We start from the raw sequence: 57,671 nt of genomic DNA, 5'->3' as shown, positions 1-57,671 counted from the left end.
TATCAAGTAGCTATGAAAAAACAAACAGTACACCGTCAATACAATTTCCCCGATGCCGATCTTTATTTGTTGTGCATGGAACGGATTCGGGATGCCCACCGGGATCTGCAATATTTTGAGCAGTACGGCTATAGCCTGGATCGCCTGAAGGGTTTTAAAAATCTCTGCGATCAATTCAATACCCTGCCTGACGATGACGAGTTGGTGGGAGAACAAATGCTCACGACTGAAAAAAAGGATACCGCATCCGAAAAATTAAAAACCGCTATTCGCAGTTTGATGACAAGGGTGGCGATGAAGTACAACAACCGCTCTGGGCGTTACCGCAAATTTGGTACGGCCAAAATGGGTGATATGACAGATGCACAATTATTGTTCTGCGGTCGCCGGGTGGTTAGAGTAGCCCGCCAACAAATTGACTTTTTGGCCGAAGTAGGCGTCAATGAAACCCAAATCCAAAGGGTTGTAGACGCACATCAGGATTTTGAAAATGCACTCAATATCCAGCAAGACAAGATTGCTGACCGCGACATTTCTGTCGAGCGCCGCATTGAACAAGGCAACAAATTATACCAGGAACTGATCGTGTTGTGCAATATAGGTAAGGACATCTGGGCAGAACGAGATGTCAGCAAGTATGAAAGTTATACCATCTACGAAAGCAACAATGATCAAAAAATAGCGCGTAAAGAACGTGTAGGCGATCCTATGTGATCGCCTATACCATTTAAAAATTTGTTAATTCCCATTTTTTTCAAACCCTTCTCTCCTACCCTTCCGTCTTACCGATCAGCAATGCCAATGAGTAATTCTGGCATACAATCCGAAAAGGCGACTGCAAGTGTCGCGAATACTAATTAGGAATCCTAACTGGCACCGACTGGCCAAAAGGAAACCCAAAACCTTTAGACATGAACGTATTCAAAGCATCAAGATTCCTGGCAATGCTAGCCATTGTGGCTGCTTTTTGGGCCTGCGATCAAAAAGACGATGCGAGCCCGGACCAAAATGAAGTGGTAGGCAAGTGGAAACTGGAGGACATATCCGGTGGATTTGCAGGTAATGGTTACAATGCCGATTGGAACTACCTGGAATTAAAGGCCGACCTGACTTACCGTCGACTGCAAAACGACAGCCTGCGTTATCAAGGGACTTATGCATTGCAGATGAAAGATGGTAAAACCTTTGTCGATTTTAAACCCTCTGCTGTGCCCAGTAATGCACCTTTTGAAGACCAGGACAAAGAAGTAGTGTTGGAAAAGAACAAGTTGATCTTGAGTGATCCTTGTTGCGATTTGTTTCAATACGAGTTCTCTAAAGCAAAGAATTAGCAGGCTTTATGCTAAATGAAAGTGCGGGGTGCTGGCTTTTTGGCCAGGCACCCCGTAATTTTTTAGTCTTTTCCCTCGAAGTTGAGCGAAACTGAGTTGATACAATAACGCAAACCCGTCGGTTGAGGGCCATCCGGGAAAAGGTGTCCCAAATGCCCTCCACACCGCGCACAATGTACTTCGGTACGCATCATGCCCAGACTATTGTCCGATTTTCGGGCAACATTACCTTTCATGTATTCATCCCAGAAACTTGGCCAGCCTGTGCCTGATTCAAATTTGGTTTCCGAATCAAACAAAGGCAAATCGCAGGCACGGCAAGTGTACACCCCTTTTTTGTGGTTGTTCCAATATTTCCCCGAAAAAGCCTGTTCCGTGCCAGCCTGTCTGATGACATGGAATTCCGCTTCATCAAGTTCTTTTTGCCATTCCTCATCACTTTTGATCACTGGCCCCAGGATTTTACCATCAAGGTCTACAAACTTCCCGGTAGGATCAACTTCATTTTTGTAGTTGGATTTGGCACTGTTGCAGGAAGTACATAGCAGTGCAGGGATTGCCAATAGCAATACTGTTTTTCTGAATTTCATATCGATTACCTGTTTAGCTGGAAATACGAGCTTAATGAGGGGAATAGTTTTATTGTCAAGGTAGCTAAACTAGTTCACCGTAAAGGGCGAAAAAATAAGACTCATTTTGCAACACCAATAAGATACAATTCTATTTATGGTTCACTTTCTTTTGTTTTGCCTAAAACGGGGTTGATTCCACTCTTCCTTTTGAGCGAAATTGACAATACTGCGAATGGTATTGACCAATGCTAAAAAGACCAGGTAGCCAAAAGTTACCACAATAAGTATCCACCAATAAGACCCTGCCTCACTCAAGCGCAAACCAGACAAAAACCAGGCCAGGGAGATGGAAACCAACACGAGTCCCAAGAAGCTATAGATTGATTTTCCCCAATATTGCAAAGTATTTGCCGCAGTCAGTGACAATACTGCATTGAACATGGCGAAACACAACAAAAATGAGGCAGCAGTTAAATACGCGAAACGAGGCTCCAAGGTAACCAAGCCAGTCCACTGCAAAAGTTCAGCAATCAAGTTAACCAATACGACACCCGCCAAGGCAATTATTGCTTGAATGATCGGATCGGAAATGTTACCCCAGTTTAAATTATTCACTTTGCTCATGCCTAATAAAGTAGGAAACGATGCCTAAGGTTCAAATATAATGAATAAAAATGAAGAACACACCGGAAATTGCGGCATGAGTTTCAGGCAACAATTTCTCCATATATGTCGTATTCAGTAGCCTCGGTGATGCGTACCTGCGCAAAGTCCCCAATCCGGGCAAATTGCTTTTTGGCTGGCACCAGCACTTCATTATCCACTTCTGGAGAATCGCCCTCGGTACGCCCTACGAAATACCCACCCTCTTTCCGATCAAATAGCGTTTTAAAAGTTTTCCCTACTTTTTCGAGGTTCTTGCGGGTGGAGATTTCCTGTTGAATTTCCATTAATTCATTGGCCCGCTCCGCTTTTAATTCCGGTGAAATATCGTCTTCGACGTCGTATGCTCGGGTGCTTTCTTCATGTGAATATTGGAAAACCCCCAAACGGTCGAATTCCATTTCTTTGACAAAATCACAAAGTTCCCCAAATTCCTGGTCGGATTCTTGCGGATAACCTACCAACATGGTGGTTCGCAGGGTGAGGTTGGGAATGCGCAAACGAGCCTGTTGAATCAAATCTACGGTTTCTTCCCGGGTAATTTGACGGCGCATGCGCTCCAGTACGGTATTGGAAGCATGCTGCAGAGGCATATCCAGGTAGTTGCAAATTTCGGGGCGTTCGGCAATCACATCCAGGATTTCCAGTGGAAATTTACTGGGATAGGCATAATGCAAACGGATCCACTCGATGCCCTCGACATCAGCAAGGGCATGCAACAAACGCGGCAAATCGCGTTTTTTGTAAATATCCAGGCCGTAATAAGTTAGCTCTTGGGCAATCAACATGATTTCTTTCACTCCACGGCGGGCCAGGCTCTGGGCTTCTTTGACCAATTCTTCAATTGGGCGCGATACGTGACCGCCCCGCATCAAAGGAATGGCGCAAAAGGAACAAGTGCGGTTACAACCTTCCGAAATTTTCAGGTAGGCATAATGCATAGGGGTGGTAATCAAACGTTCCCCAATGAGTTCGTGCTTATAATCGGCGTTGAGTTTGGCCAACAATCCTGGCAATTCCAGGGTGCCAAAGTAGGCGTCTACCTCCGGAATTTCCTGTTCTAAGTCGTCCTTGTAGCGTTGGGACAAACACCCAGTAACAAATAATTTATCGATTCCGCCTGATTTTTTTACGTCGGCGTATTCCAGAATAGTATCGATTGACTCTTGTTTGGCCAAATCGATGAAGCCACAAGTATTGATAATGATGATATTGGCGTCTTCATCCTGGCTATCGTGTACTACATCGTAATCGTTGCCCCGCAATTGGGTAATCAGGTTTTCGGAGTCCACCAAATTCTTCGAACACCCCAGGGTAATCACATTGACCTTATCCTGCTTTAAGGTTCTGGCTTTCATCGGCGCTTATTTATCTTCTGTATGGAAGACTTGGGTTTGTTCACCAAAATATTGGACAAAACGTTGCATGTCGCGGGCCATTTCCGCGTTTTGAGTGGCGCGAAAATAGGTATCGGCCATCCCCCTCAGTGTTTGAAAAACGAATCGGTCCATTTCGCCCACCTGCATATCTTTTACCCAGAGGTCAATTTTGACGGTTTCGAGGTGTTCGCGGTCAAACAAGGAAATCAACATGGCTTTGCTGTCCTGAGTGGTTTCGCCACTGGGGTTGTCATCGGCGTCCCAGGAGATACGTACGGGCATGTTTTTGTCATCCAGCCCAACTTTGATGCGGATTTCTTTCTCCGTTGCTACTTGATCCATTTGTCATTTTTAAAATCCGCTGCAAAATTAACATTTTAGCGCAGCTTCACAATAAAAGTGTATCCCGGGAACCAATTACCTGGCCATTTGGTTTAGTAGCACAGGTAATTTATCAAAGGATAAATTCACAGCAAAAATAAATGTAGTAGTTCCTTGGAAACCAATTGATTTATGATTTGAGGCAAAAAAAAGGAAAAAATTTCCCTAAAACGCTTGCGTATCCGAGGTCTTTGCTTTTATATTTGCACCCACACTAAGAGCAACGCTCCCCTCACACCCACACCTTCACACCCACACACTCACACCCCTTCTTGCGGATGTAGCTCAGCTGGTAGAGCGCAACCTTGCCAAGGTTGAGGTCGCGGGTTCGAATCTCGTCATCCGCTCACTGCCTTCTTCGGAAGGCTTTTTTATTGCCCTTCTTCGGAAGGCTTTTTTATTGAACAGAGTGCGGCAGGAATAAAGTTTCCTGCTATCTTTGTAGATGAGCACTCAACACACCCACACCTTCACACCCACACCCTATTTCGCGGAAATAGCTCAGTTGGTAGAGCACTAGCTTCCCAAGCTGGGGGTCGCGAGTTCGAGTCTCGTTTTCCGCTCCAATTTTTAAAGGCAAGGCAAAAGTGCCTTGCAAACCATTGCCCAGATGGTGGAATCGGTAGACACGCAGGACTTAAAATCCTGTGGCCATCCGGCCGTGCGGGTTCGAGTCCCGCTCCGGGCACGTTAATGAAGCCAATTATCTGGAAGCAGGTAGTTGGCTTTTTTGTTTTGCTCCTTTAATCCAATGGAATCCTTAGTTTTTTGGCCGTCCATTTTGTTTTTTTCTCCATCAAATCGGTGAATTCCTTTAAACCTATCAAATGCTGGTGTATTTTTAATACTTTATCCTTTGTCTCGATTTTCAAATACCCACCTAAATGGTTGAAATGCATTTTTATGATATCATCCCATTCAATTCTTGTTTTTTTACCCCGCCAATTTTGAATAGTGATTAGCTGTTGATTAAACCAAACTTTATGGTTACGGTAAAAAATAGTCATCAAAGCTCCTAAACCGCCCAAAAAAATAAAAGTAATTATTGCTGCAATGGCATCAGTTTTGTCGCCAAACAAGACTCCATAAATTGAGAAGCCACCAAAAAGAAAAACACTGCCTACACCTAAGAATTGATACAGTTTGCTCATTCGCAGTTCAAAATTTCCTTCTACGTTTGTTTCGATTTCCTGGGTGTGTCCACCTTTTAATGTTGCTAAGAAAATAGTGGACACAATGCTGATAATACCATACAACAAAAATCTTTCCCAATTCATTTTCAATGATTTAAATAAAATTAATTCGCACACGTAAAGCTGCATTAAAGCTAAGGAAATTGAACCCAAAAATCAACTTTTTTAGTATAATGTAGTTGTATCCTAAAACCACATGAGAAATCTATTCCTTTTAATTTTCCTCCTCCTTTTCAGCCACACCCTTTTTTCTCAAACCATCACTTTCGAAGGCCTCCACGAGCTCCGCCTCAACAAACAACGCCAAGGCATGCTCGTCCTAGGTACCTGGGCACTCGGCAACATGGCCGTAGGCGCGCTCCGCCTGGGCCACACCAGCGGCGAAAACAAAGCCTTTCAACAAATGCAAATCGGCTGGAATGCGATGAATCTGGGCATTGCCACCCTGGGGTATTTCAGTACACTCAAGGTTGATCCCAGCGGCTGGGATACTTACCAGAGTGTGCAGGAGCACTACAAAATCCAAAAAATCCTGTTGTTCAATGCTGGTCTGGATGTGGGCTACATCCTAGGCGGGGCGTATTTGATGGAAAAAGGACAACGGGAAGTTAAAAATGCTGAGCGGCTACGTGGCTTTGGGCGTTCGATTCTAATCCAGGGCGCTTTTTTGTTCGTATTTGACTTTTCCCTACACAGCATCTTGAGCAGCGACAATTCAAAACTCAAACCATTGCTGTCCCAAAGCAGCATTGGTTTTGCACCGAATGAAGTGCATTTGCGTTTGAATTTGAGTAAATAAAGTGGCCTGGGCTATTTTTTCAGGTAGCTAGCAGCTTTGAATGGGCAACTTGTGCTACTTTTAGCCTACTCAAGCAAACCACTATGTCTTCTACCATACTGATTCCAGCCTTACAAATGCAGGCCACTTTTGAACAAATTTTGATTCAAAAAGGTATGCCAACCGACCGCGCGTACACCTGTGCCGAGATTTTCACCCAAAATAGCGTGGACGGAGTGTACACTCACGGGGTCAACCGCTTCCCCCGTTTTGTGGAGTACCTGGAAAATGGATATGTCAAACCAACCACCAGCCCAAGTCTGGAGCACCGTTTTGCGGCCATCGAGCAGTGGAATGGCAATTTAGGTCCGGGCCCGCTCAATGCCCTTTTTGCCACCGACCGGGTTATTGAATTGGCCAAAGCCCACGGCATTGCTTGTCTGGGTTTGGCTCACACCAATCACTGGATGCGGGGTGGAACCTACGGCTGGAAAGCCGCGCGCAGCGGTTTCATTTTTATGGCCTGGACCAATACTATTGCCAATATGCCAGCCTGGGGAGCCTTGAACCCCAAGTTGGGCAACAATCCTTTTGTACTGGCCCTCCCCTATCAAAATGAAGCCATTGTGTTGGACATGGCCATGTCGCAGTTTTCTTTTGGGGCCATGGAACAGTCTGCCATGAAAGGAGAAAGCTTGGCTGTACCCGGCGGTTATGATGCAGCAGGTAAGCTCAGTCGAGATCCAGAGGCCATTCTGGAAACGGGGCGTTCCATTCCCATCGGGTTTTGGAAAGGCGCTGGCTTGTCACTGCTTTTGGACATTCTCGCCAGCGTCATTTCGGGTGGCGCATCTACCCATGAAGTGAGTAAAACCAAAGTGGAGTACGGTGTATCGCAAGTTTTTATCGCCATTGATCCAAGTCGCTTTGGCCATGCCGAGGAAGTGGAAAAAATGGTACAGGCCATCATTCAGGATTATCAGGAGTCAACCCCTTCGGAAGAGGGCAGTAAAATCAGTTTTCCCGGCGAAAGAGTACTGGCAACCCGTGCGAAAAACCTGAAAAATGGGGTACCTGTGCTACAAACAGTGTGGGATTCCATCGAATCCTTACGGTAGAGACGCACGGCGTGCGTCTCTGGCTGATTGGCAAACACACAAAAAGACGCACAGCCGTGCGTCTCTACGCGGTGTCAATGCTTTTTCAAAAACTTCGTCTTCAAAACCAGGTTCTTCACCTTTTCAGCATGGCATTCCACCTCTTCCGGATCGTCGGTCAGGCGGATGTTTTTGATCAAAGTACCCCGTTTCAGGTTGACCGAAGTGCCTTTTACTTTCAGGTCCTGGGTTAGGGTCACCGAGTCACCGTCTTTCAATTCATTGCCATTACAATCTTTGGTGACCTGAGTATCAGTGGCATCACCACTGTCGTAGTTGTAGTACTCACTATCGTAATCGTAGTCTGAGTAGTCTTCTTCGTTGATGTGCATAACAAGCAATTTTTTTTGAATTTTTCCGCCGCAAAAATAGACTTTATCGATTACCAAAGTGTTATTTTAAAAATTTTAAAAAAAGAGTAAAAATGGCAAATACCGTTTTGCATAAAGCCGAAACCAGAGGGCACGCCAATCACGGCTGGCTCAATTCTTACCATACCTTCAGTTTTGCCAATTATTACAACCCCGATCGGGTGCATTTTGGCGCATTGAGGGTACTCAACGACGATACCGTTGCGGCTGGTATGGGTTTCGGAACCCACCCACACGACAACATGGAAATCATCAGCATCCCGTTGGAGGGCGACCTGGAGCACAAGGATAGCATGGGCAACACCACAGTGATCCGCAATGGCGACATCCAAGTAATGAGTGCTGGCACCGGAGTGCACCACAGCGAATACAACAAGAACCGCGATCACCTGGTCAAGTTCCTGCAAATCTGGGTATACCCCAATCAGCGCAACGTGCAACCCCGTTACGATCAAATCACTTTGAATGCTGCTGACCGCAAAAACACGCTCCAGCAAATCATTTCACCCAATGCCGACGACGCTGGCGTTTGGATCCATCAGGATGCCTGGTTTCATTTGGCGGATTTTGATGCAGGAAAAACAGCGGAATACCAAATCCACAAGGCAGGAAATGGGGTTTATGCCTTTGTTTTGAAGGGAGACGTAAACATCAATGGGCAAGCCTTGAGTACCCGCGATGGTTTGGGCATTTGGGATGTGGATTCATTCTCGATTGAGGCGAGTAGTGATGCTGAGTTTTTGTTGATGGAAGTACCGATGGAGTTGTAGCGGTAACTCATCCCGAGTTTTTTTTAAAGCAAGGGATGAGTTTTTTTCCTTTTTTCCAAAAAAATATCCCATTCTTAGTTTTCTTACAATTTGTAATGGTTCCCGATAGGAAATGCTCATTTAATTCTAATTTAGGGCTTTGTGAAAAAAAATTTTTTATCCATCTTGCCTTATGGTAGACAAAAATTGGTCACCTCAATCGCAAGCCATGAGAAACTTATATCGCTCCTTTTTTTGCTTATTTTACCTACTGCCTTTCCTGGTTTTTGCCCAAAAAGACGCCCTGATTGAAGCCGAAAGTTTCATCGACAAAGGCTACTGGGTGACAGATCCTCAATTCGTACAACAAATGGGCTCTTCTTACCTGATGGCCCACGGCATGGGCACTCCGGTTAAAAATGCTTCCACCAAAGTATTACTGTCCGCCAAAGGAAAGTACCACCTTTGGGCCAGAACCAAAAACTGGGCACCGGGCAATTGGGAGGCTCCGGGGCAATTTCAGATCGCCATCAATGGCCAAAAGACAAACCATGTCTTTGGGAAAATCCCCAACTGGACTTGGGAATATGCTGGAGAAGTGGTAGTGAATAGCAAAGAAATCAGCCTCGAATTGATTGACCTTACCGGGTTCAATGCCCGCTGTGATGCGATTTATTTGAGTAAAACCAAGATTGATCCTCCTCAGGGTGGCGCAGTACTGGCCGAATGGCGTAAAAAAAAGCTACGCGAACCCCTCGCACCTGAAACGACCAAAACCTATGACCTGGTCATTTGTGGCGGGGGGATTGCAGGTTGTGCAGCGGCCATTGCAGCAGCGGAGAAAGGCCTAAAAGTAGCCCTCATCCACGACCGTCCAGTGCTGGGCGGGAATGCCAGCAGCGAAATCCGGGTGCATACCCTGGGCATCTATGGCAAGTTTGAACGCATCCTGCGTATGATCGATACCGAACATTACCCTAATGGCTCCCCTGAGGCGCAAAAAGATCAGGAAAAAAGAGACCGCAACGTTCAAAAATACCCCAACATCGATATCCATTACAATTGGCGAGCTTATAACGCGGTGGCCGAAAATAATGTCATTCAGTATGTCGACGCTCAACACACCTCCAATGGCAAACGGATTCGGTTCAAAGCGCCCCTTTTCACTGACGCCACTGGCGACGGCTGGATCGGTTACTGGGCTGGAGCAGAGTACTCCTACGGACGGGAGAGTGTGCACCAATACGGTGAAGCCTGGAACAAGTGGGGCGAACTCTGGAGCCCCGAAGAGGCCGATAACTTTGTGATGGGGTCTTCGATTCTCTGGCGGACGGAAGTAGCCGAACAAGTCCAGAGCTTTCCAACAGTTCCCTGGGCCGTAGCTGTCGCCAAAGAACACAAAGCCACGGCCGGGGAATGGTACTGGGAATTTTCCCGCAATGACCTGCACCAAATTGACGATGGTGAAGAAATTCGTGACCACTTGTTACGGGCCATTTACGGTTCTTTTTTCAATGCCAAACAACAACCCGGCAATGAAAAATACCGTCTGCAATGGGTCTCTTATTTGTTGGGCAAACGAGAATCCCGTCGGCTCATTGGGGATCATGTTTTTACCTTCAACGATGTGGTCAATCATACTCAGTTTCCCGATTCGGTAGTGGTAGAAACCCGCGACATTGATGTGCATTATCAACGCAACCTGCAAGACGAAGAAAATCCTGATTTTTTGTCGGAAGCGCTGTTTTACAAAACCAAAAACTACTACATCCCTTACCGCAGTTTGTATTCCCGCAACATCAGCAACTTGTTTATGGCCGGACGCTGCTTCAGTTGCTCTCACATCGGTTTGGGTGGACCCAGAGTCATGCGCACGACCGGGCAAATGGGCGCAGCTGTAGGATTTGCCGCAGCGATTTGCCACAAGTACAAAGTTCAGCCACGGGCGGTATACGAAAAACACTTGCAGGAATACATGGGCACAATCACCGCACAGCAGACCATAAAACCTTAAAACACAGCAGACCATAAAACCTTAAAACCATGTTGCAAGGAATCGGTGTTGGAGCTTTGTTGTCCCGTCTTGTACTTTTGATAAGCTTAGGGCTGGTATTGCTCTACTCCAGCGCCATTGAATTGGCCAAAAATGCACCACTGCACATGGCGATGCCGGAGCAATTTGCGCAAGTGGCCAATGAAAAGATGGTCTTTACCTTGGCTGGTACCGACAGTCTTTTGAAGCATCAGGTCTGGTTGTTGTCGGATGTGCAGCAAAAGCCATTGTTGTATTGCTCCGACGTGATCACTCCGGTCTGCATCGATGGCCTTTGCAAACCCATGTACATCACCTTGTATTGGAATCTGGTCGGGCATTACGTGGGGTACGGGGTATTTCCCGACAATTTGTTGACCAAATTTGACCACGAAGCCTTCACCCCTGCCGACTACACCAAACTCCACACCCTTTTGCTAGATCAACACTCGATTCTGGAGCGCAAAACCATGGAAGATTTGTTCGATCAAAGCATTGCCGCCAAAGAAAAAATCACTTTTAACGGAGAAGAGGTCGACGCGGTATCCGGTGCCACCCGGGCAGAGATCAAAGAATCTGTCGTTGAAGGGGCTTTGTATTCCTGTTTTACAGCCTGGCATTTGGCCCATGGCGACATCAAAGAACAAATTGAACAACATTTGCTCAGTTATTATGACCCTGCTCTGGCGGAGTCTTTTTTAAAATCTTCGGCTGAAGACTACCAACTGTTTGCCCTCAAACAGTTGAATTCGACGACCCTGGTCAATCAGCTTTCGCAAATCCAGGAAATTTTTAAACACACTTCACCCGGCAATCGTTTGTACATCCTCAAAAAATTACCCCGGGAACTTTGGAAGGACGAAAAAGTGAGCCAATTTTTTTTTCAAACCTTTGCCAGTGTCGACATCAATACCCGGACCTTGTTGCTCAACAACTTAAAGTACGCCCATCCTAGTGCCGTAAACAGCCTGGTGGAGAACCTGGAACAGATGTCCAAAAACCAATTGAGCACTTTTTTGAATTACCTGGCTGAAAATCGGCAATATCTAAACGGACAGGTTAAAACCAAATTGGCACAATCAGCTCAGAATAAATCCTTTACTGAAAATTATGTAATCGAGAGTTTCTTAAAAAGCAACTAAGAATCAGCATTGCTTGGCCTGAAAAAAAAAAAAGTATAGCCAAAAATTGGCCATTATTATATTGAAGTGCTACTTCTTTTCGCTACTTTACTGGCCAAGGGGCGATAAAAAAATAAGTGCTCCTTTTGCCAAAGGATTAGATAACTAAACGATTCATTTCAAGTTTCTTATCTAATCCTTTGGCTCAAGAAAAATGAGCACTTATTTTTGCCCCACTACCAAATGTATCCGCCTTAAACCAATAAATCCAAATGAAAAAAACAAACTACTTTACCTTCTTCACCCTATTCCTCTTTTGTCAAACCCTTTTTGCCCAAACTACATTTACCTTTACCAAAGGTCTTGCCGCTGGGCCTTGCCATCAATACGGCCGCGAAGCCCTCTACACCGATCTTTTGGTGCATCAACTCATTCAGGGCAAACTCAATACTCCAAGTGAGGGCAATACCTTGGCCACGGATAAAACAGGGAAGCCCATTCAATGGAAATCCGTCCAGGCGGATACCGCCAATCGCCTGCGCGATGCCAGTCTGAGCAATGGATATGTGTACCTGACTTACTCCTCCAGCGAGGAAAAAACCGCCTTGCTGCAAATCGCCGGGCACAGCGGCCTGTTTTTCAATGGCGTGCCCTATTCCGGCGATATGTATCGTTACGGCTGGTTATTTCACCCCGTCAAACTCAAAAAAGGGCTAAATGAGTTGTACGTCCGGGTTGGCCAGGGTGGCCGTTTTCAAGGCATTACCGCAAAGTTGATTTTCCCTGAAAAACCTGTATTCATCAGTACCGCCGACGCCACCTTGCCCCATATTGTGCTAGAAGAGACTGATGAATTCCTCACCGGGGGAATCGTTTTGATCAATACAAGTGATAAGGCGCTGAAAAATCTGGTATTGCGCAGCAATCTAGCTGGTAAAGTCATGCAAATTTATGTTCCGACAATCAGCCCTCTAAGCACACGCAAAGTAGCATTCCCTTTCAGACCTTCCGCGGTTGATCAAAAAGGAACGGTAGAATGTACACTAGCCTTGTTGCAGAACGACCAGGTATTGGATGAAAAAAAAATCCAATTGACCGCTCTTTCCATTGCTGAGCACCACAGCCGCACTTTTATCAGCGACATAGATGGTAGTGTGCAATACTATGCTGTAGCTCCGCAAATTGGCGGGATCAAACCAGGTTCGGCCCTGTTTTTATCCGTTCATGGTGCCGAGGTAGAAGCCATCGGGCAAGCTCGCGCCTATAAACCCAAAGATTGGGGAACCCTGGTCGCACCCACCAATCGGCGGCCCCGGGGCTTCAACTGGGAAGACTGGGGACGTCTGGATGCCTTGGAGGTGCTTGACATTGCACACAAAAAATTTGATCCAGACCCACAAAAAATCTACCTGACCGGGCACTCCATGGGCGGGCATGGTTCCTGGTACCTGGGGGCCACTTACCCTGGGAAATGGGCAGGAGTTGCCCCTTGTGCAGGTTACCCAACCTTGATGGGCTATGGCTCAGCCGATGGCAAAATTCCCGAAAGCAGCACAAATCCGGTGGAAAAGATGCTTTTGCGGGCAAGCAATCCGAGTAATGTGATCGCCCTGGCACCCAACTACAAAGCCAGTGGCATTTACATCTTGCACGGCGATGCTGACCGTACAGTTTCGGTCGAATACGCTCGCGAAATGCGCAAGGTTCTCAGTACTTTTCACAACGATTTTTCCTACTACGAATACCCAAATGGCTCGCATTGGTACGGCGACCACAGTGTGGATTGGCCAGCACTGTTTGATTTTTTCAAATGGCACAGCATTCCCAAAGCGCAGGACGTGGATAGCCTGAATTTCACCACCGCCAACCCAGCCATTTCCTCCGCTTACCATTGGATTGGCATCGAACAACAGTCTGCACCGCTGATGTACAGCAATATTTCGGCCAAACGCAATTCCTCCGCCAAAACCATTGCCATCAAAACCGACAATGTGCGGATTCTAAAACTACTTCCAGATGCTTTTCCCAAAGACCAATCCTTCAAACTAAGCATTGATGGTCAAGAAGTGTGTAGCAATTGTAAAACGGGCGAAATACCCCTGTTTTTCAGTAAGAACACTACCTGGGAAGCTACCCCAGAGCCGGGGCCTCAGCAACGGAATGCCCAACGCAATGGCACTTTTAAAGAAGGTTTTAACCACCGCATGGTGTTTGTGTATGGCACAGGAGGCACTCAGGAAGAGAATGAATGGGCCTACCAAAAAGCAGTTTTTGATGCCGAAACCTGGTACTACCGGGGCAATGGTGCGGTAGACTTGATCGCCGATAAGGACTTCAATCCAGCTGCCTATCCAGATCGAGGTGTCATCCTTTTTGGCAATGCCATTACCAATAAAGCCTGGCCTAAGCTGCTGGCCAATTGCCCTCTACAAGTGAATCGGGGCAGCATCAAACTGGGAGATGAAACCCATACTGGTAACGACCTGGGCGTTTATTTCACCTACCCTCGTCCCGATAGTAAAACCGCTTCCGTTTCCGTTGTAGCAGGTACGGGTTTAGCGGGAATGAAAGCAGCCTGGGCCAATCAGTATTTCGCGGCGGGCAGTGGTTTTCCCGATTACCTGATTTTTACCGCAGATTTACCCAAGGATGGCGCAAAAGCCATCAAGGCCACTGGCTTTTTTGATCAAAATTGGCAGTACTTAAAAGTGGATGTAGCAAAATGAAAAAACTCAGTCTCCTCCTTAGTTTCAGTTTATGCGCTTTGATGCTTTTGTCGCAAAACAAAAGCCCCCTCGAAGCCAATTTCATTACCCCTCCTTCTACCGCCAAGCCCTACGTCTGGTGGCACTGGATGGGCTCTAATTTTTCCAAAGCGGGCATCACCAAAGACCTGGAAGCGATGCGGGCAGCGGGCATTGGCGGGGCCACGATTTTCAACCTCGCCTCGGCCGTACAGGAGAGTCATGTCCCTACCGAAAACAATCCCTGGCCCGAGCAAAAATACCGCAGCCCGGCCTATTGGGAAGCCATCCGCCATGCTGCAGCCGAAGCGCAACGATTGGGGCTAGAGATTGGACTGCACAACACTGCCGGATACTCCACCACGGGCGGCCCTTGGGTCAGTGAAGAAAAATCCATGCAAACGCTGATATGGTCTAAAACCAGTCAAAGCGGCGGCACCCTCATCAGCGTCAAACTAGCCAAACCCGAGCCCCCCATCTGGGAAGGCTGGGGCTCCCCTAAAATCAAAGCTACGTTTTACAAAGACATCGCCGTGCTGGCTGTACCTGCTCAAACCCAGGTGTCCAGCAAAGCCATCATCGATCTCAGCAGCAAAATGGACGCGCAGGGCCAACTCCAATGGGAAGCTCCCGCTGGCGATTGGCTCATTTACCGTGTCGGTCATGCTCCCACGATGGCCAATCCACACCCCCTGCCGGACGACATCATCGGCAAAACCCTGGAAGTGGATAAAATGAGCAGCACCCAAAACCGCTTTCACTGGCAAACTGTACTGAATCCGCTCCAAGAAAAATTGGCACCTTACCTGGGCAAATCCTTCAAACACATCCTCATCGACAGTTACGAGGCAGGGGATCAAAACTGGACGCCGGGTTTTCGCCAAGAGTTCATCCGTCGAAAGGGTTACGATCCCATTCCCTGGATTCTTTCTTTTGACAACATTGATCAAAAGCCCCTCATCCTCGACAATGAAGAAGCCTGTCAACGTTTTGCCTGGGATTTTCAGGATGTCATCCACCAATTGTACTATGACAATGGTTGGAAAACGGGCAAAGAGCTCATCAAAGCCGCAGGACTCGATCTACAATTTGAATCCTATGGCGGCCCTTTCAACGAAGCACAGGGTGCTGCCCTAGCCGACTTACCCATGGGTGAATTCTGGACCCATACGGGCGGCATCGATGCCAAAATCCCAGCGGCAGCAGCAGCGGCAGGACGCAGGATTGTTGGGGCAGAAGCCCTGACCAGTTTGCCCGAAAACAGCAAATACACTGAAGATCCAGCTTTCCTGAAACCTTCTGCCTTGAAAGGCTATGTTTCAGGAGCCAATCGCCTGGTTCTGCACCATTGGGTGCATCAGCCTTTCGACGATCGCTACCAGCCGGGCATGGGCATGGGTTGGTGGGGTACCCATTTTAGTCGGTACCAAACCTGGGCGGAGCCAGGCAAAGCGTTTTTCCAGTATTTGGGTCGTACCCAGACTTTGTTGCAGTACGGCGAACGGGTGGCTGATTACCTCTGTCTGGAAGCATTACAAGGCTCTGGTGACCTGATTTCCCGGCCTGACTTTTTACGCCAAAACATCCAGGTGCTCAATGGAAAAATTGTACTGGAATCGGGGCGGGTTTATGCCTTTTTGGTTTTACCCAATCAAAAAAGCATGCAAGTGGAAGTGGCGGAAAAAATCAAGACATTGGTCGCTAAAGGAGCCAGTGTGGTGGGGCCAAAACCCGAAAAAGCCCTGGGCCTCAAAGCTTACCCAAGTTCAGATCAAAAAGTAGCCGGTGTAGGGAATATCCTCTGGAACTACGGGCCACAAGCCGAATACGGCAAGGGACTGGTGTTTACCAACATCCCCGACGCCATGAAATGGCATAAAATCCAGCCTGATCATCAGGTTGAAAAAGCCGATTCAAGCCAATACATTCGGGTTTTGCACCGCAGTGGGCCGGAAGGAGAAGTCTATTTTGTTGCCAACCTGGCTCCGGTACCGCAAAACCTGAGTATTTCCTTTCGGATCACCGGAAAACAACCCGAGCTTTGGCAAGCGGAGGATGTCAGCATCCAAAATGCCCCCGTTTGGCAGGAAAAAGATGGCCGCACCCGGGTAGAGCTCCAGCTCAAGGATCAACAGGCGGTATTTGTGGTTTTCCGCAAAGCAATCACCCCCAAGGAGCACCTGGTTGCCATCAACAGCACAGCAAAAAGCTGGAACATTGTACCTTTAAAGGATGGCCAAAATGCACTTTTTGCAACTAGCCCTCAACAGCTTTCGCTGGAATATGCCTCTGGTAAAAAAATAAATGTAGACTTGCCCGCGGCCAGCTACCAAACCATTGAAGGCCCCTGGAATCTGAGCCTTCAACCTAAACTGGAGCCAGCTTTTAAACTCGACTTCCCACAATTGTTGGATTTCAGCCAGCACAGCGATCCACGAGTGAAGTATTTTGCAGGCACTGCAACGTACAGCAAAACCATCCAGGTCAGTCCAGAAATGATGAAACCCGGCAAACTGATCCAGCTTGATTTGGGGCAACTCTACGACATCGCCAGTCTAAAAATCAATGGCAAAACGCTGGGGGTTTTGTGGTACCCACCCTATGTATTGGATATTACCACAGCCCTCGTTCCGGGTGACAACCTGCTGGAAATAGCCGTGACGACCAATTGGGCCAACCGCCTCATCGGTGATGAACAGGAAGCCGCTGATTTTGAATGGGGCAGTGACCGGGGAAACCTTGGTCATGCCATGAAGGCTTATCCAGATTGGTTTGTAAAAAATCAAGCGCGACCATCCAAGGGACGAAAAACCTTTTCCGTATGGTATTATTATCGAAAGGATAGCCCATTGCAAGCAGCTGGTCTCGTGGGGCCTGTGCGCCTGGTGATTTTTGAAACAAAAGTGATTTAGCACCTTTAGAAAACATTTTTAACATTCCCCACAAACCAACATCAATCGTCAACACATGAAACCCATTCAAACGCTCTTTTGCCTGCTGCTTTTTCCATATTTCATGTTTGCCCAAATCAAACTGCAATGGCGGGAGCAATACCCCGGAATCTGGAAAGCCACGGTAGGCCAACCCGAAAAAATCAGCCTGCTCAGCACCGCTGGGGCCAGCGCGAATGTGCCCGCCCTGGCCAAATTGCCCAAAAGCAGTTTCCCGCTCGTGCAAGCCGAAATTGACGTCAAAATCATCGACCATAAAGTCTACCTGCGTTTTCCGCTGGATCAGGCCGAACAACTTTTTGGCTTGGGCCTCAATTTCCAGACCGTCAACCAGCGTGGACGCATCCTCGATCTGCACGTTGACCACTACGGCGCTGAGGACAATGGCCGCACCCACGCCCCAGTTCCATTTTATGTTTCTTCAAAAGGCTATGGTGTTTTGATCGATGCTGCGCGTTACCTGACTGTGTACGCAGGTACAGGTGTCCGCCGGGAAAGCCAGCACCCACCCGTGTTGTACGACCGCAACACCAACAAAGAGTGGGATGCTCAACCCTACTCCGACGCGGTTGAAATCCTGGTGCCTGCTGAAGGTGCAACCCTTTATGTTTTTGCTGGCCCTACGCCAATGCAGGTTGTACAGCGTTACAATTTGATGAATGGTGGTGGCTATCTTCCGCCCAAATGGGGTTTGGGCTTTACCCAACGTGTCCCCACCTTGTATACCCAGGATGACATTCTGAAAGAAGCCAGCAGCTTTGAAGAGCACAATTTTCCCCTTGATTTTATTGGCGTAGAGCCAGGTTGGCACAGCATGTCTTATCCCTGCACTTTTGAATGGGACCCAACCCGTTTTCCCGACCCTAAGGGCTTTCTAGATGCTCTGGCCAAAAAAGGGCTCAGCGCCAATCTTTGGCTAAACCCCTACGTGTCGCCCAAAGCCAGTTTGTATCCTAAAATCAAACCCTTGTCCGGCTCACATACCGTTTGGAATGGCATTGTGCCCGACTTCACCCTGCCTCAAACCCGGCAATTGTTCAAGGACCATTTTATGAAAAATCAGCTCTCCATTGGTGTAGGTGGTTTCAAGGTGGATGAAGTAGACGGCTATGACTTTTGGGTTTGGCCCGATGTGGCAACCTTTCCTTCGGGCTTCAGTGCCGAACAAATGCGGCAGGTGTACGGCAATTTGGTGCAAAGCATGACCGCCTCCTGGTACAAGGAAATCAACAAACGCACCTATGGTTTGGTGCGCGGCTCCAATGCGGGTTCCAGTAACCTTCCTTACGTCATTTACAACGACTATTACAGCCACAAGGACTTCATCACCGCCCTGGTCAACAGTAGCTTCATCGGTGTATTGTGGACGCCCGAAGTGCGTGCTTCCAAAACCGCTGAAGAATGGGTGCGTCGCATGCAATCCGTCTGTTTCTCTCCTATGGCCATGCTCAATGCCTGGGCTAGCGGCACCAAACCCTGGTCTTTTCCAGAAGTTGAAAAAGCGGTGAATGATGTGGCCAGTTTGCGCATGCAGCTCCTGCCCTACTTGTATTCGACCTTTGCGCAGTACCATTTTGAAGGTAAGCCGCCTTTTCGCGCCATGAATCTCGTGGAGGGATTCGGATTCACTGCTTCCAGTACCCCGGGTCAGTTGGATGCCACAGCCAATCCCTACGCCATGAGCATCAAAAAAGACATCAAAGACCAATACATGATGGGCGATTTCATGCTAGTAGCTCCCATGTTTGCGGGGGAAAGTAGCCGCGAGGTTTATTTACCTGCCGGGAAATGGTACGATTTTTATACGGGCGTTTTTGTTGGGGAAAATCAAAAAATCAGCATCAGCCCGGCATTGGACAAAATTCCGCTCTTTGTAAAAGATGGAGGCATTATTCCGATGGTTCCAACCCGGCGTCAGGCGCCCAAAGCTGGGGAAATTCTGCCCCTGGAGGTTCGCCATTACGGGGAATCAGCAGGCAGTTTCCAATTGTATGACGATGACGGGCTGAGTTTTGATTTTGAAAAAGGAGTGTATTCGTTTACACGATTGGCCGTTTCAAAAGGTAGTGATGGTCGTTTGCAGGGGGAATTGCCGACCTTTCCGGTAGGTAAGCCCTTCGGTTACGATAAGACGGTGAAATGGGTGTTTATGACAAAGTAATGGGGGTGATAATTCTCTTTTAGTAAAGTTTTCAGACTCCACCTTCGGCGGAGCCTCATGTTGAAATTCGGCCACAAATGACACAAATTCTCACAAATTAAGGCACGAACTTCGTTCGTGTTAGGAGCACAAACGCAAGTTTGTGCCTTAATTTGTGAAAATTTGTGTCATTTGTGGCTAAAAAATTATTCGCACTTCGCCGAAGGCGAAGTCATAAACTATTACCCTTTTATTTCAGCATCTTCCCCCAGTTGGGCAGGGTTAAATCCAGGTTGTCATGGTAAAAAGCCATTTCCGCCTTTAAGGTCTCTGTCAACGTGGCCAACCTGGCTTGGTGTTTTTTATCCATAGCCAGGTTTTTGGTTTCCCAGGGGTCTTTTTTGAGGTTGAACAGTTGTTGGTGTTCAATGCCTTTGACATTGTACTTGATCAATTTCCAATCGTCATGGGTCCGCACCGCCAGTTGAATGTCCCGGTATTTGTAATAGATGTTTTGCCGAAAAATGGCTTGGGGATTTCGGATGGCTTCCAATAAATTTTTGCCTTCACTCGAAACAGGTTTTTCGATGCCGAGAAAGCTACAAACCGTAGGGAAAATATCTGACAAGTAGCACAAGGCATCCGTTTTTTGGTTTTTGGGGACCCCAGGTCCAACCATTACCAGGGGCACCCTCATGCTGTGTTCATACACACTTTGTTTGCCTACCAGGCCATGTGAGCCCACCGCCAGGCCATTGTCGCCCGCAAAAATAATCAGGGTATTGTCGTACTGTCCATTGGTTTTGAGGGTTTGGATGATCCGCCCAATTTGAGCGTCGACCTCCGAGATCATACCGTAATAGATCGCCAGTTCCTTCTTGATCATTTCCGGGGTGCGCACTTTAGGCAACAGTTGCTCGTCCCGGACCTCCATTTCCCCATTGTCAAAAGGGTGCTGGGGTAAGAAGTTTTTGGGTAAGGGAATTTTATTGGGGTCATACATTTTGTCGTAAGGTGCTGGCGGAGTGCGTGGATCATGAGGTGAAGTAAAAGCCACATAGGCAAAAAACGGCTGCTGGCTTTGTTTGTTTTGGTTCAAATAAGCGACAGCAGCATCGGCATAAAGGGTGCTCGAGAACTTTTCCGCGCTCCATTGCGCTGATTTTGGGTATTGGCCACTGGGGTCGTAATGGTACAGGTTAGCATGTTCATGGCCGCCTTCATCAGGAAAATGCATGCCGCCAAAAAAGATATTGTCCGCCTCATCAAATGCCCGAAAATGAGCAGCTTTGTCATTGTGCCATTTGCCGGTGGCAAAGGTTTTGTAGCCGAATTTTTTCAAATGTTCGGGCATCATGGTGTGATCTGTTGGGATTACATCGGCACCGCCGGGTAAACTATTGAGGTAACGTCCTGTCAAGATTCCTGCCCGGCTCACCACGCATAAAGCACCGTGTTTCCCCCCCAAACAACTTGCTCTGCTAAAGGTCGTCCCATTTTTTACCAACTCATCCATATGTGGGGTTTTGACCACTTTGTTGCCCAATGCGCCTAAGGCATGGTAAGTGTGGTCATCGGTAAACAGGATGAGGATATTGGGCTTGGTGCTTTGCGCCTGTATTTCAGCGTAAAGGCTCAAGCAAATAAACAAGCATTTAAAAACAGCTTTCATGATGGTAGTTTAGGCCAAAAAAAATAAAACCAAGAAAGGAACTTCCTCAAACCTAGTATAAAAATGCCAAAAAACTTATTTTACCAGCCGTCCTGAAACAACTACCAATGAAAAAATTGCTCTGCATTCTATTTTTTTGCTGCGTCAATAGCCTTGTTTTTGCCCAAAGTGTAATTTATGTCTCTCCACAAGGTAATGACCAGGCTACAGGCACTTTAAAAACACCAGTTGCGACCTTAGATCGTGCGCTTTCACTTGCCCAAAAAGCCACTACGAATAGCCCGCAAATTCAACTTCTGCCAGGCACCCATTACCTCAAACAAACCATTCAAATCAATGCCAAACAATGGGCCGGAAAAAGCCTGCACATCTCCGCCTCCCCAGCTGGGCGAGCGACCTTGAGCGGCGGCAAAAGAGTTCGGCTGCAATGGCAAAAAGCTGGAGAGAATTTGTGGAAAGCCCATTTGGATAACCCCGCCTTTGAGCAACTCTTTGTCAATGACCAACAGCAGATTTTGGCGCGTTACCCCAACTACACCGATACCGTGCGGGTATTCAATGGTTTTGCTGTCGATGCCCTTGCACCCGAGCGGATCAAACGTTGGGGCAATCCCGCTGGCGGCTTTGTACATGCCATGCACGCCGGGCAATGGGGTGGTTTTCAGTACCGCATTCTGGGCAAAAAAGGAGATGAACTACAACTGGAAGGAGGTTGGCAAAACAACCGCCCATCAGCGATGCACAACAAATACCGTTTTGTGGAAAACATCTTTGAAGAACTGGACGCTCCTGGTGAATGGTATTTCAATGTAGCCGAAAAAACACTCTATTTTTTTCCACCTGCTGGAGTAAATCTGCCCCAGGCGAAAATCGAAATCTCCCAGCTCAAACACTTAATCGAGCTCAAAGGTCAGGATGATTTACCCCTCCAAAATGTCCACATCAGCGGCATACATTTCGTCCATGCCGAGCGCACTTTTATGGAAAAATATGAACCCCTCTTACGCAGTGATTGGTGCATTTATCGGGGGGCGGCCGTGCTTTTTGAAAATACACAAAACTGTAGCCTGAACGATTGTACTTTCAAGCAGCTGGGTGGAAACGCCGTTTTTATAAGCCGTTACAACCTAAATGCGGTCATTCGGGGCTGCCATTTTTTCGACATTGGGGCCAGCGCCATTTGTTTGGTGGGCGATACCTCCGCCGTACGCTCTGTGCCCAATCGCTACGAAAAAGTAACCCCAGTGGAAAAAATGGACTACGTGCCTGGGCCTAAAAATCGGCATTACCCTCGCCAATGCCTGGTCGAAGACAACCTCATTCACCACATTGGGCAGGTGGAGAAACAAGTAGCGGGTGTACAAATCCAGGTTGCTACTCAGATTACCATTCGACACAACAGCATTTATCAGGTGCCACGGGCCGCAATCAACGTGGGTGATGGTGCTTTTGGTGGGCACCTCATCGAGTACAACGACGCATTTGAAACCGTGCTCGAAACCAGCGACCACGGGGCTTTTAACTCCTGGGGCCGCGATCGGTACTGGCATTTCAACAAGCAAAATGATATGGATATGGCCTTGCTGGATGCTCAATACACCACCATCATCCGCAACAACCGCTTCCGCTGCGACCATGGTTGGGATGTCGACCTCGACGATGGCAGTTCCAATTACCACATTTACAACAATGTTTTCCTGAAGGGCGGATTAAAGCTGCGCGAAGGTTATTTTCGGGTGGCTGAAAACAATGTTTTTGTCAATAATTCCCTGCATCCTCATGTATGGTTTCCCAACAGTGGTGATGTGATCCAACGCAATGTGTTCATGCGGGCTTATTTCCCGATCGGGGTGGATGACTGGGGAAAAACCATCGATTACAACTTTTTCAGCAATGCTTCTTATCTGGCCAAGGCAAGAAGCAAGGGGACGGACTCAGCTAGTGTAGCCGGAGAGCTCTTGTTTGTTGATCCCGTTACAGCTGATTTCAGGCTACAAGCGGGCTCAAAAGCTTTTGACATTGGTTTTGAAAATTTTCCCATGGATCAGTTTGGGGTACAAAAACCGGCTTTGAAAAAAATCGCAGCTCAGCCCCGTATTCCGGAACTCCTGTTTATTGCCGATGAAAAGACGACAAAAGAAGTTAATTGGCTCCAGGCCAAAGTCAAATCGGTCAATGGCCTGGGGGAACGTTCGGCTTATGGTTTGCCGGATGAAAATGGAGTGATTGTGCTGGAACTGTCGCCAAAATCTCCGTTGGCCAGAGCGGGACTGCAAAAAGGCGACGTGATCCGCAAAGCCAATGGAGAGGTAGTAACCCATGTGGAGGCGCTGCAATTGATCTATGAAAAGGTGTTGTGGACGGGAAAATTGTCGGTGCAGGTGGTGCGGAATCAGGCGGAATTGGGCTTGGTGGTGGATTTGGAATAGGATAAGGACCAGCTTCGCTGGTTTTTCATTTTCACCACCTTAGAAACCTTAGGCACCTTAGGGAAACCTCAGAGATTTGCTGTTACAAATTAAGCAAGCTCCGCAAATAATCAGGGAGTCTTTTTAACTTTAAGACCTACATACCTAACCTACATCATGAAGCAGACCTTTCAACAAGCGCTCTTGTTTTGCCTCTTCAGCCCATGGTTCATTGGCAAGCCCCAGGCCCAAACCAATCCCTGGCCAGTGCTCAAACATTACGACGAACAACACTTATTGAACGTTGCCCTGCCCTTGGGAGGTATCGGCACGGGCACCGTTTCCCTTGGCGGTCGAGGCGAATTGCGTGATTGGGAGATCATGAACAAACCTGGAAAAGGTTTTAGTACGCTTTCTGATGGCAACCAGGCACCGTTTTTTGCGGTGTACGTACGTCCGGAGGGCAAAGCCCCGATGACCAAAGCCTTGCTTGGGCCACTACATCCCAGTGAATACCAGCACTACGAAGGCCGTCCGGTCAATCACCACGGGATGCCCCGCTTTAAAACTGCATCTTTTGACGCTGCTTATCCCTTCGGGCAAGTGAATCTCAAAGATGACAAATTGCCGATCCAGGTCAAAATCAAAGGGTTCAACCCGCTGATACCCGGCGATGCCGCAGCCAGTAGCATCCCCATGGCGATCCTCCAATATGAGGTACAAAACACCGGAAATGTGCCGATTGAAGTGGCTATATGTGGAACGATGCGCAACTTCATCGGTATCGACGGCAGCAAACAAGGCAAAAACTGGAAAGGCGACCTCACTTACACTGGCGCCAAAGCCAATCAAAATGAGTATCGCCAGAGCCCACATGTGCGTGGCATTTATATGTACAGCAATGGAGTTGATCCGCAAGATCCCGCCTGGGGAACCATTGCGCTTACCACCCCCGAGCAGGAAGGCATTTCCTGGCGCCGCTCCTCCACACCCAATGACTGGGAAAATTCAATTCTCGATTTTTGGGATGATTTTAGCGCAGATGGAGCCTTGACAGATAAAGAGAAGCTGGTGGACGACAATCCCATGGCCTCGCTGGCCGTCAAAAAACGAATTCCGGCTGGTGGGAGCATCAGTTTTACGTTTTACTTGAGCTGGCATTTTCCCAATCGACTCGACTGGAACAACGCCTGGAGCTTTGGTTACCGAGGCAAGGTGATTGGCAATCATTATACCAACATGTACAAAGATGCCTGGGATGTAGTGGAGAAAGAAACACCCCGTTTGCCCAAGCTGGAGGAAAAAACCCTGGCGTTTGTCCAGGCTTTTTTGCAGAGCGATTTGCCTGAAGTTGTGAAAGAGGCTGCCTTGTTCAACCTTTCCACCTTGCGCTCTCAAACCGTTTTTCGCCTTCCTTCCGGCCACCTGATGGGCTGGGAAGGAGTGATGAATGAAGCGGGCTCTTGTTATGGCAATTGTACCCACGTATGGAATTACGAAACCGCCTCTGCCTTCTTGTACGGTGACCTGGCGCGCTCCATGCGGGAGGTCGAGCTGGTGTACGGCACCAAAGACAATGGCAAAATGATGAACCGGGTCAGTTTACCCCTCGAAGCCAACTTCAACATCGACCACGTAGCCGCCGCAGACGGTCAAATGGGTTCCATCATGCGCTTTTACCGGGAATGGCAACTTTCTGGCGATCTGGAATGGCTCAAAAAACACTGGCCGAAAGTCAAAAAAGCCATGAGTTATGCCTGGATTCCCGGTGGTTGGGATGCCAATCAGGACGGTGTACAGGAAGGCCGCCAGCACAACACGATGGATGTTGACTACTTTGGCCCCAATCCCCAAATGCAATTCTGGTATTTTGGTGCGCTCAAAGCCAGTGCCGCCATGGCCCGGGCAATGAATGAACCCCAATTTGCAGCCCAATGTGAACAAATCTGGGCTAAGGGCAGCAAATGGGTGGACGAAAACCTCTTCAACGGTGAATATTACGAGCACAAAATCACCGACCCCAAAACCTTCCAATTCCTCAACACCAGCGATCCGGCGACTGAAATTCCCACTTTCCAATTGGGGCAGGGTTGTTTGGTCGATCAATTGGCCGGGCAATACATGGCGCATGTTTGTGGCCTGGGTTATTTGGCCAAAAAAGAAAACATCCAAACCACCCTCCGCAGCATCATGAAATACAATTACGTGGAAGGTTTTAATGAAATTTTTAACAACATGCGGTCTTATGTGATGGATCAGGAAGCGGGGTTGATTATGGCGAGTTGGCCCAAAGGGCGGCTCAAAGTTCCCTTTCCCTATTTCGCAGAATCCATGTCTGGTTTTGAATATTGTGCTGCCGTAGGCATGCTTTACGAGGGCATGCAAGAACCCGGATTGAAATGTATCCAAAGCATCCGCGACCGTTTTGACGGGCAAAAACGCAATCCATTTGACGAACCAGAATGTGGGCACCATTACGCCCGGGCGATGGCGAGTTGGTCGGCGGTACTGGCTTTGACAGGTTTTCAGTATTCTGGCATCGGCAAATCCTTGCAGCTGAGCCAAAAGGAAGGGCAATTTTTTTGGTCAAATGGTTACAGTTGGGGAACGTATCGGGTGCAAAAAAAGGGCGACATAGTCGAGCTGCGCTTGAGTGTCTTACACGGAGATTTAGCTTTGAATAAAATCACCCTGGAGGGTTTGCTGCCCCACGAGTTCAAAAAAACGCTCATGCTGGAGGAGGATGGGCAAGTGGGTATAATTTTTAAAGGGAGGTAGGCGGTCCCATTTGATGCTTTGGGAAATTCTTTGCTTGTTCGCCTTCCCAAAAAATGCTTTATTTTCAGCCAATACTAAGAAAAAAAACAAGTTTTGGCTGAAAATGTGTCTTAATTTTCAGCCACAAAACCTTAACCACATGCACAATCGCAGAAATTTCCTCAAAAACATCACCTGGGGCGCTGGGTTCGCCTCCCTGGGGTTGCCACAATTGGTGCAAGCCAAGCCAGTTTCCAATGCTGAACAGACTGATGCTCCAATGTTGGATGCGGGCAAACAACAATTTAACATGTGTGGCTTTGCCGCTCCAAAACTCGATAAAGTACGCATCGGTTTCATCGGGCTCGGCAACCGTGGCCCTGGTGCCGTTAGCCGCATGAGTCGCATCGAAGGCGTGGAAATTGTGGCCTTGTGCGACAAAGATCCCAAACGCGCCAGTAAAGCCCAGTCCATCGTAGAAAAAGCTGGCCGCCCCAAAGCCCGGGAATACAGCGGCAATGACGGCTGGAAGGCCATGTGCGAAAGTGCTGACATCGACCTGGTGTACATCGCTACCCCCTGGAGTATGCATACACCTATGGCCGTATACGCTATGCAGCAAGGTAAACACACCGCCACTGAAGTACCTGCCGCCAAAACCATCGACGAATGTTGGCAACTGGTGGAAACTTCCGAAAAGACCAAGCGGCATTGTATGATGTTGGAAAACTGTTGTTACGACTTCTTTGAACAACTGACCTTAAATATGGTGCGCAATGGCCTATTTGGTGAGCTTGTCCACGCGGAAGGTGCCTACATCCACAACCTGTTGGAAATGAACTTCAACAAGAGTTCTTATGCCGATATGTGGCGCCTCAAGGAAAACTTGCGCAATGGCAACCTCTACCCTACCCACGGCCTTGGCCCAATTGCCCAATGCCTTGACATCAACCGGGGCGACCGTTTTGACCACCTGGTAGCCATTTCCAGCAACGATTTCCAGATGGGCAAAATGGCTCAGGAAAAAGCCAGCACTGATGCCTTTTATCAGGAATATGTAGGCAAAAGCTTTCGGGGCAACATGAACACCACCATCATCCGTACCCAGAAAGGCAAAACGGTGATGTTGCAACACGACGTGACCTCTACCCGACCCTACTCCCGCATCCACGTGCTAAGTGGCACCAAAGGGGTAGCGCAAAAATGGCCCAATCCTGTCAAAATCGCGTTAGGAGAGGAATGGTTGAACGAACGGGAGATGCAGGATTTGGAGGCAAAATTCAGCACACCATTGGTGAAACACATTGGTGAAATCGCCAAAAAAGTGGGTGGCCACGGGGGTATGGACTTCATTATGGATTGGCGTTTGATCGATTGTTTGCGCAATGGTTTGCCACTGGATCAAGATGTATACGATGCGGCCAGCTGGAGCGCAGTGGCCCCCTTAAGCGAACAATCGGTGGCGAAACGGGGTAAATCGATCGACGTCCCTGATTTCACCCGTGGTGCCTGGCAACAAAACAAACAGGTGAGTTTGACGCTGGATGGCGGGGCGACCACCGAGGTGCGGGCGGTCGCTAAGGGATAAATTCTAAGATGAATTCCTAAGATGCCCTTAGATGTCTTAGGAATTCATCTTAGAAATACTAGCTTTTCCCTATTTTTACACAAACAACAAAAACATTAGATCCAATGTACAAAAAGCAAGTCCTGCTGAGCTTTTGCCTTCTCCTCTTAGGCAGCACTATTTTTGCTCAAAAAACCATCAAGACGCTGATTGTGGATGGCCAAAACAACCACAACCAATGGGCCAAAATCAGTTTCATGATGAAAAAATACCTGGAAGAAACCGGAAAGTTTTCGGTTGATGTACAACGCAGCTATTACACCTGGAACGGCGGAGAGTACATTCAGCAATACCCCATTCCCGGTTTGCGCAAAACGGTGGAATTGACAAAATCACGGCCAGATTCCAGTTACCTCATCGATTTTTCCAAATATGATCTCGTGATCTGTAATTTTGGCTGGAATGCAGCTCCCTGGCCCGATGCGACACAAGCTAATTTCGATGCCTTTATGAAAAAAGGGGGCGGCCTGGTGGTCATTCACGCTGCAGACAACTCTTTTCCAAACTGGCCAGCTTACAACCAAATGATTGGTCTGGGCGGTTGGGGTGATCGCACGGAAAAAGATGGTCCTTATGTGTATTACGATGACAAAGGCCAATTGGTGCGGGACATGGCTCCCGGGCGGGCAGGTTCCCATGGTGCCCAAACCGAATTCCTGATCACCGTGCGCGATAGCAAACATCCCATCACCAAAGGGATGCCCCTGAATTGGCTGCACAGCAAGGATGAAATGTACGATCGACTACGTGGCCCTGCCGAAAACATGCAGGTTTTGGCTACTGCGTTTTCTCCAAAAACCAACCGGGGCACCGATCGCCACGAACCCATGTTGATGACCATCAAATATGGCAAAGGCCGGGTTTTCCATACCCCACTTGGCCATGCCGATTACTCCGTTGAGTGTGTGGGATTCATCACCTGTTTGCAACGTGGGGCGCAGTGGGCAGCTACGGGTAAAGTGACGATTCCCATTCCAGCTGATTTCCCTACGGAGAAAGAGTTGAAAGTCAGAAAATTCGAATAAAAGAGCTACAATCCAAACTACTGTCCTGTACAACTAATAACCAACCTAGCTTTGTTCACATTTAACCTCAACAAATGAAAAAAATATACTTCTTTTGGGGTGTTATGATCCCCCTGGGGTTGCTCCTCAGCAGTAGCAGTCGGCCTATTGTGAGTCAATCCTCTGGTGCCTGGATGCAACTCATCAATGGAAAAGACATGAGTGGTTGGAAAGCCAGTGAGAACAAAGAAACCTGGTCGGTAACTCCCGAAGGTTATTTGCAGGCAGTAGGCAAACGCTCGCATCTGTTTTACGAAGGGGAATACCTCAATGGCGCATTCAAAAATTTCGAATTCGAAGCTCAGGTGCGGACCTTTAAGCTGGCCAACTCAGGCATTTATTTCCATACCAAGTACCAGGAATCTGGCTGGCCCAGCCAGGGTATCGAAATCCAGGTAAACAACTCCCATATTGGAGAAGGAGACTACATCGAACTCAAACGAATGGGCAGCCTTTACGGAGTGCGCAATGTGTACAAAACCTTCGCTAAGGACGATGAGTGGATAACCGTAAAAGCAAGAGTAGAAAATGACCGGGTGCAGATTTGGGTGAATGACATCAAAACTGTGGATTACATTCAGTCAGAGCGCCGAATGGGTGGCATTAAAAAACTGTCATCGGGTACTTTTTGCTTGCAAGGGCATGACCCCAATAGCAAAATGCAATACCGCAGTTTTAAAGTCCGCCGCTTGCCTGATGCGGCCAGTTCGAATCTTGCACCCCTCACTTACGCGCCATGGCAGGACAGCCTGCTCAAATATCAGGGACAGCAATTTGCCTTTATTGATTTGAACCCACGTACCAGTTTATCCCCACAGGATTTGGCCAAGTACGTATATTCCACAGGTATCAATGTAGCACTACTCAAAAACCCTAAAACGGCTAAAGAACTATCCGAGGCTAAAAAACTGCCACTTTTTACGGGAATCAAAGTCAATGCCGACAATTTGGCTCAATTAAAGACCACCACTGCCGACTACATCATTGGAGAAAGTACGGGAATTGAGTCAGCTCGTGCTTTGTTAAACAGCCAAAAAATAAATGTTTGGTCGGACAAAGGACAAGACTTGAGCACCGATCAGGCAGACGCTCTACTGGACCTGGCCAAACAGAACAAGGTAGCCATTGAAATAGACAATGTCAGCAAGACACCTTCTTTGGCTGTGTTGCGTAAAGCCAAAGCCAAGGGTTGTAAGTTTGCCTTTGCTGGGTTGGTTCCCGCAGATAAATTAAACCTGTCCCTGTATGTCTTGGAGGCAATCAGGGGTGCAAAATTGACTTATAAGGATCAGTATGTCCCAAAATGGTAATGAAAAATGGAATATCGAGCATTAGGAAGAAGTAATGTACAAGTAAGCAAAATTTGCCTGGGCACCATGACCTGGGGCCAGCAAAACACCGAGGCGGAAGCACATGAACAAATGGATTACGCTCTGGAGCAAGGCATCAATTTTTTTGATACCGCCGAGTTGTATGCCGTACCACCACGCCCGGAGAACAATGGCTTGACTGAAGTATACATTGGTTCCTGGTTTAAAAAATCCAAAAAACGCGAGGAGGTGATTTTGGCCACCAAAATTGCCGGCCCTCGTGCCGACCTCAGTTTTATCCGCAATCACGATTTGGAGTATGGCAAGGCCCAGATTCATCTGGCACTGGAAGGCAGCTTGAGGCGTTTACAAAGCGATTACATTGATCTTTACCAACTCCATTGGCCTCAACGCAAAACCAATACCTTTGGCAAGTTGGGCTATCGCCATGATCCTGATGATGACTGGGAGGACAACTGCCTGGAAGTACTGGAAATCATGGATGGACTAGTCAAGGCAGGAAAAATCCGTTATTTCGGATTGTCCAATGAAACGCCCTGGGGTTTGATGCACTTCATCCGTTTGGCCGAAAAGCACAACTTGCCTGTTCCGGTAAGTGTGCAAAATCCGTACAGCTTGCTTAATCGCTCCTTCGAAGTGGGACTGGCCGAGTGTGCCATCCGGGAGAACTGCGGCCTTTTGGCTTATTCGCCTCTGGCCTTTGGATTGTTATCTGGAAAGTTTCACAAAAAGACGGATACCCCTAATAATCGGATCAATCAGTTTAAGGGTTTATCGCGGTACAATGGCGCCTTGTCCTGGACAGCTACCGAAAAATACCTGGCCCTGGCTGAGCAACATGGATTGACCCTGGTGGAAATGGCTCTGGCTTTTGTGACCCAGCAAACTTTCACCACTTCGAACATCATCGGAGCAACCACGATGTCCCAATTGAAAGAAAACATCAAAACGGCGGAGCTGGTGTTGTCAGATGAGGTATTGGCGGAGATTGATCGGATCCAGGTGGAGATTCCGAATCCGGCGCCTTGATCAGTAACTCAAAAAGGAAACCTGAATATTGGTAATTTTCATCATTGCTAAGGTGATTCCTTTAGTGCCTAAGGTTTCTTAGGTGGTGAAAGAATGCCCTGCTTCGCAGGTTTTTTTCTTTTTACCACCTAAGAAATTGTAGAAACCATAGACCCACCTCAGGATGAATCTTTCCTCAAAACCTCCGCAAATTCCCCTTGACGAAATCCCATTCCGGTGTCACCACTGCCTCCCCACCCGTATTTGCACTGTACCAGGGACTCAACTTAGGATCATTGAGATTTTGCAAAATATGAATGTCTTGTGCAGGCATGTAGCTTTGGGCCAATAGGAACAGTTTTTCGCCCGTTTTGGGATTTTGTGCCATATCCACCACAATCACGGCATGGCCAGGGCTGCCGCCACGGATCAGCACGTCTCCAATGGTCATTTCATTGTATTTGACGGGCTTGAGTTCCTTTTCCAGGGATAAGGTACCCGCATAGCTGTACACCATATCCAGGTAGCTGCGGAAGGTTTTGTAGGTTCCATCCACTGTCCCCTTCTTGTACCAACTCACCTGATTGCCACTTACTTTGACGCGGTAACCTTCCCGCCATTTGGTGTAGGTACAATTGAACCCATTGGTGAAATTGAAGTGAATATCCGCGTAGCGTTTTTGTGCAAAGAGGTATTCAGCCCGCAGGCGCATCACTGCATCGGCGCATTGTTGCAGGTCGCGGTTGCCTACATCAATGTCCATTACTGCGACGTGGACCTGATTGAGTTTGGGTAAACCATTGTACAAAAAAACGCCAGTACCAGCGGGTTTGAGGGTGATTTTGCGCAAAAAGGCTGCAAAACTACCAGGTCCAGCAGCAACTCGTTCAAAACCATTTGGTACTTGGACCCGGGATTCTACTGTGGTCCCTGCTGCTTGAATAAAAGCCGAGTTTTTCTGGCAAGCAGCAAAATTTAGTGCACTCAAGCAGCACAGCAAAATGAGGTATTGTTTTTTGTACATAGGTCGATTGTGAATTACAATTTAATCATTTCCACCAGGAATACAACAAATGGACTTCAAAGGCACCGCCGAAATAGCGGGGCAATGGTTCAACCAGCGGTAGATCATATGCTAGTCCAATTTTAAATTGCCCATTTTCAATGCGCACCTGTTCTCCTAGCACAAAGCCGGTTTCTAGCCGCGCTGATCCGGTTAATTTTTGCCCAAAGGCACCACCAACGCCAAGTCCGGCCCAATACAATTCGCTGATCTGCAAGCGGGCGTTGAGGTCTACACTGATTGGAGCATTGGGTACATAGCGCAACCACCCTGAAGTTTCAAGAAAGGAGGTACTGTTGCCCAAAAAGGTATCAAAATATTTCCCGGCCACTGCGTAAACGTGCGGCAAACGTTTGACATCATAGCGGCCATTTTCCGAAACAAAGCGGGTATCCAGGCCAAACACTTGAGGAATAGACACTCCCAGATAATATTGGTCTTCTTCGTAAAAAAAAGCCCCCAATGAAAAATCGGGATACATCAAATTGTCGTCGATTCCAGGGCGGTTGGCAAGATCAGGGAAGTCAATTTCGCTCAATTTCGCACCGTATTGTACCAAACCAGCTCCCAGGCCAATAACCAGCGCCCGGTCGGTCCGTCCGCCCATATCAAGGATGTAGGCGTAATTGCCGTAAAACCCAGTTTGGCCCAATTTCCCAGTGCGGTCATTGATGACGTGAGCGCCAAAAACGGCATTGCGATCCTCCAAAACCATTTCAAAATTGAGGATTTGGGTTTGAGGTGCATCATTGACATTGAGCCAATTGCGGCGATAGGCCCCACCTACCGTAAAATTCAACTCGTTGATGATGTAGTTATTGGACAGGGCAGCGGGGTTGATCACGTTCCATTGGTCGCGGTAAATGGTAAAATTAGGGAGTTGTTGAGCGCTAATCTGAATGGCGCTCAACAACAATATGCCGATGAATAGGTGTTTGATTTTCATGACCTTGGGTTTTTAGGATACGGTATAAGGCTAAATGCTTTAATTCCTAGGGGTTTTCTTTTTTGAATAAATAAATCGCTCCGGTTTGGGGTTTGCCCACCAGTTTGCCATCGTCATAAGCTCGGATGACATAATAATAAGCTCCGGGGGGCAAAAACGGACCATTGTCTCCCGATCGGCCCCTCCAGGGCGCATCGTTATCATAATCGTTGTTGCGGTATACAATATCACCCCAGCGATTGGTGATTACAATGTCGACCGAGCTAAAGCCCTGCAATCCCCGGATTTGTAAAGTTCCATTGGGGCCAGGATCCTCCAGTACCATTCCTTCGGTGGGTTTGGGCAGGTTGAACACCTCCATGGTCACCATGGCCGAATCACAGGGGCTGGCACATTTTGAAGCTTCATTACACACCGTGTAGGTGAAGGTCAATACTCCCCTAAAATCACTCTCAGCGGTATACCGGAAACTTTTATTCCCTGGTACGTATTCAAAAACGCCCATACTTGGTGCACCAGACCAGGAAATACTGGTATCCTGAAGTCCGGTCAGGTTGTCGTTGAGCAGGATATTCATGGCCGCAATGTCCTGGGCTCGTTCGATGGTGTATTTGTCATCTACCAATTGGGGACCTTTTTCCAAAAATACCGTCACCGTATCAGAGGCAGCCTGAATACATTTACCAATCGCGATGCGCCACACAAAACGATTGGCCCCGATTTGTAAGTTTTGTGCTGTTGCATTCGGTGAGTTGGCATTTTGAATGGAGGTACGGGTTGACAAATCAAACCAAGTAGCTTTGCCCGATTGAGGAGCCTGCGCTTTCAGGGTAATGCTATTGCCTTGACAAAGGGTCGTATCTCTTCCGGCACTAAAGCTATTGGGAGGCAAGGAGACCACATCTACAATAACGGGCCCAAAAACGCTGGAACGGCACCCCGCTGAATCCCTCAAGGCAGAATATTCTCCGGAAAATGTACTGCTGTTGGCCTTTAACTTGAGCGAGGGTGTGGTTGAAGTCAATTCTTCTCCATTGGGCAATTGCCAAATGTACAGTACATTAGGCCCCTGAAAGAGGTCATCGGCGCGCAAAGTGAAAGTTTCATTGCCACAAACCGTATCCGGCGCCACAATTCCATAAAGAGGTTTGGGCATTCTGCTGCCTGCCTTCAGGGTTGCGGAGTAGTTGCCAGTACAGCCATTGGCGTCAATTACGGTTACGCTGTAGGTTCCCTCGTTGAGCTCGGTCAGATTGGCTGAAGTTTGGCCATTGCTCCAGGCATAAAAATAAGGCATGGTTCCGCCAACTACCGTCAAACTGATTGAGCCTGACTCTGCCCCTGCACAACCCAAGTCAGTTGCAATTCCAGAAACACTTAGTCCGGTGCAATTGTCACCACTTACCGCCCCAGAACGAACCACGCTGCAGCCGTTGGCATCTTCAACGGTAACGGTATACACCCCAGAAGCCAAACCAGTAATTGCAGCGGTAGTAGCCCCTGTATTCCAGGTAAAGCGATAAGGTCCGGTTCCCCCACTTGCGGTTGCTGTAGCCGTCCCATTGCGGGCATTTGGACTGGTTTCGCGAGTAAAGGTAGCATTGGCTTGCAAGGCTGAGGGTTCGGTAATGCTCATATTTTGGGCGCGGGTACATTGGTTGGCATCGGTGATGGTCAGGCTATAATTGCCTGCGGCGAGGGCAGTAATGCTGCTGCTTGTGGCTCCATTGCTCCAACGGTAGGCGTAGGGTGCCACACCTCCCCCTGCAGTGGCTAAAGCCTGGCCCTGGTTTTGGCCATTACAGCGCAAATTAGTGGGCACTATGCTCAGGGTCAGGGCTGGTGGTACGGTGATAGTAGCGCTCGCACTTTCTTTACAGTTTGCCGAATTGGTCACCGTTACGGAGTAAGTTCCCGCAGCCAGGTTATTAATAGCCGATGTGGTGGCACCATTGCTCCAATTGAATAAATGAACTCCAGTTCCAGTAAAGGTGACCGAGGCCTGACCATTGCTCTGACCATTACAAAGGATATTGGTCGTATTGATTTGAGGATTGATCCGAGCAGTAGTGTTGACTCTTTTGCTGTCATTGACCACACATCCTGCAGCATCGGTGACCGTCAAGCCAAAATCCCCGGGAGCCAAATTGCTCAAAGCCGATGTTGTCGCACCATTGCTCCAGGCGTAGCGGTAAGGACTGGTTCCGCCACTGACCTGAGCGGTAGCCCGGCCGGTATTGGTTTCGTTGCAGGGTATGTCGGAGGTATTTAAAACCAGCACTAGAGCAGTTGGTTGGGTGACACTTACACTGGTATTGACCTGGCAGGCGCGACTGTCGCTTACCGTCACACCATAAGTGTTCGCAGCCAGGTTGCTGATGGCTGAAGTAGTTGCCCCATTGCTCCAGGCATAAGAATAAGGCACTGTACCTCCGACAGCTATGACTTGAGCACTACCCGTAGCAGTCCCATTACAATTGACATTGGTTGCAGTAGCGTTCACTTGAAGCTGGGTAGGTGCAATCAATACGATGCTGTCCTTTTGGGTACAAAGCAGGGCATCCGTCACGGTCAGCACATATTTTCCAGCAGCCAGATTCGAAATACTGGAAGTGGTTGCCCCGGTGCTCCAGATGTAAGTGTAAGCCGGACTACCTCCGCCGACCGTCACACTTGCCTGGCCATTGTTTTGTCCAAAACAAGCAGGGTTGTTTGAACTGATTTTCGTACTTATTGCCGGGTTTTCCAAGATTTTCACCATAGCCGTGTCTCCACAACCCGACTGATCCGTTACGGTTACTCCGTAAGTACCAGCGGGAAGATTGAATAATTCAGCCTGAGTAGATCCATTTGACCAATTGTAAGCATAGGGTGCCTTACCTCCGGTTGTGTTGGTCGTAATTAGCCCAGTTTTTTGCCCAAAACAATCGATGTTGATGGACTTGGTGGTGATGGCTAACCCAGCACTAGGCGCATTGAGGACAAAGGGAAATGTAGCTTTGCATCCACTAACATTGGTCACCGTCAGGTTGTACCTTCCAGCACTAAGATTGCTGATGGATGAAGTAGTTGCACTCGTACTCCATAAAAAAGTATGGGTTCCAGGGCTACCTACCGTCACTGTGGCGGTACCATTGTTCTGGCCAAAACAGGCAGGATCGGTGGTGTTTACTTTGGCACTGATTGGTGAAGGATCCTTCAGGGTGAATATTCGGGTTTCGGAACAACGGTTAGCATCCGTGACTGCAACTTTGTAATCGCCGGCTGCAAGGTTGGTACGATTAGCTGTAGTGGCACCATTCTCCCAAAAAAAGGTGTAGGGAGAAATTCCCCCGCTTATTTTTAACTCAATCGAACCATTGGCTTCCCCTACACATTTGGGTTGAACTACATTGGAGTCAATTTTTAGGGTAGGGGTTTCTATGACCGAAATGGTCCCTGTTTTTTGACATTTGTTCTGATCGCTTATGGTGACCAGGTAATTGCCTGGACCTAGATTACTAATACTGGAGGTGGTAGCTCCTGTTGACCAAATGTAGGAATAAGGCGATATTCCACCAGTAACCGTTGCCTGTGCCGTACCATTTTTTGCCCCTGGGCAAACTGTATCATTGCCATTAAGTAACAAATTGATGGCCGAGGGTTGGGTAAGAGTGACAGAGGCTGTTTTGGTGCAATTGTTCTGGTCTGTAACGGTGAGGGTGTAGGCTCCTGCAACCAGAGAAGTGATGGCAGAGGTGGTAGCCCCATTGCTCCAGCGGTAGGTATATGGGCCAACACCACCAGTGACAGCGGCATTGATCAATCCCGATTTTTCTCCGTTACACGCCACATTGACGCTGCTGGGCGTAATGACGATGGCCGTTGGTTGAAGAATATTGACCGATTGGATCGACCGACAACCCGCAGCATCACTGGCAGTAACCGTATACGTCCCCGCTTTAAGGTTGCTTATGGTGGCTGTGGTGGCACCATTGCTCCAGGAAAAGGTGATGCCCTGGTTGAGTCCGCCGCTGGTACTTACAGTAGCTGAACCATTGGTCCCCCCGTTGCAGGTGACGTTACTGGACTTGATACTGGCTGAAAAATTAGCGCAGACATCTGCTACAGTCCGACAAGCTGAAAATTCAGAGGTATTGCTGCTTTGGGTCATAGTGGCTGTGACCAAATCACCAGCGCTCAAACCCGAAGTGATCGTAAGGTTCCAGGAACCAAAAGTATTGGTCGTAACCGATCCTATGAAAGTTCCACCCTGACATGGGGCATTGGGGCAATTGCTATTGTTGACTTTAAAAACCTCTACTGTTGACCCAGCGGGTGCAGTACCGGTAACCTGAGTTGTCGTTGCGTTCGAAATAGAGGGGGTAGTGATCGTTGCGAGGCGTTCAATCCCAATTTTGGTGTTGCAAAAAATGCTATTCCTACTGATGATTACATTTCGGGCTGTACCAACCTCAATGCCATTTGAACTATAGGCGATGAAATTGTTGGAGATAGTCCCCGTAGGTGTTCCCGTGGTTCCTGCAAAAGTTTCGACATCAATCCCCACATTGGTATTTGAAAGGTTATTACCACTTTTGTCTACTCCAATGTAATTGTTGCTGATGGTGAAAGAGCCAACGCTTCGGGCCACGGAAATCCCAACCAGATTGTCAAAAATCTGACAGGAACTGATATCATGACCGTTTCCAGTACTGAGAGTCAGGCCGTTGGCAAAGTTGGCAGTGGCAAAGTTGCGGAGGGTTAACCCATTGACCTTTACATTATTGGCAGCAAGTACCAGGCCTTGGCCCTGACCCAAAGATCCATCAATAACGATATTGTCGGTACTCCCGTCAATATGAGCATTGGCTTTGGTGACGGTGGGAAAAGGAGCATTGGTGATGGGTTGAATGATGTGGGGCCCGGCGCCAGTAATGTTGAACTGGATGATGTTAAGGGCAGAAACGTTGTTCATACAGTTGATGGCCCAGGGTAAACTACCGTTGACTCCGGTTCCTCCGGTTGTACGGGTTACGGTGATGGGGTTTACAGTTGGACAGGCCACCTGGGCAAGCAAGGTGGAACTACACCAAAAAAGTAAAGCAAAAAGTAAGATTTGGGATTTTCTCATGGGTAGTCGGTGTAATTTTGTTGTCCTTTCTTCTCCGGAACCTCGGCTTCGCTCAGTGACCAGAGAAGAGAGGACAACAAAAGCTATTTTTGAATGTAATAAAGCGGCATCGCCCGATCCAGCTGGTCTTCCGGCATAAAGGGGGCCTGGCTGGTGGGGGCATTGGGGATCACAGATTTCACCAATTGAGGAACGCGGCGTTGTAGAAAATCGTACAATTCCCCCAGGTTAATGATGCGATCCCTATTCACATCAGCGTTGTAGGAACCTCTAGCGTCACTAAGCGTTTTATCAGCAAATGCTTCCAGCATAGCCTCCGTAAATGCACCATTTTCCCAGCTCTGAGCCTCGTAAGATTTTTCGTCAGCTTTGCAGGAAGAAAGTGTGCTCACTCCGGGTTGAGTCTTCGCTAAGTCGATCACAGCTTTGCTCAACCCTCCAAACCCTTCTTTAGCACCTCCACTATGGCAGGCATCCAAAAAGATGAGTTTTTTACAACTCAGGCGATTGAGTACATCGAGCACTTCTTTTTTGTAATCAATGGAAACGTCTTCGTATTTAGGATTGTAGCCGGTTTGTAGAATCCTGAACTGATTTTCAAAAATTTTCCCATGCGAAGAGATAAATACAATCACCACATCGTTGGCCGTAATCAATCCATCTTTCCACATGTAACTCAGGTCGAACATAGCCTGCTTGATTCCGGTTAAATTGGTGGTTTCGGGAGTAGTAATTTCCTGGACATGGACATTGGGATAGAGTTTGTCTACACCTCCTTGATCCCGGAAAGCCTCAGCAAAATCCTTAGCATCCTTGGAGGTATACATCAAGTCGTTGTGAACCGGGCCAATCGACAAAATAAAGAGGTTGGACCGCTGAGGAGCATAATCTACTTCAATGTATGAAGACACCTTTCCGTCGACCACCACCTCCAGGCGGTTTTTCCCCAGAATTAGCGGGACTTTATTCCGGTAGGTGTAGGAATAATAGGTAGTATCTCGCTTGGGTGCCGACAAGTCTTGTTCATTGAATTTGGACCCTTCCATTTCCACCCCATTCATTCGAATTTTAAAGTCTTTAGGCTGAAGGCTCTTGTCATGCAAGACGTTCATTTTGAACTCCATCTGATTGGTGGTCTTTTTGATCTTGTTGCCTACTTCATTGGGATCTGGATCCGTCCAGATCATAATGGGTCCGTCGCCACCTACTCCACCCCGGCGGTCTTCCAGGGTTTTGCGGATTTTTTCAACACCATTTTCCTTGACAATACACACGATTTTTACAGAAGGGCCAGTAAATTGAGCCGTTTTGGTAAACAAAAAATCTACTTGTCGTTTGGCCCGGGCGGCGACAGGTCCGATGGCATTGCTTGCTGAGGCACTAGGTTTGATTCCAGCTGGATACTGAAAGGTAATGTCGGTTGAGCCAGAATTGGCATCACCGGAATTTTCCAATACAACCCGCAAGGTCAGTTCATCCGAACGCGTGCTGGAGAAAAAATTGTGATCGGCAATTTGCAGGTTTGCGGGCAAGGGTACCCGGGTCACAATTTTTACATCCTGATCGGTGAGGTATTTATCTCCTGCTGATACTTTTACATTAAAGCTGTGTTCTCCATTGGCGATGTCTTTACTTCGAACAGGAATCCGAACCATTTTGCCAGCCCGCTCATTGCCAAGCTGGCCCAGATAATTAACCGTCCAGTATTCCAGCCGGGAAGCACCCATTTTATCTTCAATTTCTACCTTGAGGTCGGACAAATTCGCACCTGACTTGTTGTTCAAGCGAAAGCTCAAATAAGCGTTTTCATTTCTTTGGATGCTTTGATTGTCCATGGAATTCAGCTTAAGCTCAACAATCTCTACAGCATTCTGGTCCCGAACCCCAACTATCGGAGGATTGTCTTCATCTTCAAGGGGTAAACGCCCAACGAAGGCACCCTGGGGGCTTTTTCCGGCGACTACCACACTGCCGTCGTGGAGAAGGGTGGCCGTTTCCCAGGATTCATTGTTCCCATTGCCCCAATAAAAGAAGGACTTCAAAGTGCCATCTCCGGTAGCTTTAATCCCTACTGCTTTTGCATCCCGGGCGCCAGAGCGATAGGAATTGGAAGAACCAAAAAGCCCAAAGGCCCCGTTGTTGTATTGCAGCACTGTAGCAGCAAGGTCAAAATCCCTTTTGCCCAGGGCTTTGTCCCACAGGAGGCTGCCATCTTTTCCTATTTTTAACAACCAGGCGTCGGCGTCTCCTGCCCCTTTTGATTTGGTCAATCCGGCCATGGCATAATTGCCATCATTTGTGTTGATCAAATCAAGTGCTTCATCGTATTTAGCCTCCTGGTAAACCTGAGACCAGACGATTGCGCCACGTGCATCGACCTTTGCCAGGTAAACATTATCTCCTTTACGGGTATTTCCACTGAATAAAGCGCCTCCGTCGTTGGAAAGCACCAGGCCACTGGGTATGCCATATTCGTCTTTGCCGAATTGTTTTTCCCAAATCATTTCGTACTTAAGGCTCAATTTGATCATCCAGGCATCGCCATCTTTCTGGTCATTTTTAAACCCAGCCAAAACCATTGCTGAGCCATCCGGTAAAATTTCGACCTGCCGCAGTTCATCCTTACCCACTCCTCCGATGCTTTTCTCGTCAATTTTCCGGCCTTTTTCATCAATCAAAAGTATCCAGCCATCGTGGCCACCTTTGCCAATTGACTCGGTGTAACCAACCAAAAGAAAGAATCCCTGTGGGGTTGGCGCGATATCGTAAATGACATCATCCTTGGTACCACCAAAGCGAACTTCTTTAACCAGCGCTCCGGTACTGTAATTGAGGATGGAGACCAGTCCATCTTTCCCGCCCTGGGACTGCGCACTGCTTTCACCCACTGCAATAACCGAACCGTTACCTGCTTCAATGACCCGGTGAAATACATCTCCAGCTCCTCCGAAATTTTTGAACCAAAGGGGTTTAATGTCTTGTGCAAAAGAACTGATTGATAATAAAACACTACCAAGCAGTACGATAAACTTGTTCATTTTGGAAAATATTTAGGCAAAATAGTGGAGCAAAATGAGCACTTTTTTTTACCGCCCCTCCTTGCCGACTTGTTGGGAAAATAGTAGTGCAAAACAAATCCACGTGCTAGATTTTTGTTGATCAGGTTTCAACAGACTGTGCGGGAACTTTCTTTCAGCGTTCGAATAAATCACAGTGCAAAGGAAATACCATTTGCTTTAAAAGGCTGGGTAAATCTAATACTTTCTGTGGATTTTTGAATACCCTGGTTCCGCAAAGTATGAGGCAAATAATTACTTCATGATTTTTTTTGAAGCTTTTGAATAGAAAGCTCACTTGAAATGAAACGTTCGACTTTCTATTTAAAAGCCAAAATCGGGAAGTTAATTTTTCTGCGTAACAACGTCTATTTGGCGTCTACTTCTAGAAGCAAAGGCACAATATAGCCATCACCCCGAGTAGATGCCTCAAAAGCCATTCTTCGAGGATGATAACGAATATCGCTGGGTGGAATCGCATGTCGATTGAGGGTTCTTAACAAATGTTGCCAAAAATCGCCCTGATATTGCGCCAAAACCTGTGCTAAACCCTTCAAATCGTTGATGGGCCGCTTACTGTATAGCACAATCAGGCGGTCTGTTCCAGGATTGGCAATTTTCAGCGCCTTGTTCGGTCCGGGAACCAATAAAGTGCTGCCCTGACTGAGCACCAAAGCACTGGTGTTTTGGCCACTGAACTTATCATTAAGCGCCTCCTGCCGTGGAAAATGCACATGGACTTGCCTTTGGGCATCGATGCTGAGTACGTAAAGGTATTCCTCCTCTTTGAGGGTGTTGACTTCCAGTTGGAACAATTGCCCCACCGGCCAATCGGTTTTATTGAGCACATAGCGTCCATTCTGAAAACGGACGCTGTCTAGCTCAAACTGGGCCTGGTTGCTATAATTGTCATAGCCAGTAAAATGCTGGAAGCTGAAGGCACCGCCCAATTGAACCAAGGGACGTGTTTCCACTATGGCGTTACCTGCCTGGTTCCCTGCACTTGCCTGGCTTCCAGCTTGCATACCTGACTGTGTATTACTCAATTGAATGATGTATGCATACTTACAAAACTGGGCAAAATGTTCGTATTTCACCCAAATGTAGCCCTTGTCGCCCCAGTTTTGCCCCCAACTATTGAAAAGGCGAAAAGCACCCGCGCGGTCGTCATAACCCACCACCACCATAGCGTGGCCGCCCGCAGGGGTCACATTGCCCAATTCGGGCCACCAAAACTTGGCATTGGCCATGTTGTAAAAATTGCGGCGGACATTCATACCAATGATGACGGCTTTAAAACCAGCAAGGGCATTTTTAACCTGTTTGACCTTGGTTTCAAAAGAGGCATCACTTTCAAACAAAGTCAAATAATCACTTACGGCAAAGCGAGTAGCCATTTGGGTCAAATTGGGAGCGGGCGCTTTTTGACAATCGTTGACGTCAAAATCAAATTCTTTGGCCAGGCAGTCTCCTCTTTCTTTGAGGAAGCGTAAGGCATCGGTAAGGCGGGCCCCTTTGGCACAATCCTGTTTGACCTGATTGAAGACAAAAAGTGCGGAATGGGCATTCTCATTGATCAGCTGGCGGTCGATGCAGCGGTTGTGGATGGCCCGTTGGATAGTCATGCCCGCGTAGCCAACTGCCCAGCCTACACAGGAATAGATGTCGCCTTGGTGGCGGACTTCCGGACAAAATTTTTCCAAACTGACTGCTACAGGCAGATCAGCTTTGCTATTGACTTGTGCATCCAGTCGTTGGGTTTGATTGTAAGTAGTTTCGTCGTCCAAAATCAAACCAGCAGGGTACTCCTGGGCAAAAGTGTAGCTCAGCAAAAATAAGTTAATGAGGATGAGGAAAAACAGCCGTTTCATGGTTTTAAAGTTTGAGGGCTCAGGGTTGCGTTTTTTGATTGTAGAAGGTTCCTAAGCAGGAGATTTGAATTTGAGCTCAGGAACCCCCACACGCTTAGTTGTTGTTTTTAATCGGAGCTGTAGTGTTCTCCTTGACTTTGGGTGGTACTGCGCCAGGCTGGTTTTTCACAGGTTGTTTGCCCGGAGGTATGGCAGGTTTGCCTTTTTGACCGGCTCCATCGTATTTGAAAGGGTCTTTGGCCAAATTGGAAGTACTGTCAATGGGAGGCATGGTGGTGATGGTATCTCCTGGCAGTGGTGCCGGAGTGGTTGTTCCAGGATTGGTATTCCAGGGGTCGGTGGTGGTTCCAGTGTTGTTGGTATTGGTGGTGGTATTGTTCCAGGTTCCAGTGTTGTTGGTGTTGTTCCAATTTCCGGTATTGTTGGTATTGTTCCAGTCGGTTCCAGTGTTGTTGGTGGTGTTGTTCCAGGAATTGTTGTTGTAATTGCTGTTGTTGTTTAGGTTGTTCCAGCTATTGTTCAGGTTGTTCAAGTCTGTCGCTGGGAAGCCGTTGGCATTGGGGTTATTGGTTTGAATGTCGTGGTATTGGATGTAATCGGTGTAGTGATCACCATTGCCTTCACCAGACTGGACTTCATTCCAATAGCGCCAACGGTGGGGTTTTATCAGGTGTTGGTTGAGGTAATCCTCGGTATACATGCGGGCTTCACGTTGCATTTGAGCAAAATATACGGTGAGACCACGGGTGAGGTTGATCAATTCAGTAACGATCAATAATAGTGCGCTACCATCAATCTGATCAGCAGTTGCATCGGCCAGGGTTTGTTGAAAATGCATGGAATAAAACTCCTGCAATTCAATTAGGCGCAGTTTTAGGCCATCGGAGTACAAGTCGGGCATTCCTTCAATGGATTTCAGTTTTTTGGGATCAAGGAAATCCTGCTTGATGCCTTCCAGGATTTTATTGGCCCGTTGGGCAGTTTGGTTGAATGCAGTACGTACTTTGGCCACATCATCTGGTTTCATCTTTTGCTCCTTGGCGATAACATTCATGGCTGCACTCTCGGCTTCCAGTTTCAAATCGTGAAACTTGACCATAAATTCAGTGTTTAGAAATTTGCCCAAGGCGGGAGCCAATTTCTTATTGGGTTGAGCGCTCAATCCATTGATGAGCGATAAAGTGGCGATGAGGATACACAGATGGGTTTTCATGACAGTTGAATTTTGTTTGATGTGTTGAAAAGCCAGGCTTGCGTTCCCAGCCTGATGGTCTTTTTTTAAAAAAATGCAGAAAAGAATAAAAAGTGAGGAGCAAAGACGAGGAGGCTATGAGGTAATTATCACATTTTCAACAAACTTACAAAAAAAAGGGGAGTATTGCCCAGTTTTTTATTCCAGGATGTTACAATCGTCCAAAAGGGAAAAACTATATTTTCCATAAGACCTACCAACTAAATAACAACTACAGATTTTGAGCTTGTTTAAACTAAAAATGGTGGTTTCTGTTTCACTATTCGCTTTTCATTATTCGCTTTGCACATTTAATGTAATTTTGCACAAATTTTTTTCCAACATGGGTCAAATTACCCCTTACAATGAGCAAGAATCCAAAACCAAGCAGGTTTCCCGCATGTTTGACCGGATTGCTCCTTACTACGATTTCCTCAACCACTTTTTGTCTTTGGGCATTGATCGGGGTTGGCGACGTAAAGCCATTAAAGAAGTCGCTGAAAATCAGCCTCAACGCATTCTAGACATCGCTACAGGAACCGCAGATTTAGCCATTGCTATGGCTGAACAAATCAAACCCCAGGAAATCATTGGGGTGGACATTGCTCCAAAGATGTTGGAAATCGGGCAGGTGAAAGTACGCGATAAGGGTTTGAACAAAATCGTACACCTTGAAGACGGTGACTCTCAAGAGTTGCATTTCAAAGACGATCAATTCGATGTAGTCACTGCCGCATTTGGCGTTCGCAACTTTGAAAACCTGGAACAGGGGCTCTCTGAAATGTACCGGGTACTCAAACCTGGAGGCAAAATTGTAGTCCTGGAATTCTCCCAACCCAAACTTTTTCCCTTCAAACAAATATTTAATGCCTACTTCAAATACATGTTGCCACTGATTGGGCGTTTTACCTCCAATGACCAAAGGGCGTATTCCTATTTGTACGAGTCCGTGCAGGTATTCCCCGAAGGGCAGGCATTCCTGAACATATTTGAGAAAACTGGATTTAAATCTAACCGATGCACTGCATTAACTCTGGGCGTTTGTTCCATTTACGTTGGGTTCAAGTAATTGCGATAGTGGTTTTGGCCGTAGGTAGTTTACAAGCACAGAAATACCGAGGCAATCCTAACTTTTTGGATTTCAATCAAAAGCCATACTATTTTGGCATCACGCTGGGGATCAATTCCTCCAATTTTAAACCCTTTCGCTCCAAGCAGTTTTTGATGAGCGACAGCATCCAAACCGTCGAATCAGTAACCGGGCCAGGCTTCAACCTTGGGATCGTCACCAACCTGAAAATGGGAGATTATTTCGATTTCCGCTTTTTGCCCACCCTCTCTTTTGCCGAACGGAACATCAATTACGATAAAGCGAGCCGTTTCCGCGATTTTAGTCAGCGTACTGTAGAATCCGTATTTGTAGAAATGCCCTTTCAGGTGCGTTACAAATCGGCGCCTTTTCACGACAAAAGGGTATTTGTAATTGCCGGGGTAAAATATTCTTTTGACGTAGCGAGTGATTCCCGCTCCAAACAAGCTGAAACGCTGGTACGTATCTCCCCTTCCGACTTTCAGTTGGAATACGGGGCTGGTTTGCAGTTCTTTTTCCCTTTCTTCATTTTTTCACCTGAGTTGAAGATCTCCCAGGGAATCGGCAACACTTTGATTTACAATCCTGCATTGCAAGAATCAACGGTTCTGGAAAAATTGCTCTCCCGTACCTTTACGATATCCCTACACTTCGAAGGTTAATCTATCTTGATTGACTTGTAAAAAAAGAATGGAGCCTGATGCAATTTGTCATCAGGCTCCATTCTTTTTTTCACCTATTCATTGCGCTGTTTGACTTAGCTTTCCGCTCTCAAACCACATGAGTCCCTGTCGGCGTTTTGTAACATTGAAAAAACAATCGAGTAAAAAGCCGCGAATTTGCCCAATTTTATTTCCCTAAAAATGTGGATTTGTCAATATAGATGCTAACATTGTAATTGATTTCAACTCTGATCCTAACCTAACTTTTTTTAATTCTATGAAAATAGGTGCCATTAAGGAAACTAGGCCAGATGAAAACCGGGTTGCTCTATCGCCAACTGTATGCAAACAATTGATTAAGAACGGATTTGAATGCGTCATCGAAAGTGGTGCCGGACTCAACTCCTTCTTTTCCGACGAAGCCTACGTTGAAGCGGGTGCAACAATCCTTTCTTCTGCCAGTGAAGTATTCAATTCCGCTGACGTATTGTGTAAGTTAAACCCTCCCAACGAGGAGGAGATTGAAAAACTCCGCGCAGGTACAGTCCTCATCTCTTTCGTCTACCACATGACCAATAAGGATCTGGTAGAAAAGATCAATGCCCGCCAAGTTGCCTTGTTTAGTATGGACGCCATCCCGCGCATCTCCCGCGCCCAAACGATGGATGCCCTCAGTTCCCAGGCCAATCTCGCTGGATACAAGGCCGTCACTATTGCTGCTAACGAATCGGGTAAAATTTTTCCGATGCTGATGACTGCAGCAGGTACCATTACCCCCTCAAAAGTACTCATTTTTGGGGCTGGCGTGGCTGGGCTGCAAGCCATTGGTACGGCCCGGCGTTTGGGCGCAGTGGTGGAAGTGACCGACATACGGCCTGAAACCAAGGAGGAAGTGGAATCCCTGGGGGGCAAGTTCATCTCTTTTGACACGGGCAATGGCGTAAAAATTGAAGGCGGCTACGTCAAAGAAGCTGGCGAAGATGTGCTGACCCGTCAAAGGGAAATCCTCAAAAAACACCTGGCAGTAGCAGATGTGGTGATCACCACCGCGCAGGTTCCCGGGCGAAAAGCGCCGGTTTTGGTCACCGAAGACATGGTTAAGGTGATGAAAACGGGATCTGTCATCGTAGACATGGCGGTAGAACAGGGCGGCAACTGCGAACTCAGCGAAGTAGGGAAAGCGGTGGTGAAACACGGGGTAAAAATTGTCGGTTATGCCAATTTACCTTCTTTGTTGGCCCCCAATGCCAGTGAAAGTTATGCCAAAAACGTATATGCTTTTGTGACCCATTTGGCCAGCAATGAAGGCTTCAAATGGGACATGAGCGATGAAATCACGGTGGGAACCCTCATTTGCCGCGATGGCCAAATCCTTAAACCCTAAATTTTACACATCAGATGCAAGCAATTTTTCAATTTATATCCGAACATCAGTTGATGATTTACCTGATCGTCCTGATGATTTTTGTGGGCGTTGAACTCATCGAAAAAGTTCCGTCCGTATTGCACACCCCGCTGATGAGTGGGGCCAATGCCATTCACGGCGTCATTATTATTGGGTCCATTATTGTGATGGGGCAGGCGGAAAACCTATTCGCTACCATCCTGGGCTTCATTGCCGTGTTTTTGGGTACCCTCAACGTAGTCGGCGGCTTTGTAGTGACCGACCGGATGTTGGAAATGTTCAAAAAGAAAAAATAAGCCGCCGTGAAACTATCAATTCTTGATTTCATCTATATCCTTTCTGCCTTCAGCTTTGTATTTGGCATCAAGCTGTTGGGCAAACCCAGCACGGCTCGGCGAGGCAACACGATTGCTGCCGCAGGGATGACCGTTGCTATTTTAGGCACCATTTTCCTGAATGATTCCGTGATGGTCAAAAACTATCCCTGGATTTTTGGTGCCTTGATTCTGGGCTCCATCGTGGGTACCTTAATGGCCAAACGGGTACAAATGACCCAAATGCCCCAAATGGTCTCATTTTTCAACGGAATGGGGGGTGCGTGTGCAGCCTTGATTTCGATTGTGGAGTACGATCATTTTTTGAGTCATTCCAGTGGAGGTGATTCCGCCAGAGTTGTGATTTTGCTATTGGGCCTGATCATTGGCTCGGTTTCCTTTTCGGGTTCCATGATCGCATTTGGCAAACTGGAGGAAAAGATCAAAGACCTGCACCTTCCCGCTCAACAAGTGATCAACATGGTGGTTTTGCTCGCCATTGTGGCTCTGGTGGTTGGTATGGCAACGGGCTATTTGAGTAATCCTGCTTTCATTTACCTGATTTTGGGCCTGAGTTTGATTTATGGGCTATTGTTCGTGTTCCCAATCGGTGGTGCGGATATGCCCGTGGTCATTTCGCTGCTCAATTCCTTTACCGGGGTAGCGACCGCCTTTGGTGGCTTTTTGTACGACAACAAGGTAATGCTCTTCGGTGGTATCCTGGTTGGAAGTGCTGGTACCTTGCTCACGGTGATGATGTGCAAAGCCATGAACCGCTCTTTGACCAATGTGCTCCTGGGCAATTTTGGTGGTGGAAGTGTTGCAGCAGCAGCGGGCAAAACCGTTACGGGTTCCATCAAGGAAGTCAGCGCCTCGGATGCAGCCATTTTGATGAAATACAGTAAAAAGGTCATTGTGGTACCTGGTTATGGCCTAGCGGTAGCGCAGGCTCAGCACGTTTGCCATGAACTGGAGAGCTGCCTGGAAGCGGAGGGGGTGGAAGTCAAATACGCCATCCACCCGGTTGCTGGGCGGATGCCGGGACACATGAACATCTTGCTGGCTGAAAGTAATGTCAGTTACGATAAATTGGTGGAGATGGAAGCCATTAATCCCGAATTCAAAACGACCGATGTGGTGCTGGTGGTAGGCGCCAACGACGTGGTGAATCCAGCGGCAAAAACCGATCCAAGTTCGCCCATTTACGGCATGCCCATCCTGGATGTTGAAGATGCTGCAAACATCATTGTCATGAAGCGGAGCATGCGCTCTGGGTATGCGGGCATTGAAAACGAGCTATTCTACTCTCCTAAAAACCGGATGCTTTTTGGTGATGCCAAAAAGATGATGACGGAGTTGGTGAATGAGTTGAAGGCTTCGGCGTAGGGGTTCACCATACGATGTTTTTTGATTCGGCTTCGCCAAATCTATGCACTTTGCGCTTTATTTTCAAAAGCGACAACAATAGCAGCGCGGGTGACACGGATAAATCCGCTTTATCCGTGTCACCCGCGCTGCTATTGTTGTCGCTTTTGTATTAAGATGCGGAGCATCCTCCTCAATCCTGACTGCTCACCTGCACCTCCTTTATCCTGCCTGCCCGGTTAAAACCCATATCCACCAAAAACTTGGCACTCGCCACCGCCAAACCTACCCATTTCGAGTCCGACCAGGCCGGGTATTTCGGCAATAAATGCATGGTAACGGGCATGATGATTGCCAACAAGACCAGCAAATAGACAAAAGTTTTCATCAGTTCCCCCGCTGGATGCGCCATTTTAAAGCTCCCGTTGGCAAAATAATTCAAAACCAATCCGGCCAGATAATTCACCAACAAGACAATGATTTGTGGTTGCAAGCCTGCCACACCACTGTTGTCTTTGCTATCGGTATCAATACCTTTGATGGTAAAAGTGACGGTGAGCATAATAAACGCAATACCCAAAAAAGCACCTGCCCCGGTCCAGAAGACCCGCATCAAAAGGGTGCTAAAAAAAGGCTTGCCCTGCAAAGCAAAAAAGGCCCGGATCAAACTGGCCCCCACAATAAAAATCACTTCAAACCAGAGTAGCCAAACCACCGTCTCCAGTTTCCAGCCCAGGAAAAAGAGGCCAAATAAATTGACCAAAAAACCAATCACTCCCATCCAGAGGGGATGCATGGTTGGGGTGTTGAACCACGGTTTGTCGATAAGAGAAGCTTTCATACAATGGATTTGAAAGTTGGGGGAGCCTGAGGCTACCAAAGATAAATCTCTTTTTTATATTGCCAGTTATTTACACATCACCAACTAGTTTATACCCAATGCAAAACCAAGTAACCCGACTGTTCTTACTCTGGGCGACCCTTTTCATGAGTTGCCAGTCTGCTTTTACCCAAAATACTCCTTCCTGGCTGCGTTACCCATCCATTTCACCTGACGGCAAAACGGTAGTGTTTACCTACAAAGGTGACCTATGGAAAGTATCCGCTGAAGGCGGCAATGCCAGCCCTCTGACCTTTCACGAAGCCCATGATTTTATGCCAGTATGGTCCAAAGACGGCAAAACGATTTGCTTCGCCTCCGACCGTTTTGGCAATTTTGACCTCTTCAGCATTCCTGCCGAAGGGGGCGAAGCCAAACGTTTGACCTTCCACTCGGCCAATGAATACCCCTATGATTTCAGCAGCGACGACAAAAACATCGTCTTTGGTTCTGCCCGCATGGATTTGGCCAGCAACCGCCAGTACCCCACCGGATCGCAACCAGAATTGTATCAGGTTTCCGTTAACGGGGGCAAAGTGACTATGCTCCTGCCCACTCCTGCCGAAGATGTGAAATACAACAAGGACGGCAGCAAAATGGTCTACCACGACAAAAAAGGGGGCGAAAACGCCTGGCGAAAGCACCATACCTCCTCGATTGCCCGAGATCTATGGATTTATGACAGCAAAACCCAAAAACATACCAAGCTAACGACTTTTAATGGTGAAGACCGCAACCCGGTTTTTACCGACAATGACAAAAGCATCGTTTACCTCAGCGAGGCCAATGGTTCTTTCAACGTGCACAAATTTGCGCTTGACAATCCAAGCAAGGTGGAAGCCTTGACCAGCTTCAAAAAACACCCGGTGCGTTTCCTCAGCCAGGCCAAGGATGGCACCCTCTGCTTCAGCTACGCGGGCAACCTGTACACCATGAGCCCCAAAGGAAAGCCCGTACAGCTCAAAATCAACATTGCTGCGGATGTCCGCCGCAACAACGAACAAATCGTGCCAGTGAGCGCGGGTGCCCGCGACATGGCCGTTTCCTCCAATGGCAAGGAGGTCGCCTTTGTGTTTCGAGGCGAAGTATTCGTCACTTCAGTGGAAGGTGGCGTAACCAAACGCATCACCAATACGCCCGAGCAAGAACGCAGCGTGAGCTTTTCTCCAGATGGCAAAGCCCTGCTCTACTCCTCCGAACGCGGCAACAGCTGGAAAATCTACGAAACCAAAATCAGCCGCAGCGAAGAACCTTACTTTTACGCCTCTACCCTATTGAAAGAGACGGCAATCATCGAAAACGCCAAGGAGAACTACCAACCACAATATTCACCAGACGGCAAGGAAATTGCCTTCATCGAAGACCGCATGACCCTCAAGGTGTACAACATCGCCAGCAAACAAACGCGGACCCTGCTCACCGATCAGGAGCTGTTTTCGATGGGCGACAACGACCAGTATTTCTCCTGGAGCCCCGATGGCAAATGGATTCTGTTCGACTACAGCGTACCTGGGGTGCCAACCGGAGAAATTGGCATCATTCCGAGCAATGGCAAGGGCAAAGTGATCAACCTGACCGAAAGTGGCTTCCAGGACTTTCGGCCAAAGTGGATTTTGGGCGGCAAGGCCATGGTATGGTTCAGCAATCGTGATGGTTTGAAAGCGGTAGCGCAAAGTGGTGGCTCGCAGGTTGATGCCTACGCCTTATTTTTCACCCAGGAAGCCTTTGACAAGTACCGCCTGAGCAAAGAAGATGCAGCCCTGGTCAAAGAAATGGAGGAAAAAGCTACGAAAGCCGATACCACCAAGAAAAAAGACAGCCCGAAAAAGGATAGCATTGTACTCGACTTCGATGACCTGGCCTTGCGCAAAGTCAAACTCACCATTCACTCCTCCAACATGGCCGATGTACTGGTGAGCAAGGACGGCGAAACTTTGTACTACCTGGCGCGTTTTGAGCGGGGCTACAACCTCTGGAGCACCAACCTGCGTACCAAAGAAACCAAAATGTTGATCAGCCTCAATTCCAATGGCGGTGGCTCGATGGTGTGGGACAAGGAGCAAAAAAACATCTTCCTGAATACCGATGGCCGCATTGTCAAAATTGATCCGGCCGCTTCCAAACAGGAAAACATTGGCATCAATAGCGAAATGGTGCTGAATGTGGCCGCCGAACGCGCCTTTATGTTTGAACACGTGTGGCGCCGTACCAAAAAGACCTTCTACACTGCCAGTTTCCATGGGGTGGATTGGGATAGCTACAAGCCGGATTACCTGCAGTTTTTGCCCCACGTAGGCAACAATTACGAATTTGCGGAACTGCTCTCCGAAATGTTGGGCGAGCTGAACATCTCCCACACTGGGGCCAGTTTTAATTCTGTCAACCCCAATGGCGACCAAACGGCTTCCCTGGGGGCATTTTATGATCAGAATTACACGGGTGCCGGGGTGCGGATTGAAGAAATTGTCAAAAACGGCCCACTGGACAAGGCCAGTTTGAACCTGCAGGCTGGGGCCATCATCGAGGCCATCGACGGTGAGACCATCGTAGCAGGCCGGGATTTGGCGCAATACCTGAACCGCAAGGCGGGAAAAAATACCCTGCTTAGTGTACTGGAAGGCACTAGTCGTCGGGAACTAATCGTAAAACCAATCACCATTGGGGAAGAAAACGGCCTGTTGTACCGCCGCTGGGTGCTGCGCAACCAGGAGGAAGTGGAAAAACTCTCCAATGGCCAACTGGGCTACGTACACATCCCCGGCATGAACGACGGCGCCTATCGCACGACCTACGAGGACGTGATGGGCAAATACGCCAACAAAAAAGGCATCGTGATCGATACGCGCTTCAACGGCGGCGGCGACCTGGTGGCCGACCTGGCAACCTTCTTGTCGGGCAAAAAATTCATGGACTATACCACGGATACCCGCAGCATCGGCTATGAGCCCAATTACCGCTGGACCAAACCGAGCATCTCGCTGGTCAACGAAGCGAATTATTCGGACGGCCACTGCTACGCCTTTGCGATGCAAGATCAAAAAATCGGTAAACTGGTGGGCCAACAGGTGCCGGGCACTTGCACCTTCGCGAGTTGGGAATCGCTGCAAGACAACAGCATCCGCTGGGGGGTACCTCCAGTGGGCGTAAAAGCCATGAATGGCAAATACCTGGAAAACTGGCCGACGGAGCCGGATATTAAGGTGTGGAACGAATACGAGGTGGTGTGGAAAGGCAAGGATCAGCAGCTGGAGGCGGCGGTGAAGGCGCTGCTGGGAGAGTTGAAGTAGTTTTTTTCTTACTTCAAAATTCATCATTCGCCTTTTACTTCAAAACTCGTAAGTCATGTACTCTTAACTCGTCACTCAGTTATAAGTTTTTTTTGAGTGACGAGTTAAGAATACATGACTTATGAGTTTTGAAGTGGGGAGGCAAACACTTCACCGAAGGTGGCTGCTAAACTTTTACATTTCTTCAATACCTCAATCATGACAAAAAAAATCTGCTTTTCCCTCCTGTTCCTCCTCTCCCTCACTTCCGGTTTTTCCCAAAACCTGCAAAAGGACAGCTCGGCAATCCGGCAGGTGCTGACCGGATTTTTTGAGGTTTTCACCAATCCGGACATTAAGCATTTTGACAACAATTGTGTCCCCAACTTCGAACTGTACGACATGGGTGAAATTTGGAACCGCGAAACCATCGCCAAATACGTCCAAAACGTACAAAGTAAACCCAAAGACTGGACCCGTACCAACCGCTTCGAATTCATCAAATTCAATTTCCGCAAAAATATCGCCTGGGTGAGTTACCACAACTACGCCGTCATCAACAACTCAAAAACCAATACGACGAGGAATATCCATTGGTTGGAAAGTATGATTTTGGAAAAGATGAAGGGGAGGTGGGTGCTGGTGCAGATGCATTCGACTTTGGTGGAGTGAGGGGGGATTAAGATGAAGGATTTTTTTGATTGGGGAGTACTTGAATACATGAGTTGCGAGCTTTGAAGTGGGGAGGCAGCCTGGGAGCTTGCTTGTTTTTTGTGGTCGTTTTTGAACTGGCGACCAAGGTCGATGTATGTGGCAATTTTTTTAATCGTGTAACCGCGGGAGCGGTTGAATCTTGCATAGCCGCGGTCGTCCGCGGTCTTGGCGTGTACGGGTGGTTTAGCAACCGCGGGAGCGGTTGAATTTCGCTCCGATTTGTTCAACCGCTCCCGCGGTTGTTATACATTCCGCATGGCATTTTACCGCGGACGACCGCGGCTATGCAAGGTTGAATCGCTCCGCGATTCTGGGGTTTTCTGGTATTTTATTGATTCGTAGTCAAACCTGAATTTTGAATTAATTTCATTGAATACCAAGTAACTAATAAATTTTTCGAACAATTCATTTCACACCCTAAACATATTTTTACCGCAGAGTTTCTCAGAGTACACACAGAGTTTCTCAGAGTTTAGGCCACCTTCGGTGGTAAAGATTACACAGAGGCGCATTAAATGAACACCATTGGAACAAACAATCAAATTTTAAAAGCGCCGGGGCTCCAGCCACCGGAGGTGGCAAAACTCAAAAAAACTAAAAAAACTGTGCGAAACTCTGTGTGTACTCTGAGAAACTCTGCGGTTAAAAATCCATTAATTCAAAACTCACCTTAGTCAAATAAAAATGGAGGAAAACTGACCGTACCCCTTACCCCATCTTATTCCGCATTTTTTCAAGCTGCTCCTGCTTCCGCTGCTTTGCTTTTGCCAATGCGGGTCGCAAACGTTCTGATACTTTGGTCCAGGCATCGTCGCGTTTATTTTTGGGCAAGGAATAGATCCATTCTCCAGGTACTCCCTGGATTTCGGATAACGGTAAATCCTGCCAATCGGTCTTCCGCCACATTACCGGAACAATCGTTTTTTCTCCTTTTTGATGCGCTTGCAAAGCCGCGCCAAATTCCGTTTGGTAACAAAAATCAGAAGCTACAAAATCGGCGCTGACCAAACAAATGACGATATCCGACTCGGCCATCTGCTGAAAAATCTCCTTGCGCCATTCTTCCCCCGCATCGATGTCGCGGTCGTCCCAAAGTTGGAGTTTTTGTAGGCGTACAAGTGGAGACAGGGCAGTACGCAGTTCCTTAAGGGCATCCAAATCTTTGTGGGAGTAGGAAACAAATGCTTTGATGGGGAGTTGTTCTACCGCATCGCGCATGATCGCTTCTTCAACCCCTTCCAGCAAATCCGCTACTTTCAGCTTCTTTTTAACTTGCCACACAAAAAGCTCCTTTTCGCCCGCTTTTTCTGCTTCTACCAATCCTTCGTAATCTAAAAACTCTTTACTTTCTGGGATGGGCACGAGTTCGTTGTAGGCCAATTTCGTAAACCCTTCCACAATCTCCTTCACCGTTTCGCGGATATAACTCAAAAAACGCCGCCGTTCCTCGCCACAAGCTTCTATCCGAATTTTTTGGTCTTCCTTATCCCAACGCACCCTGGCCAAGGCCTTAAACACATTGGGCTTGTGCAGAATCATACCCGTGCGCCAACGTTTGGCGTCCTGAATAAAGGTATGCAGCTTGACCATCAGGCGCGGGAAAATACTGTCGGGCATAAAATCGGGAAAGTGGATCACAAATTGCAGCATGGCCCCTTCCGCTTGCCAATCTGGCGCAGCAACGGGCAACAATTGCGGGATGACATAACTCCGGTTTTCCAACATAAAACACAACTCAAACTCCTCCATCACCCGCACGATGTAGTGCAATTTGTCTTTGGGGTAGCTGAACTGCCGCTCAGTCGTATCACTTTTTTGATAACGCGGATCGTTGATGACTGCATCAAAATCGATTTCGCGCAGAATGCCCTCATTTTCCACCACTTTGCTGGAGTTGATGATGCGGTACACCCCATTGGTCAGCCAAAGGGGATTGAGGATTTGGGTATCAAAATACTGTAGGTTGCGGAAGTTGATCACCACCCCTAGATCGTGTAAAAACTGCAAGAGCACATCCTGACTGACTTGCCGACTTACCCCTTTTTCTATGCATACTTTTTGGTACTCCACTGAGCCAATATAATCAGCCTCCATATTGGAAAAATGTTCTTTGACCGCCAGCCAGTTCTTGGGAAAAGGCGTCAGGCGAGTGGTGGCACCATCGATGGCCTGACGCAGGGCTTCTTTAAAATCTAAAAGCCCTCGGTCACTTTCTGTTTTGCAGGACACCCGGAAAAAGGCTTTGATTTGAGGATATTTCTCCTGCAGGGTTTTGCGCTCCACCTCAAAGGATGGATTTTCATCTATTTTATTCAGCACCACCAAGACCGGAGAATTGCCCCCAAAACTGGCGGCATGTTTGAGCCATTTTTCGGCCAGGTCGTCATTGCGGCTGTTGAGCAAAAGTACATAGACACTACGCTGCGAAAGGAAAAACTGGTGGGTGGCGTGCATGACTTCTTGCCCGCCAAAATCCCAGAGGTGGGCGGTGACCTGATCGCCATCGTTCATTTCAAAAGGCACTTTGCGGATGCGGATGCCGTGGGTTTGGCTTTCTTTGCTGTCGAAGTCTTCGCCCATCAGTCGTTTGACAAGTGAGGTTTTGCCCGCGGAGGCTTCGCCCAGGAAAATGACTTTGGCTTCGTTGAGGCGGCGGCCATCTGTGCCAAGTTCTTCGAAGTAGTCGCGGACGGCCTCGGGGGAGTGTTGGGCAATTTCGACGGGGGGGCAGATGAGGGGGCAGTCTTTGACGAGGATGGCGGGGTGTTTATTGAAATTTTGCGGATCCTCCTCGAAGTATTCCCCCAAACCTTGCCACTTTACTGGGATGCCTTTTTGAATTAAAGGTAAAATTGGGTTTAAGTCAAAGACATTTGAGTGTGCACAGAAAAGATGAGTCAAGTTACTAAGATTTGTGAGAGTCCGTAACTCGCTGATTTGAGTATTCAATAAATTAAGATAGGTTAGTTTGTTAAGATTCATGATTGGATCTAATTGCCTGATTCGATTGCGCCAGGTATAAAGAACTATCAAATTGTAAAGGTTTGAGATTGGGCTGAGGTCACTAATTTGATTGCCTCCAAAATTAAGTTCTGACAAATTGCTGAGATTTGCGATGGGATTTAATTCTACTTTGTCAGATTAGAAATATAGTAAATTTATGGGGTTTAAATCAAAAAAAGATGACTGAAAAAAACTGGAATCCTACGTTAGTTGCTACGGTGGCTACTTTGTCCGAGGCAAACGTTCAGTCTTGGGGCATTGTC

At 47.8% G+C, this 57,671-nt stretch carries 38 protein-coding genes and 3 tRNA genes; 26 read left to right on the top strand and 15 right to left on the bottom strand.

Features of this window, described 5'->3' with window-relative positions:
* Window positions 1–12: 12 nt before the first annotated feature.
* Window positions 13–714, top strand: a complete 702-nt coding sequence (locus SFV55_RS18210) for a hypothetical protein (RefSeq protein ID WP_320030964.1) — start codon at window positions 13–15, stop codon at window positions 712–714.
* Between the two features lie 197 nt (window positions 715–911).
* Window positions 912–1,331 carry a hypothetical protein gene (locus tag SFV55_RS18205; protein WP_320030963.1) on the top strand — a complete coding sequence of 140 codons (420 nt, stop codon included), beginning with the start codon at window positions 912–914 and terminating at the stop codon, window positions 1,329–1,331.
* A 62-nt stretch (window positions 1,332–1,393) separates the two neighbouring features.
* On the opposite strand, the gene msrB is transcribed toward SFV55_RS18205, so the two are convergent.
* The 4 genes from msrB to gldC form a co-directional block, all read right to left on the bottom strand.
* Window positions 1,394–1,921 (bottom strand): peptide-methionine (R)-S-oxide reductase MsrB, encoded by a 528-nt coding sequence (gene msrB, locus SFV55_RS18200; protein ID WP_320030962.1) that lies wholly within the window; start codon window positions 1,919–1,921, stop codon window positions 1,394–1,396.
* Window positions 1,922–2,062: 141 nt separating this feature from the next.
* Window positions 2,063–2,527, bottom strand: a complete 465-nt coding sequence (locus SFV55_RS18195) for a hypothetical protein (protein ID WP_320030961.1) — start codon at window positions 2,525–2,527, stop codon at window positions 2,063–2,065.
* An 83-nt stretch (window positions 2,528–2,610) separates the two neighbouring features.
* Window positions 2,611–3,924 carry a 30S ribosomal protein S12 methylthiotransferase RimO gene (rimO, locus tag SFV55_RS18190; RefSeq protein ID WP_320030960.1) on the bottom strand — a complete coding sequence of 438 codons (1,314 nt, stop codon included), beginning with the start codon at window positions 3,922–3,924 and terminating at the stop codon, window positions 2,611–2,613.
* A 6-nt stretch (window positions 3,925–3,930) separates the two neighbouring features.
* Entirely contained in the window at window positions 3,931–4,287 is a 357-nt protein-coding gene (gldC, locus tag SFV55_RS18185) for a gliding motility protein GldC (protein WP_320030959.1), read from the bottom strand.
* A gap of 313 nt (window positions 4,288–4,600) precedes the next feature.
* Between gldC and SFV55_RS18180 the strand changes: the two genes are divergently transcribed.
* The 3 genes from SFV55_RS18180 (at window position 4,601) to SFV55_RS18170 (ending at window position 5,014) form a co-directional block, all read left to right on the top strand.
* Window positions 4,601–4,673, top strand: a tRNA-Gly gene (locus SFV55_RS18180).
* A 143-nt stretch (window positions 4,674–4,816) separates the two neighbouring features.
* A tRNA-Gly gene (locus tag SFV55_RS18175) sits at window positions 4,817–4,892 on the top strand.
* Between the two features lie 38 nt (window positions 4,893–4,930).
* Window positions 4,931–5,014, top strand: a tRNA-Leu gene (locus tag SFV55_RS18170).
* 55 nt (window positions 5,015–5,069) lie between these two features.
* Here the strand turns inward: SFV55_RS18170 and SFV55_RS18165 are convergent.
* On the bottom strand, window positions 5,070–5,603 hold the full coding sequence (locus tag SFV55_RS18165; protein WP_320030958.1) for a hypothetical protein: 534 nt from the start codon (window positions 5,601–5,603) through the stop codon (window positions 5,070–5,072).
* A 112-nt stretch (window positions 5,604–5,715) separates the two neighbouring features.
* Between SFV55_RS18165 and SFV55_RS18160 the strand changes: the two genes are divergently transcribed.
* A complete protein-coding gene (locus SFV55_RS18160; RefSeq protein WP_320030957.1) occupies window positions 5,716–6,318 on the top strand; it encodes a DUF6992 family protein in 603 nt (200 codons plus the stop codon).
* 83 nt (window positions 6,319–6,401) lie between these two features.
* On the top strand, window positions 6,402–7,415 hold the full coding sequence (gene yiaK, locus SFV55_RS18155; protein WP_320030956.1) for a 3-dehydro-L-gulonate 2-dehydrogenase: 1,014 nt from the start codon (window positions 6,402–6,404) through the stop codon (window positions 7,413–7,415).
* 74 nt (window positions 7,416–7,489) lie between these two features.
* Here the strand turns inward: yiaK and SFV55_RS18150 are convergent, their stop codons facing one another.
* Window positions 7,490–7,780 (bottom strand): alkylphosphonate utilization protein, encoded by a 291-nt coding sequence (locus tag SFV55_RS18150; RefSeq protein WP_413776720.1) that lies wholly within the window; start codon window positions 7,778–7,780, stop codon window positions 7,490–7,492.
* A gap of 98 nt (window positions 7,781–7,878) precedes the next feature.
* On the opposite strand from SFV55_RS18150, the gene SFV55_RS18145 reads away from it, so the two are divergent.
* From SFV55_RS18145 to SFV55_RS18120, 6 genes are all read left to right on the top strand, one after another.
* The gene (locus SFV55_RS18145; protein ID WP_320030954.1) at window positions 7,879–8,595 is read left to right on the top strand and encodes a pirin family protein; all 717 of its coding nucleotides are present in this window, start codon (window positions 7,879–7,881) and stop codon (window positions 8,593–8,595) included.
* Between the two features lie 208 nt (window positions 8,596–8,803).
* A complete protein-coding gene (locus SFV55_RS18140) occupies window positions 8,804–10,588 on the top strand; it encodes an FAD-dependent oxidoreductase (RefSeq protein WP_320030953.1) in 1,785 nt (594 codons plus the stop codon).
* A gap of 29 nt (window positions 10,589–10,617) precedes the next feature.
* Window positions 10,618–11,748 (top strand): hypothetical protein, encoded by a 1,131-nt coding sequence (locus SFV55_RS18135; RefSeq protein WP_320030952.1) that lies wholly within the window; start codon window positions 10,618–10,620, stop codon window positions 11,746–11,748.
* Window positions 11,749–11,999: 251 nt separating this feature from the next.
* Window positions 12,000–14,453: an alpha/beta hydrolase-fold protein gene (locus SFV55_RS18130; RefSeq protein WP_320030951.1), complete on the top strand. Its 2,454-nt coding sequence runs from the start codon at window positions 12,000–12,002 to the stop codon at window positions 14,451–14,453.
* Window positions 14,450–17,383, top strand: coding sequence for a glycosyl hydrolase (locus SFV55_RS18125; RefSeq protein WP_320030950.1), 2,934 nt, complete (start codon window positions 14,450–14,452; stop codon window positions 17,381–17,383). Before SFV55_RS18130 ends, SFV55_RS18125 begins: the two co-directional genes overlap by 4 nt.
* A gap of 55 nt (window positions 17,384–17,438) precedes the next feature.
* Window positions 17,439–19,583 carry a TIM-barrel domain-containing protein gene (locus tag SFV55_RS18120; protein ID WP_320030949.1) on the top strand — a complete coding sequence of 715 codons (2,145 nt, stop codon included), beginning with the start codon at window positions 17,439–17,441 and terminating at the stop codon, window positions 19,581–19,583.
* Between the two features lie 229 nt (window positions 19,584–19,812).
* On the opposite strand, the gene SFV55_RS18115 is transcribed toward SFV55_RS18120, so the two are convergent.
* The gene (locus SFV55_RS18115; protein WP_320030948.1) at window positions 19,813–21,234 is read right to left on the bottom strand and encodes a sulfatase-like hydrolase/transferase; all 1,422 of its coding nucleotides are present in this window, start codon (window positions 21,232–21,234) and stop codon (window positions 19,813–19,815) included.
* A 107-nt stretch (window positions 21,235–21,341) separates the two neighbouring features.
* Between SFV55_RS18115 and SFV55_RS18110 the strand changes: the two genes are divergently transcribed.
* The 6 genes from SFV55_RS18110 (at window position 21,342) to SFV55_RS18085 (ending at window position 31,450) form a co-directional block, all read left to right on the top strand.
* Entirely contained in the window at window positions 21,342–23,663 is a 2,322-nt protein-coding gene (locus SFV55_RS18110; protein WP_320030947.1) for a PDZ domain-containing protein, read from the top strand.
* Window positions 23,664–23,819: 156 nt separating this feature from the next.
* Window positions 23,820–26,420 (top strand): GH116 family glycosyl-hydrolase, encoded by a 2,601-nt coding sequence (locus SFV55_RS18105; protein ID WP_320030946.1) that lies wholly within the window; start codon window positions 23,820–23,822, stop codon window positions 26,418–26,420.
* A 139-nt stretch (window positions 26,421–26,559) separates the two neighbouring features.
* Complete coding sequence (locus SFV55_RS18100) at window positions 26,560–27,987, top strand: Gfo/Idh/MocA family protein (protein WP_320030945.1); 1,428 nt, start codon at window positions 26,560–26,562, stop codon at window positions 27,985–27,987.
* Window positions 27,988–28,091: 104 nt separating this feature from the next.
* Window positions 28,092–29,051 carry a ThuA domain-containing protein gene (locus SFV55_RS18095; protein ID WP_320030944.1) on the top strand — a complete coding sequence of 320 codons (960 nt, stop codon included), beginning with the start codon at window positions 28,092–28,094 and terminating at the stop codon, window positions 29,049–29,051.
* 74 nt (window positions 29,052–29,125) lie between these two features.
* A complete protein-coding gene (locus SFV55_RS18090) occupies window positions 29,126–30,400 on the top strand; it encodes a DUF1080 domain-containing protein (protein ID WP_320030943.1) in 1,275 nt (424 codons plus the stop codon).
* 6 nt (window positions 30,401–30,406) lie between these two features.
* Window positions 30,407–31,450, top strand: coding sequence for an aldo/keto reductase (locus SFV55_RS18085; protein ID WP_320030942.1), 1,044 nt, complete (start codon window positions 30,407–30,409; stop codon window positions 31,448–31,450).
* 175 nt (window positions 31,451–31,625) lie between these two features.
* Here SFV55_RS18085 and SFV55_RS18080 read toward each other — a convergent pair whose 3' ends face one another.
* The 6 genes from SFV55_RS18080 to SFV55_RS18055 form a co-directional block, all read right to left on the bottom strand.
* On the bottom strand, window positions 31,626–32,453 hold the full coding sequence (locus SFV55_RS18080) for a DUF4846 domain-containing protein (protein ID WP_320030941.1): 828 nt from the start codon (window positions 32,451–32,453) through the stop codon (window positions 31,626–31,628).
* Between the two features lie 25 nt (window positions 32,454–32,478).
* Window positions 32,479–33,438, bottom strand: a complete 960-nt coding sequence (locus SFV55_RS18075; RefSeq protein WP_320030940.1) for a PorP/SprF family type IX secretion system membrane protein — start codon at window positions 33,436–33,438, stop codon at window positions 32,479–32,481.
* Window positions 33,439–33,484: 46 nt separating this feature from the next.
* Window positions 33,485–38,551, bottom strand: coding sequence for a gliding motility-associated C-terminal domain-containing protein (locus tag SFV55_RS18070; RefSeq protein WP_320030939.1), 5,067 nt, complete (start codon window positions 38,549–38,551; stop codon window positions 33,485–33,487).
* Window positions 38,552–38,634: 83 nt separating this feature from the next.
* Entirely contained in the window at window positions 38,635–41,589 is a 2,955-nt protein-coding gene (locus tag SFV55_RS18065) for a caspase family protein (RefSeq protein ID WP_320030938.1), read from the bottom strand.
* A gap of 386 nt (window positions 41,590–41,975) precedes the next feature.
* Entirely contained in the window at window positions 41,976–43,478 is a 1,503-nt protein-coding gene (locus tag SFV55_RS18060; RefSeq protein WP_320030937.1) for a C1 family peptidase, read from the bottom strand.
* Between the two features lie 94 nt (window positions 43,479–43,572).
* Complete coding sequence (locus SFV55_RS18055) at window positions 43,573–44,691, bottom strand: hypothetical protein (RefSeq protein WP_320030936.1); 1,119 nt, start codon at window positions 44,689–44,691, stop codon at window positions 43,573–43,575.
* Between the two features lie 361 nt (window positions 44,692–45,052).
* Here SFV55_RS18055 and ubiE point away from each other — a divergent pair, with 361 nt between their 5' ends.
* From ubiE to SFV55_RS18030, 5 genes are all read left to right on the top strand, one after another.
* Complete coding sequence (gene ubiE, locus SFV55_RS18050) at window positions 45,053–45,778, top strand: bifunctional demethylmenaquinone methyltransferase/2-methoxy-6-polyprenyl-1,4-benzoquinol methylase UbiE (RefSeq protein WP_320030935.1); 726 nt, start codon at window positions 45,053–45,055, stop codon at window positions 45,776–45,778.
* Window positions 45,751–46,461: an outer membrane beta-barrel protein gene (locus SFV55_RS18045; protein WP_320030934.1), complete on the top strand. Its 711-nt coding sequence runs from the start codon at window positions 45,751–45,753 to the stop codon at window positions 46,459–46,461. Before ubiE ends, SFV55_RS18045 begins: the two co-directional genes overlap by 28 nt.
* 277 nt (window positions 46,462–46,738) lie before the next feature.
* Window positions 46,739–47,845, top strand: coding sequence for a Re/Si-specific NAD(P)(+) transhydrogenase subunit alpha (locus SFV55_RS18040; RefSeq protein ID WP_320030933.1), 1,107 nt, complete (start codon window positions 46,739–46,741; stop codon window positions 47,843–47,845).
* 14 nt (window positions 47,846–47,859) lie between these two features.
* Window positions 47,860–48,162 carry an NAD(P) transhydrogenase subunit alpha gene (locus SFV55_RS18035; RefSeq protein ID WP_320030932.1) on the top strand — a complete coding sequence of 101 codons (303 nt, stop codon included), beginning with the start codon at window positions 47,860–47,862 and terminating at the stop codon, window positions 48,160–48,162.
* Between the two features lie 6 nt (window positions 48,163–48,168).
* Window positions 48,169–49,566: an NAD(P)(+) transhydrogenase (Re/Si-specific) subunit beta gene (locus SFV55_RS18030; RefSeq protein WP_320030931.1), complete on the top strand. Its 1,398-nt coding sequence runs from the start codon at window positions 48,169–48,171 to the stop codon at window positions 49,564–49,566.
* Between the two features lie 172 nt (window positions 49,567–49,738).
* Here SFV55_RS18030 and SFV55_RS18025 read toward each other — a convergent pair whose 3' ends face one another.
* Window positions 49,739–50,386 carry a DUF6498-containing protein gene (locus SFV55_RS18025; protein WP_320030930.1) on the bottom strand — a complete coding sequence of 216 codons (648 nt, stop codon included), beginning with the start codon at window positions 50,384–50,386 and terminating at the stop codon, window positions 49,739–49,741.
* Between the two features lie 98 nt (window positions 50,387–50,484).
* Between SFV55_RS18025 and SFV55_RS18020 the strand changes: the two genes are divergently transcribed.
* The gene (locus SFV55_RS18020; RefSeq protein WP_320030929.1) at window positions 50,485–53,712 is read left to right on the top strand and encodes a S41 family peptidase; all 3,228 of its coding nucleotides are present in this window, start codon (window positions 50,485–50,487) and stop codon (window positions 53,710–53,712) included.
* 198 nt (window positions 53,713–53,910) lie between these two features.
* A complete protein-coding gene (locus tag SFV55_RS18015) occupies window positions 53,911–54,363 on the top strand; it encodes a nuclear transport factor 2 family protein (RefSeq protein WP_320030928.1) in 453 nt (150 codons plus the stop codon).
* A 750-nt stretch (window positions 54,364–55,113) separates the two neighbouring features.
* On the opposite strand, the gene SFV55_RS18010 is transcribed toward SFV55_RS18015, so the two are convergent.
* Window positions 55,114–57,213, bottom strand: coding sequence for a COR domain-containing protein (locus SFV55_RS18010; RefSeq protein ID WP_320030927.1), 2,100 nt, complete (start codon window positions 57,211–57,213; stop codon window positions 55,114–55,116).
* Window positions 57,214–57,671: the final 458 nt, after the last annotated feature.

It is taken from the genome of Haliscomenobacter sp. (assembly GCF_033763495.1).
GTDB lineage: Bacteria > Bacteroidota > Bacteroidia > Chitinophagales > Saprospiraceae > Haliscomenobacter.
The sequence above is the reverse complement of the archived record's forward strand: the minus strand, read 5'-3'. Positions and strand labels throughout refer to the sequence as shown.

Bases quoted from the DNA above. Each gene is read 5' to 3' on its own strand.
- SFV55_RS18210 (WP_320030964.1), top strand. From the start codon at position 13: ATGAAAAAACAAACAGTACACCGTCAATACAATTTCCCCGATGCCGAT.
- SFV55_RS18205 (WP_320030963.1), top strand. From the start codon at position 912: ATGAACGTATTCAAAGCATCAAGATTCCTGGCAATGCTAGCCATTGTG.
- msrB (WP_320030962.1), bottom strand. From the start codon at position 1,921: ATGAAATTCAGAAAAACAGTATTGCTATTGGCAATCCCTGCACTGCTA.
- SFV55_RS18195 (WP_320030961.1), bottom strand. From the start codon at position 2,527: ATGAGCAAAGTGAATAATTTAAACTGGGGTAACATTTCCGATCCGATC.
- rimO (WP_320030960.1), bottom strand. From the start codon at position 3,924: ATGAAAGCCAGAACCTTAAAGCAGGATAAGGTCAATGTGATTACCCTG.
- gldC (WP_320030959.1), bottom strand. From the start codon at position 4,287: ATGGATCAAGTAGCAACGGAGAAAGAAATCCGCATCAAAGTTGGGCTG.
- SFV55_RS18165 (WP_320030958.1), bottom strand. From the start codon at position 5,603: ATGAATTGGGAAAGATTTTTGTTGTATGGTATTATCAGCATTGTGTCC.
- SFV55_RS18160 (WP_320030957.1), top strand. From the start codon at position 5,716: ATGAGAAATCTATTCCTTTTAATTTTCCTCCTCCTTTTCAGCCACACC.
- yiaK (WP_320030956.1), top strand. From the start codon at position 6,402: ATGTCTTCTACCATACTGATTCCAGCCTTACAAATGCAGGCCACTTTT.
- SFV55_RS18145 (WP_320030954.1), top strand. From the start codon at position 7,879: ATGGCAAATACCGTTTTGCATAAAGCCGAAACCAGAGGGCACGCCAAT.
- SFV55_RS18140 (WP_320030953.1), top strand. From the start codon at position 8,804: ATGAGAAACTTATATCGCTCCTTTTTTTGCTTATTTTACCTACTGCCT.
- SFV55_RS18135 (WP_320030952.1), top strand. From the start codon at position 10,618: ATGTTGCAAGGAATCGGTGTTGGAGCTTTGTTGTCCCGTCTTGTACTT.
- SFV55_RS18130 (WP_320030951.1), top strand. From the start codon at position 12,000: ATGAAAAAAACAAACTACTTTACCTTCTTCACCCTATTCCTCTTTTGT.
- SFV55_RS18125 (WP_320030950.1), top strand. From the start codon at position 14,450: ATGAAAAAACTCAGTCTCCTCCTTAGTTTCAGTTTATGCGCTTTGATG.
- SFV55_RS18120 (WP_320030949.1), top strand. From the start codon at position 17,439: ATGAAACCCATTCAAACGCTCTTTTGCCTGCTGCTTTTTCCATATTTC.
- SFV55_RS18115 (WP_320030948.1), bottom strand. From the start codon at position 21,234: ATGAAAGCTGTTTTTAAATGCTTGTTTATTTGCTTGAGCCTTTACGCT.
- SFV55_RS18110 (WP_320030947.1), top strand. From the start codon at position 21,342: ATGAAAAAATTGCTCTGCATTCTATTTTTTTGCTGCGTCAATAGCCTT.
- SFV55_RS18105 (WP_320030946.1), top strand. From the start codon at position 23,820: ATGAAGCAGACCTTTCAACAAGCGCTCTTGTTTTGCCTCTTCAGCCCA.
- SFV55_RS18100 (WP_320030945.1), top strand. From the start codon at position 26,560: ATGCACAATCGCAGAAATTTCCTCAAAAACATCACCTGGGGCGCTGGG.
- SFV55_RS18095 (WP_320030944.1), top strand. From the start codon at position 28,092: ATGTACAAAAAGCAAGTCCTGCTGAGCTTTTGCCTTCTCCTCTTAGGC.
- SFV55_RS18090 (WP_320030943.1), top strand. From the start codon at position 29,126: ATGAAAAAAATATACTTCTTTTGGGGTGTTATGATCCCCCTGGGGTTG.
- SFV55_RS18085 (WP_320030942.1), top strand. From the start codon at position 30,407: ATGGAATATCGAGCATTAGGAAGAAGTAATGTACAAGTAAGCAAAATT.
- SFV55_RS18080 (WP_320030941.1), bottom strand. From the start codon at position 32,453: ATGTACAAAAAACAATACCTCATTTTGCTGTGCTGCTTGAGTGCACTA.
- SFV55_RS18075 (WP_320030940.1), bottom strand. From the start codon at position 33,438: ATGAAAATCAAACACCTATTCATCGGCATATTGTTGTTGAGCGCCATT.
- SFV55_RS18070 (WP_320030939.1), bottom strand. From the start codon at position 38,551: ATGAGAAAATCCCAAATCTTACTTTTTGCTTTACTTTTTTGGTGTAGT.
- SFV55_RS18065 (WP_320030938.1), bottom strand. From the start codon at position 41,589: ATGAACAAGTTTATCGTACTGCTTGGTAGTGTTTTATTATCAATCAGT.
- SFV55_RS18060 (WP_320030937.1), bottom strand. From the start codon at position 43,478: ATGAAACGGCTGTTTTTCCTCATCCTCATTAACTTATTTTTGCTGAGC.
- SFV55_RS18055 (WP_320030936.1), bottom strand. From the start codon at position 44,691: ATGAAAACCCATCTGTGTATCCTCATCGCCACTTTATCGCTCATCAAT.
- ubiE (WP_320030935.1), top strand. From the start codon at position 45,053: ATGGGTCAAATTACCCCTTACAATGAGCAAGAATCCAAAACCAAGCAG.
- SFV55_RS18040 (WP_320030933.1), top strand. From the start codon at position 46,739: ATGAAAATAGGTGCCATTAAGGAAACTAGGCCAGATGAAAACCGGGTT.
- SFV55_RS18035 (WP_320030932.1), top strand. From the start codon at position 47,860: ATGCAAGCAATTTTTCAATTTATATCCGAACATCAGTTGATGATTTAC.
- SFV55_RS18025 (WP_320030930.1), bottom strand. From the start codon at position 50,386: ATGAAAGCTTCTCTTATCGACAAACCGTGGTTCAACACCCCAACCATG.
- SFV55_RS18020 (WP_320030929.1), top strand. From the start codon at position 50,485: ATGCAAAACCAAGTAACCCGACTGTTCTTACTCTGGGCGACCCTTTTC.
- SFV55_RS18015 (WP_320030928.1), top strand. From the start codon at position 53,911: ATGACAAAAAAAATCTGCTTTTCCCTCCTGTTCCTCCTCTCCCTCACT.